Here is a 53,692-nt window from a genome sequence, read left to right on the forward strand (position 1 = left end):
TAATCCTCGCCTGCTTATCCGGCCGGAAGATTTAAGCGCTCAATCCATTCGGCAGGACCTTGTTGGCCTGCTTGAAGAGGATTACTGAATGACTGGAGGCTCTGGAGGAAAGCTCTGACTCGAATGTTCGCTTTTGTTTAAGTGCGAACTACATTCCGGGGCCGGCTGCAACCCCCCAACGTACAATGCCCAACAGCAACCCGTCTGTGCGACAGAGCGGTCATATCACAATGATGTGGCGGGTCTGGCTAACATTTTGGTATTACCGGGTTGCCAGTCATCATTATAAGGTCACAGGGCCGTGACCTTTTAAACCCCATCTCAAGCCGAAGCACTTGATAGCCTCTGGTTTTGCTTTCCAACAGGACCATGCATCCATGTTCTCCACGAAACGTGCTTATCTGATTCTCTTACTGGAAGGTCTCGCCAGCAGCGGTGTTCAAATGGTCACGATACGACAGACCGTCGCGTTCGTAGGCAGCTCGGTACTGTGCACGTCGATCATCATCAGTTGTTTCCTGGGTGCGTTGGCCCTTGGCTACTTCTTTGGCGGCAAGACCGCGCCTGAAAAGTTTTCCCGGGCACTGCTTTTCAACCTGGTTGGCGCCATCGCGTTGTTTGGTATTGGCCTCTCCTACCCCTTTGTTAGCATGTTTTTTCTGTCAATTGCCGACATCAGTTTTGGGCTGCCAATCCTGGGGAATCCCCTGGTCCATCTCTTCGCGTTCTGTTTCTTGGTCATGTCGCCATTGGTATTTTTGCTGGGGCAGACGGTCCCCCTGTTGTTGAACACTGCAGATCAGGAGACTCGCAAAAGCGAGGCTGCGGGGAGTGCGACTGCGATCAGTACCGTGGGCAACGTCGTCGGGTGTCTTCTGACTTCACTGGTGCTGATGTATTTCTTGGGCGTCGGGTATTCCATTCTGGTGAACTGCATGATCCTAAGCTTCTGTGTCTTGCTTGTGTTGCGTCCAGAAAAAACCGTCCTGAAGCCAATGCTGCTGAGCATCACGAGTCTGTCACTGGCGGTGGCGTTCGTCGCCAACGTCCGGATGCCAAACCAGCTTTTTGCCGCTACTACCCCATACAGCGATATCCGGGTCGAAGCCACAGACGGGGGTAAAAGGTTGGTGATCAACCGCAGCTCCGCTTCATTCATCGACGCCGAGACACGCCAGGGCTGGCCATACATTGAAATGATGAAATCGGCGATATTTGCAGACGACGTAGCTGGCAAAGACATCCTCGTCCTGGGCGCCGGCGGATTCACCTTGTCTGCCGAAGACACCAAAGGCGCAAACTTCACCTACTTGGACATCGATCCGATGCTGAAATCCGTGGCAGAGGGCGACTTCCTAGGCGAGCCCATCAAAGGAGACTTCGTTACCCAGGATGCAAGAGCGTTCCTGCTCACCAATGAAAAGCGATGGGATGTCATTGTGGTTGATCTCTACACCAATGCGGCCACTATTCCCATGCACACAGCCACCTTTGAATTTTTCAGCTTGGTGTCCGAGCGCCTAACCGAAAACGGGAAAGCTGTTCTGAATATTGCTGCCAATCCGCGGCTTACGGATCGCTATTCCCAGACGATGGATAATACAGTCCGGCTGGCTTTCTCACGGTGTGTCACTGACATCACCAGCTATGACGACTCCCTGCAGAACCTGGTGTATTTGTGCGGAAAGCGGTCGTCCGGCGTGGACAGAGTTGCCCGTGCTTATTTTGATGATACAACAAGGGTAACCGTCGACGGATACCTGTCGGCACTTCATGGATCGGCGAGATAAGCGATGCGCCACGATAAATCAAAGAGAAAATCCGAGTGGATTTCAGCCTCAGACGTAGGCCGGAGCGAGTTTTGCCCGAATTCAGTCGCACTGAAATACGCCGGCGCCAAACCTTCGCGAAGGGCCGTAGCCGCTCAGGATCGGGGCAATCTGAAGCACGAGCAGTTTAATCGCCAGATCAGCATAGACAAACGCTGTTACGTGGCCTCTTACCTCTACGGAATGGAGGATCAGCGCACGGAAACTCTCCGCCAGTTTCGTGACAACACACTGGATTACATGCCCGGCGGCCGGATCCTGATTGCAGTCTATTACCGGCTGTCTCCGATGGTCATCGAAATCAGCAAAAGGTCTTCCTGGATTGACCTGCTGCTGAGGCGGATCGTGGACAGGCTTGTTCTGTGGGTTGAACTGCGAGGAAAAAGCCATGTTTCATGAGCTGCTCATTTTTATTGCGGTAGTGGCTGTACTGGTCATCGTTTGGCGACGGCGCCGTAACAGCCTCGTTGACGAGCTGGGCATTGAGGGCGACTTGATATGGATCGACGACGGCCGCCACACCAAACCCTTCTTCAATGGAGCCTTCAAGGTCTTTGGGAAGCCGGATGCGCTGTATCGGACTCGCACCGGTGTTCTTTCTGTTGAGTACAAGAGCCGAAACGGTCCAGTGTTTGAGAGCGATGTCACCCAAGCCTTTTGCGCGGCCCTGGCTGCCCGGGGAGATGGGTACAGGGTGAATCAGGTACTGATCAAGACCTCCGCCATTCAGGAAGTGTTTAAGCTTCCTTCTTCCGACAAGGCGTTGTTCGATCGGATTCAGCCCGCCGTCGTCCATGCCCGACAAGCAAAGTTCGGTCATGCGGTACCGAGCCGGCCCGAGCTTAAGAAATGTCGCAGCTGTGGCTTCCGCGGGGACTGCGACGATTCGGCAGCCTGAACCCGAGAAAAAGAGGTGCAGCTCTCAAAATCGCTGAGGAAATTCGTTCAACATCAGGTTAATTGATAGCAGATACCTTTAGCCAGGGTGATCCCGCCAATAACCGTCGCGACTTTGCCCTCAACGTTAATCTTAACTCCAACTATCAATAGCGAGAAGTTGATAGCTTCAGGGAAGCAGTGGTTCTGAATTTCAAGGGAAGGACTGATGAAACGATTACTCAACTCAAGCTTGCTTGCCTGCTGTTTGATTGCGCCAATAGCCCAGGCCAGCAATTGCCAGGTTCATTTCACGATCGTAGATGGCAATGTCCAGAGGGCACTAACCATTGGATCAACACTCCCTCAGTGGCAAGCCCGCGAGCAGATGTGCGAACGGCTAAATTCATTCGGTGGTGCGATCAACGTTGCGGGCGGATTCTCCACGGGAGCGGGAACAGTCTCGTACTTCGTCCATTTAACCGTCGGCGAACGAGTGACTGGTTTCAGCATTCCCGACCATGGCATCAATTTCGTCATGTCAGGACGTTTTCCCGACGCGAAAACGGAATCCGAACTCATAGACATCGCAATCCCGGCGTTCAGAGGTACAACAAAAAAGCTGCTACAAAACTGGTACGAATCGGGAGGGTTTGAAAAGGCTGTGGAAGCGTTTTTGAATAGCCGAAACATACTCAATCGACGCTGAAACAATGGAAAATAAGAGGCCATCAACTCCGTTGAGCTACAAGCTCATGACAATACCAATCGTCGTTTTCGCCGGGCCTCAAGTTCTGACCAGCTGGTATTCAATCTCATCGCAATGGCATTGAATTCACCAACTGTCCTCACGTCCCTCAATTTGGTTTGGATATCGCACCTGTCAGATGGGTAGTCACGACCCTCATTGATCGTGGCAACGCCCAGTGCAATTTCAATCGCCCAGGCGAGCTCGGACTTGTCGGAACAGGTGCTGATCAACAGAGGTGACATCAATTGAGCTGCAGCGAACCGGTGAACGTTGTGCACTTGTTCGGTTCTTCGTCCAGGCATGCCACATAGAGCACGTCGGCACTCTTGGGAATCACGTTCAGAAACGCGGAGGTGTCGACGGGCAGATCGTTGATGCCGTTGGTGCGGCCTACGGGAATGCTCGAGCAGGAAATCACATTTTGATTGCCTGGCGCGTAATCACAATCGAACGAGGCAAACTGCCCGCAGGCGTAGTCCGAGTCCGATGGCCACATGCAGGAAATGCTGAAGAGCTCGAGGTCATCTTCTTGTTGGAAAGCACCGTCTTCACTCAGGTAGACCGACGCCGTATACGGAAAGGATTCATTGAATTCCGGGACGGACTGATCATCGTAGTACACCTCCATCTTCCAGGTGATGCTGATCGTCTCGTTCGGTGAAAAATGATCCTCAGGATCACCAGTGCCAGCAGCAATATTGAATACGGTTGGCTCTAACGGGGCCTCAGAGAATTCGAACACCAACTCTCTCTCTTCAACATCCGGTGCCTGCGCCGAGGGACCAGAGCTTGATGAAGATCCCCCTCCCTCGCAAGCAACGAGGGTCGAGCAGGCCAGAATCAGACAGAGCGATTGTTTTGTTTTCATGGTGATATCCGAGTCAAAAACCAGATCTTAGGCCTGGCTCATGCCGCGGATGAGATTTAAAAAGTCAGTGACCTATGACCGTTTAGAATGCGGGAACAAAAAAAAGCCTCCCCGCATGCGGAAAGGCCAACCCTCACTCTCTCTCACCCAGGAGCCACGCTCGCTAGTGATTTCAAGATCTCATGGAAATCTTCGCGGGCAACCCCCGGGAAAGAAGAATTTTCAGGTTTATTTCCGACCCAGAATATCTTTACCAGGTTTCCGTCGAAGCATTGGCTGTTTGCGATCCATCACGCCCAACACTGAGGATGAGTCTCCGAGACAAATGCCCACCATATACACCCCGGGCCCCAGGCGCTGATAAGGTTCAAGCAAGTGGCGGCGCCAAGACTCAATATCCAGAAGTACGGGACGGACCGAAGGTAGCTGCCGAACCACTTCACGATCAGCAATACCGATCCAATTACCTATCTCAATGCCATCAGCCGTGCAAAACCCAATCGGTTCGCAGCTCGCGAAGGCCCCGAGTTCTTTGTATACACAATTGTGGCGGCGTCTGAATTCCATGAAATATATACTGTTTGAATATACAGCATTATTGCAGATGGACTGCCTTCCAGGCTAACCAGAAAAAGATCAACATTTTGTTGCGGACGTGTTTAGAGTCAGGGATGACCCATTACCGGACAACTGAGGAGGTCAACACGATGAATGCAACAACCAAGCAAGGTGAAGTAATCGGCCGGCTCTGCGGAGTCCACATCCGAGACAAAAACGGAGAAGTTCTCTATTCCTTTACGAACATTCGCAATGGTGAAGTTTTCGGGCGAATACCTGCGGATGAGACCCCGTGCGGAAAGCGCGACCTCTGGGTAAGCGCAGGAACTCTGGAAGACGGAACCGCAACAAGCGATGAAGGAGAGGTGCTGTTCAGGCTGGTCTGATTCGCTGACCAGAAAAGGGATCGGTGGTGGGATTTCATGTCCACCGTCGACCCAAAATCGACGTTCAAAAAAGGTATTGCGTATGGCTATGGAATGACTCTATAAAATAGCTATATTATTGTTATAAATAGTGTTTTCAGGGGTTGGCCGTGGCCATTTCCGTGAGATTTTAAGAGTGAACACCAACGATATTCACTCAGAGGAATCACGAAATGGAAACTCAAATCTCTCTCAAGAATCTGACCCTGTCACCGCTCAACGTCCGGAAAGTTAAAACATCAGCGGAAGAAGATGCGCAGCTCCGCGCTCTGATAGAGTCGCAGGGTGTTCTGCAGAATCTCATTGTCATTCCGTCACCCGATGCCGAGGGACGGTATGAGGTTATTGCCGGTGGACGCCGACTCAGCGCCTTAAACCACCTTCTTGCCGAAGGAAAGATCGATGCCGAATTTCCAGTCCGGTGCGTCGTGAAGACGGAATCTGAAGCCATCGAAGCCAGTCTGGCCGAGAACTATCGCTCGGATATGCATCCCGCTGATCGCTTTGTTGCCTACAAGGCCATGCTGGATGCAGGACGATCCATCGAGGACATCGCGAAACGATTCGGTAAGCCTGTCACCGAAGTTAAGAAACTCCTGAAACTTGGGGCTGTCTCCCCGGTGATTCTGGACGCCTTCCGATCACAAGAGATGAACTTTGACATGGTCATGGCCTTTACCGTCACGGACGATCAGAAGGCTCAGGATTCCGTCTTCGCAGAGGTAAAAGAGCAGTATCACCCTTCTCCCCGGTTCGTGCGGCAAAAGCTGCTCAACACCGATGTTACGACTGAGGACACCACCTTTAAATTTGTCGGGCAAGAGGCTTACGAGGCCGCCGGTGGCACGTTGTCCGAAGACTTGTTCGCGGACAGCCAATACGTCAACGACGTCGACCTCCTGAATCGTCTGGCCGATGAAAAGCTCGAAAAGCTACAAGAGTCTTTCAAGGCAGAAGGCTGGGGCTTCGTGGAGGCTACGCTGGATGGCGGATACAGCCACCCACTTCGATTTGCACCGTGTATCGATGGTGAAATCATCACAGCACCAGACTCTGTGGTGCATGAGTTTGAAGCGAAGGAACGGGAGCTTGAGGGACTGATGGAAGCGGTCTCAGACCACGAGGATGAAGAAGCCAATGAACGGTTCCGTCAACTGAACGAGGAATTAAGTGACCTGAAGGAAACTATCGACACCTCACGAGAATTTTCCGACGAGCAGAAGCAGTCAACAGGGGTCCTTCTTTCCGTGGACTTCCGAACAGGTGAGCTGGTGACAAAAGTTGGCATCGCTCTGCCTAAGAAGCAGTCAGAAAAAGCGCAAAACGAAGATGGCACTGTAGTCGAGGCACCCCAACCGACCGAGAGCAACGCGCTTAAAAGCGATCTTGAGGCATACCGGCTCCAGGCTCTTGAGGCTGCGGTGATGCAGAAAGCAGAAATCTGTCTGGACATGACCGTTTTCACAATGGCCAAGACAGTGCTTGCGGGTTCAACGTGGTACCGGAGACCCCTTGGAATCGATCTGGATGTGAACACCTTCTCTGCCACCAAAGACATTGAGGAAACCTCCGCTGCTGCTGAAATTCGGAAGCATCGTGATGCCTTAGAACTGAACTGGCTGGCCCAAGAAGGAGACTTGGAACAGTTCAAAACATTCCAAAAACTATCCAGAGCGAGCAAATTGAACATCCTCGCCCATTGCAGTGCTCAAACGCTCCGCTGCGCGACCAATGAAGTTGAGCAATACGTTGCTGAACAGATCAAGTTCGACCTGAGTAAGCACTGGCAACCGACGAAGGCGAATTACTTCAACAGGATCAGGAAAGGCAAGCTCATCGAAATCCTGAAAGACCTGAAAGGCGATGAGTTCGCTTTGTCTCAGGCTGACGCCAAGAAAGGCGATCTGGCGACGATTCTGGATGAACTGGATGAAACGAAAGGTTGGCTCCCCGATTCACTCACCAAAGCAGCATAGGGGCGCAATCAGAGTGAAAAAAGGGAGCCGGGATCAGGCTCCCTTTTTGTTTCGGGCTTGCCAGTGAAGCATAGTCGTGTATACCTAAGGACTACAGCGGAAAAAAGTCATGACTTGCATAACCATAAACTGGCTTTGCAACCGAATGGATCGGCGACTTTTCCACAAATTCTGTGGATAACCTTATTGATAAAGTGCGCTGTCGGTCGTCCAGCGCAGACCTTACTTGGACCTGTCACAATCGATCATTTTTTGAGCGGGATTCAGCGTCATGGACAAGACAATCGTTCACAACGGAATAGCACGAAAGTGTAGCCTTGGCGCGGGCGTCGCGCTGCTGTTTCTGGTCAGCCTATCTGCCGGTGATGGTGTTTCATTCAAAGAGACTTGGGGATGGATTTGCGGTGGCATACTGTGCGGATTTGCTGCGATTCACCCAATTTCAAAGGTCTACGAGCGGTCTGTCCAGAAGTACGGCGAATACTGGTGGTTCAAAGTTATGGTGTGGCTGGTCAGCATGGCTTTTGCCCTCGTTCTGGCTATAATCTCGATTATCTGGCGAATACTGCGCGGTGACGGGTCGGAGCCATATGACGATCACAGAGCGCCTGGCTCTGTATTCAAAGAGCCGCTGCACCCCACCGATGCTGTTTACGACCAGTCTCACGATGTTTACTACGGCAACGAGCCTCCTAGATAGCCTCTTAGCATAGATCGCCGTAACGTAGCCGCCTATAAGAAACAGGGCGGCCAGTCGGCCGCCCTATAGCTCTGGCTCTATGCTTATTTCCTGCCTCGGCTTCCGCCGCCTTGGTTACCGCCTCTGCCTGGTAAAAGACCTCTGGTGTTCCGCATAGTCCCAGCCATGCCGCCAGCAAAGGCCGAGCTTCCGGCAGCCATACCGCCGCCTACACCGCCACCACCCATGCCTCGAAGCATTGAACTTCCGGCCATGGCCATGATGGACAGCCAGATCATTGGCAGAATAAAGATGGAGCTCATGCTGACAATCCGGATCAGAAGGCTATTGGTCATCTCATCAAACCAGCCTGCGTTGGTCGCATAGATCTGTAGGATCCGGTTGTCGAACCAGTAAGCTGCCGCCCAGATGGCATTGATAAATTCCAGGCTGAACCAGGTAACCGCCAATGCGAAAAAGGAGCTGAAGCCATAGCTTCCAAAAATCATTACGAAAGGAGCCGCGATGACCACGATCATCTGGAACATAACCAACAACATGGGCCCGGCCACTTTGAACATCTGCTGTATAGCGTTGGCCTGCAGAAATTCGTTGGCTGACGTCAGAACGTTGCCCAGCTGAGTCGCGTTATCCCACATCTGGGACCAGAAGCCTTTATTCGCGTCAAAGTTATTGCTCATGTCCAGCTGAGTAGCTGCTGACAGATCACTGTGGTTATTTTCAAGAATCAGCTTCAGGATCATGTCTTCTTTGACCTGGTCCGGCTCGGTCTGTTTGCTGAAAACGCCAGCACCCCAAGTCTTCCAGTCATCAACAATGTCCCCGACTTCATCGTCAGGAATGTCGTCAAGAATCCTCTCTCGCAACCCATCGCCGCCATTGTTGAACCATCCCGCAGCATTTCTCTCGCCAAGCCAGACTTCTTCGCAATATGGATAGACACCGGTTTGATGGGCTGCGTCAGAATCTCGCCATGTAGGTTGTCGGGAGAATCCCTTGTTCTCATAGTTCGCAACGTATAGCTCTTTGTCCCGGTAATAGGCATCGGCGTAGCCCAACAGAATGCGACTGCCCATCCAATCAATATCCTCCCAGGGTTCAACGTTGGTCAAAACCATGGGATTGCCTGTCACCGGATCGACCGGCGGATTGGCCTTGTACTTGTTCACGGCCGGCTTATAGCAGGCTTCGTAGAAGTTCTGGATGTCCTTACGTAGGGTTTCATCCTGGATGGTGATATTGGATATGCGCATCAACATGAACTCGTAGTTGTTCACGCAGGTCATGGATTTGATGGAAGTGTGCGTAATGGCCGTTGAAACGGTTTCGACCAGCGTCCAGGCAACCGGTTTGTGAACCTGCCACGTCTGGAGATCACTCATAGCAGAATCAAAGCCCGTTTGGGTATTGTCTCCGGTCCCTGACGCAGTGCTGGAGGGTGTATTGGTGTTCGAGGCCGTTCCACAATCCTGAACCGTCACCTCGTAGCGAACGCCAGAAAGCGTCGTGGACATGCTTTTATAGGGAATGACGCACAACATGAGCACCAGGATCATTCCGAGCAGCGTTGTTTCCATGCTCTTGATCGTCTCACTGGCATTGCCGGCGGAATAGTTTTCCTTAAATGTACTCACGACAGCAACAATGAAAGGAATCAGAGCCACCCCGGTTCCGACGAGGACATCCCAAATGGCCTCGTACATATTCCACCCAAACATCATTGTGTAAATTTCGAGGTAGGTATTGGCGACCATTCCGGCTATCTCCCTATGCCGAACTGTTGGATAAGTACGATCTCGACAAACGCCAGCAACAGAGCAATTTTCCACCACTGCGATCGCATGAACTTAAAGTCCGCGGCATGCTTTTTTTCCAGCGCAAGCCACTTTTCGTTCGACGTTTCGCCGCGATGCGGCAAACGGGTGGCGTAGCGAGAAATCGCTGGCCACGCGGCCACTATGGCGACAAAAAACGCGACTCTGTACCAGGTCAATTCGGCTATTAAGTCGAGGGATTTCACCTCCTCTGCCGAAGTATCCGTCAAAGCCGCGACAACCATGCCGATGATCATCAGGGCAGCGACGCCGCCCATAGAAACCATCAGAAACTTCCGGGTTTTTTGCATCACTGAACTCCAAAACTGTTCAGGCCGGACGGTTTGTTGCCTGACGGTAGGTTTGTGTTTTGGTAGATCCGCTCTTCGGTGCCCAGCAAATGGCCAATTGTTCTCTCTGCTACCGCCTCGCGGGTCTCAATTTCCTGGTCGAGCTGGGCCAACTCAACGTTCAGGTGATCAATCGCGTTATCGATAATGGCGATCGCGGTGTCCATGTTGGCAACGTTCGGCTCTTTGACGCCCGAACGGAGCATTTGAGTTAGGAAGCGACCCTGCTCAACAAGACGTGTATACGCAATTTCGCTCGACAATTTGCGCAGCATCTCTTCCTGAGCGGTTGGATTGCGCTTTCGGATGGCTTTGATGACAAGATCGGTCACACGGACCCCAGGAGGCGCGGAAACCCGATTCAGGTTTTGCCAACTGAGAGCCGTAGTTCCGTCCACCAAGTCTTCGAGGTCATCGTAAAGATCCTGTTCCATGTCACGATGACGGTAGGCTAGACCTTTGCCAGGGCGGGAAGTGATTTTTTTACAGTTATCGCAGGTTCGGATTTCAGAATCGCCAACCACGGATACTGCCCAATCGGCGGCCTGAATCGGACCGTTCCAGTATTCCCAAAGCGCGTTGCCCTGCCCGTCTGCAACGGACACCGACGCCGAGTCACAGCTGTCGTTGCGATCAAACAGGACGTTGTAGCCCACCATCACAACGTCTCTTAAGGCACGGATTGGCGGCTGTCCGGCTCCACCTTTTTTGCTGTTGCAGACCCATTCTGAGCCCGCATCGCCGTGGTTAGAGCCATCCACGTTCTCTTTTGCTGCCACGGCATCACCACCAGTAGCCCCAATATTCCAGGACCAGTCCGCCACCTTGGCGTTCATCTTGAACTTTTCCCATGGGTAATCGGTGGAATCGCCCATCATCAGATTCGCCATTTCCTGACAGGACGATTCGGCGAATTCAAAGTCCATCTTGCCCTGCAGAATGCCCTGCTGAAGAAGGTCATAGAGTCCAGGATCGGCTTTTTGAATGGCCAACGCCGGCAGGGAGGCAACCGCAGCTGTCGCGCTGTTAATGACGTTGTCCATCATGTTTTTAAAACCGTCCGTGAGCCCGTTCAACTGGTTTTTCACCGTCATTTTTGGATCAAACTCACCACATGCCATGTTCAAATCCCAGCCCGCACCAAAACTCAAAATCGGGATCGAGTGAATTTTGGTTGGCGGTCCAGAAATAAGCCCTCCCCCAATCTGATAGTCCATCAGTGTGTTCAGCCGGGGCGACGTTGTTTCCATCGCATTCGCGCTAGCCGCCAACGATCCCGCAAGCACCACGCCAATCCATTGATTACGATTTTTCATTGCCTTAAATCCTTATAAATCTTTTGATGACGGTCGGTTTGGAACCACTTCAGCCAGAGTGCCAAATCAAAGAGGATCCCCGTCGTTGACAGCACTTGTATGCTCGCCAGAAATTCCAGACATAAGAATCGTCGTCGGAACGCTTACTCGTTGACGGTGTGGCGCCATAGGGAAACTTTTGGCATGAGCTTTCATCCTGCGGATACAACATCTGGAAGACACCGGTATCTTTATCGTTCTGATTCAGTGGACCGGGCGGCCAATATCCGTCTTCACTGGGCTGACCGATGGTGAAATAAAGGTGAGGCTCGTTCGGGCGGGTCACGAAGTGCATGGCGCGAAAAGCGGTAAGAACACCAGATTTAAGACCGTCCGCTTGGGTCAGAAACCCGCTTCTGGGAAATACACCGCCATAACTGTTGTGGCCAGATCCGAGTCTATCCATGCCGACCGACCACGAAATCTGGTAGAAAAATTCCGGCAGGTGCCAGCGCCAGGCGATGGAGTCCAGGTTTGAGATGAAATAGGGATAAAACGGGAAGGTACGTCCTGCACAGACCATTCCAAATAGGCCCTGGGCTAGCGTGTTATAAGCCACCAGCGCAGGATTCCCGTATGAATCCACCAATTTGAAATCGAGGTTTACATGGTCATAACGGGTAGCTTCATTGGAGCGGCCGCCTTCTACCTTGTCGACGTTGTGGTTCGTGACCCATCCAATCATGGTTGTCACCCATGAGGAATCGTTCTCAGCCATTGAGATCTGGTTTATGTCCTGGGATTCGGTCCATGGCTCCCCGGCAGCGCGGTCATAAGACTGCACCACCAGGTCCGGTACAAAGTTTTTGACCTTGATGGACGTGTCTACCCAGCAGACAAAGGCGGCACAGGTCATCCAGATGCAAGCACCACGGATTTCCCAGTCCATACAGCTCAGAGCTGCGGACATGGTCTGATCGACGATTTCAAAGGTATCGATGACGCCATCGTAGGTGTCGTTCAGCTCGCCATGACAGGCGATACATTCCACCTGGCCATCACGTTCTTCCAGGCGGTTCTGGGTGTCCGTAATGGTCGCGTCCCTGACTGCGTCCAAATCGCCCGGGTCGTAGTTCGTCCACTCGCTCGGGTAGGCAAAAGCGTTCCCGGCACTGCCAATCAACACCAGAAACACCAGAGAAATGAACGTCCGCATGTCAGTGGTTCTCCCTGCTATAGACGGCCAGAGCCGTCTTTAATGAGCGCTCGCCGTAAACCACTTGGCGGTCGTTGAAAACGATGGCCGGAAGCTTTTCGATGCCAAAGCGCATTGCAGCTTCAATGGCCCGGGCTCCTGCTTGTATTTCCTGATTGATCGCTGGCCAGTGGGCGCTGTTAAGCACCTGGCTGAAAGCGTCCCGATAAGCTTTCTCGACCTTGGAGGGTTGGATCTTCTTCGGGACCAAGGCACGCATCCGTTGATTGAGCTGCTTGGTTGCGCGATTTTTGGAGTCCATGTCGTACACCTCAATCTGCACCCGGTCAGACAAGCGCTCGTCCTTCAGGACAAACTGATCATTGGTTTCAAATATCCGGATGGTCTGTATGGAGTCAGCCGCGAGCGTTGAGGCACTAGCAAGCACTGTAACGACAAAACCCAAGGATTGAAGCAGATGACGATTCATCAGTTGTCCTCCTCCGCAACGGTCGCACGAAGGGTTTCCATGACTTCTTTGGCAACAACCTGCTGGCCCTGCTCACTCTGGAGTTTCTCAAGGCGCTCGAGAGTGACCCGGGCTTGAGACATGGGATTATTCGCCGCCGGTACCGGATCGGCCGGTTTCGGAGCGATGCCACGGTAAAAGTCGATCATCTTGCCGACATACTCCGCAGCTTCCACTTCCGTGATGCCGAACTTGCGCATGTATTTGGCACGCTCGGTTTTTTCATCTTTTTCCGTGCCCGCCAAGGACAGGTAAAGCGAGGGTGGGACGTTCCGAAACAGGGCTTCCATGTTTTCGGACAGAACAACGCCCTCGGTGTACTTCTTGGGCTCTTTCCGAGCAGATAGCATGAGCTGTTTTTGCTCAATACTGAGGTTTTTGAAACGCGCAATTTCCTCGATTTCATCCTGAGGCATGACCAGGGCAATCCACCACTCGATCATGTTAAGCATCTTGCGGGCGGAGTTGGGGAAGTCCCCCATGTTCTGAGTCGCCACCCACCACCAGGCACCAAGCTTTCGCCACATCTTCACGACTTTGACCACGAACGGCGCCAGCAATGGATTTGTGGTGATAATGTGCCCTTCGTCTGTCAGCATCACGATCGGACGCTCGTCGTGCTGATGCTTCTCGGCAAGGTTGTTGATCCGCATCATTATTGAGGTGTAGGCGATGGCCAGCTGAGCGTTGTAGCCCTCCCGGGCGAACGTCGCCAGGTCTACGATTGTCACATCGGTATCCGGCCAGCCGTCTCCATCTGTATTGAAGACCTCTCCCTCGAACCCATCACAGAACATCCGTAGGGATTCCCCCATTTCGAAGGCACGGGACTGACGGTGTTCCGGGTAGGCCGGATCTTTGGTGATCATCCGGAATCCTTCCGAGACATCCGAAGTCATAGTGCGGCGGCCTTCTGACCTGGCGAGCTTCGCGCCATTGAGAATCGCATCCCGGATCATCCGCCGGTCTGCACGGGTTAGCTTTTTCGCCTCCTCCTCTTCACCACCGGTGATCATCAGTGTGGCGACAATTTCCATCTCACCCATAATGTCCCGCTGCTCGTCACCCTCGTCGTCCGAGCCCGAGTCCTCATCCATCATCATGTCGGCCAGAACGTCCATGGCCGCACGGGCGCGAACATCCTTGCGCTCTGCTTCGGTCAGTTCGTCATAGGACTTGGTGATGTCACCGATGCGGATTTTCGCGGGGATGTGTGCGATCAAGTCGTCTTCGCCAACCAATGCAGAATCAGAGACGATTCGCGAACCAAGCAGATCTTCCTCATCTTTGGACAGCATCTGATCGGCGTCGACGAAAGGCGGCAGCGATACCCCTGCCCCGGGCTTGAGCTGAATCTTATTTACAGACAGGCCCTGGGAGGCGAAATAATCAGCCAGCAGACCAAAGCTGTTACCGGCCTCAACAATGAACAGCCGCGGGCGCTGGAGTGCCATGATCTGGGCCGACATGTTGGTGATGTGTGCCGACTTGCCGGCACCCGTCGGGCCAAGAATGAGGCCATGCGCATTCTTCTTGCGGTCATTCCCGTTAAACGGGTCGTAAGACACCGGCTCGCCACCGCGATTAAAGGCGGTCTGCCCCGGATTACCGGTACCGCGATGCCGCCCGAAAAGGGAGGCAAGGTTTGCCAGGTGTTGGGCCCAAACCGGACGGGTCGCCTTGAAATTGGCGTCCATGCTGGGCTCGTAAACCATGGGCAGGTTGTAAATGTAAGCATCGAGGCCGAGGGATTCGTCTTCTTCCCGAACCGGGGCGAGCTGATTCGTCAGCAGAATCGTACTGGCCGCGTTGGTTTTTTTGCGCAGGTCTTTCAGATTTTCGCCACGCAGGTAAACACACATCATCGAGCGATAGATCTTGTGCTTGTTACCCATAAGAGATTTGGCAACTTCGCAGTCTTCGCGCGTCATCGTTGCGTCGACGGACTCACCCTTGGATTTGTCCTGAATCCGGTTGATATGGTTCTGAACTTCGTCCTGAGGCGTGACGATAATGGTCGTTGCGATCATTGTACCTGGCGGCATCTTATCCATCATGCAGGAAGCTTTGCCGGTTGATAGGCCGTCCGGGGTGGTCGCACTTACTTCGCCGGCGATCTGGCCGATCTTGGGCGTCCGACGAATCTTATGCACTCGCAAACAGCGGTGTGGGAGGCCATCAAACCACCAGGTTTGTGACGGGGCATCAGACTTTGGCAAAGCAAAGAACAGGCTTTCAGCGAAATCATCACCGGCCGGCAAACTTTCCTCGTCTGGGTAGGAGGCCAGTTCAACGAACTTCTGGCGATCTCCGTCGGTAAGCTCCGGACGCGGATTGAACCACTTCAACAGCCATTCATAGACTTCCTTTCCGCCATTACGAACCAGGCCAATTCCGGCATCCCTGAAAGCAGCATCCAGCTTTTCGATGGTGTCATTGAGCTCTTCTTCCGGCGTCATGCCCGCGTAGGATTTCCACTTCTCGGGCAGTCTCCGGTAGACAGCGAGTTTGATCCGGCGCTGGCCGCCACTCCAGGGCGCATCGAGAACTTCTTTATCCTCGAACAGTCCGCCTTCCTTACAGATTCCGCGCAGATGGGTTTCCATCGTTCTCAGCCATTCCTGAGTGAACGACGAATCCCGGCAGTAGTGCTTCGGGTAGAGACGCAATTTCTGGATGTAATCTTCCAGGTTGTCGTCATCATAGGTGTACTGCTGGATGATCCAGGGCCCTGCCGTCATTTCCTCGAAGCAGTCCTGAAGGGCGTCCTGAATCATATCCCGCCGATTCTGCAACCAGTTGTAGGAACGACCTTCTGTGGCAATCGGGATGATGTCGAAAACAGCACCTACGCTTTTCCCGTCATCCAACAGCATCGTTTGAGACTCGCTTTGGAATTCATACCAAGGCAGTTTCTCAACGAACGATGAGGGGCGGCGGTAAATGCGCTTTACCGCAGTTTTCGTGAGTGGTTTGCGCTGCCCTTCCCCGTCATTACTGGCAGTCTGGATTTCGACGTCCGGTTTCACCGGTTTCTTCGGTGCCGGTACCAGAATGTCTTTAATTGCCTTGGCTAAGTCCACGGATTACGCCTCCTGTCCTTGCGCTATCTCGGGTGCAGGGCTATCAGCCGTGGCTGGGAAGGCGGCCTTATCACCTTTCCGATCCCACACCCGTCCCTGAATCAAATATGCGGTTTTCGTTCTGCTTGTCTGCGGAAGACCTGCTTTCACTGTGTTTGGGTTTCCGGCTCTCACCCTTCAGTCTCCGAATCGGTTCCCAAGATCAGAAAGCTCTCCGGGAAGCGCATAATGGTCCTTTTCCCACATCCTGAATTCGGTCAAATAACCCGGAATTGGAACTTCGTCCTGGGTCGCCAGATGCGGACCAACGAACATGTACATTTTCGGGTTCGGCAGCATTCTGAACTTGCTCTGCAATTGGGTTTTCTCGGTGCGAACGTAGTCACTGAGCTCCACATCGCCCTCGATCATCGGGCGGCGAATTAGCGACCGGGTATCAATGAGCTTGCCATCCCCAATTCCGCTCATGTGCTGGCCATAAACGGTTGCCATGTCCCGGTCGGGCTGCGGAATGAAGTTGTCCTTGTTGGCGCAACCTGCCAACGAGAGGCTAATCAAGCTGGTAATCAGAACGGCGCGAGAGGTCTGCATAGTGATTTACCTTTCTTCCTTCAGGGTCATAGTCGATAGCGATTTGCTCAGTCACATGCACAACAATCTCAGTGCCTGGTTCTACATAAATCGCGTCAAAAGAATTGCTCTGGCGCTCGTCCAGCCAGTCCGTGACTTCATCCAGACCGCTGGAAATAGCATCGTTTCGGGCGACAACAGTCGGATCCCCTGTCAAGGCCTGGGTCGAACCGCCAAAGGCATTGGTTTGTGTGGCAAATTCGGCGTCAGCTTTCGCCTTTGAGTAGGAACTGGCCGCTGTGAGCCCGATTCGCTGCGCGAGGTAACTGGGTGCGTTTGTGATACGCTTGCCGGTTACACAGGGGATGCCATACTTGTCAGAGAACCAGGCGATAGGCTCAGCCCCGGAGGCTCCGGGTTCAGGAAAGGTAACCAGAGTTCCGTCCTGGAATGTGAACGTCATGCTCTCGATCTGGCCGCTGACGCAGGATAGAGTCCAGTCGCCCTTGGCAATGCCGGACATTTTGATGCCGTTAAGGCCGGGGATTTTGATTCCGTTCGAGGACAGGTTTTCTGGTCCCACCATGATCTTATAGGGGTATGGATCAACTACCTGCCCTCCCACCGGAATCCGGCCCAGCATCGCAGTCATGGAAATTGATCCGAGCAGAGTCGCGTTGTCCGGAATCGTGTAAGCCTTGATTGACCGCTCTTCCTTACTCTTTTCGGTTGCGCTCCGCGCAATGCCTGCGGCCGGCGTCGGCAATTCATCTGGGTTCAGCGAGAAATCGGGCAAAGAAATTTTCGACGGATCCGTAGGATCGACTGTTGCCTCTAGCGGGTTCGTCCACACCACTTGGTCATAATCCACCGGGGAGCCGGTTTGATCGTATCCCAGGCCCGTCGGGATGCCCGCTGAATTGATGTCATAGCCATTGGCAGAGGTCTGGCTGCTTTCCTCCTGGCCTTGCAACTCTTCAAGACGCTTCTCCAGGCGAGCAACAAGGCCGCGGGTTAGATCCTGTGTGTGCTCAAGCTCACGTTGCTTTGCTTCGGCGTCACGTTCAGCGTTCTGAAACCGATTTTCGATGCGCCCTTTAAGGTTGCCTTCCATCTTGAGCAACTTAGAGATTTCCTGCTTCAGGCGCTCGTTTTCTTTCTGTAGCTTGATCGAATCTTCGCGGACAGCGCGCGTCTCTTTCGTCAGTGTTCTCATGGTTTCAACCGGCGTATCGACGTCCACCCCGAATTCATCTTTCAGGTAATCGTCAGCCAGCGGATCTACTGAAAGCCCGTTGTCGACCATGCCTGGGCCCGATTCAATGGCGGATAGACCGTCCAGTTCAGGAGCTGAGGCAACCGCACCGGCCCGAGCCTCGTCGGATTTACCACCTTTCATGATCACCACGAACAGGACGGCAACAACGACAACCGCAAGACCTTTGATCACAATGTTTGCATTCATGTCGTGTCCTCAGTTCGTTGCGTTGATGATGGCCTGAGTTTCCTGGCGCAAATCCTGGTAATGCGTCCACGGATACAGGGTTTCCTTCAGCGGCCGCTCTGAAATCAGGTAGAGGATGGTGCTGTCTCCCGGAGTACCATTTGGCTCCAGCGAGTGATGCTGGAAGGTGGCATGGGAGAACGGGAGATTCAGATCCAGGTAATCGAGTCCAATGGCACGGTCGGAAATATTGCGGACGTACATCGCGGCGAGGTAATAGCCGCCACCGCTGTAACCAAGGACGGGCTTGGAAACCGTGGCGTAACGCGCGTCACCTTTGAAAATGCGAACCGCTCCTTTCACGCCAAGCGTGATCTCGGAGATCCCGGCGCGATCCCGGTGTAGTCGAGTCGGACCATAAAGGCGCTGCGCGGCATGGCGTGTCAGATCGATCGGAGTGACTCGCTCCACTGGCTCAGGCATCGCCGCTTCAGCTTCCGGCTCCGGAACCTCGTTGTCCGTTTCCAGAACAATGCGTATTTCCTCAAGCTTTTCCGCGTTTTCGGGCGCTTCGGTCGAAATCAGGTCGAGCAGAATGACCTGACCGTCGGCCATGCGACGGACCTGGACCCGCTGCTTGTCGAATTCCTCATACGGTTTGAAGTGAACAGCACCTTGGGCCGACTGGACGCGGAACAGCTGCTTCATCTGCTGCCCTTTTGTCACTCCAACCTGGACATGTGAACCGAACTGGATCGACCGTTCCTGGCCTTTATGCAGCTCGATCGTGACCGGCAGGTTTTGGTAATGAATGATCTCTGTTGCCGTGACCGACCCGGCCATGAAAAAAAAGATTAGGGATTTCAGGATGTACTTACGCATGTCACTCACCCAATTCTGGAGATGTAGTGTTGGTGTTCTGGACGTCGTCGTTCTCGACAATGGCTCCCTCAAGACGACGCGGTTTTTTGTAGAAACCGTCCAAGGCAAGGCCCCAAAGATTGCATTCGGGGTCAACATCCCAGCGAACCAAGCGGATTGGGTAACGGACAAAGATGTCTTTCACGATTTCTGAACGGAAGGTTTCCTTTACGTTGACGTCGTAGAAGGCCACCCAACTGTCTTTGGATTCGGTGTACACACGCTTGGGCGTGTATGGGCGATCGGGCATTTCCTGCAGTGCCCGAGTGCGGGTCAATTCATGATCGAGCCGGCGTTGCTCATAATCGCGCTCGAGTTCACCTTTAAACCGGGGGGTGATGTAGCAGCTCAGTCGTTCAATCTGCTGCTTGTAATCGTCCTTGCCATCGACAGGCCAGTTATTCATCTGCTGCCAGATGTAATAGCCGAATGCGTAGACGTTGAACGGATGCCGCTCGTTGATGCCACGAGTGGAACCAGAGCGCAGGTCAGGCGGAATATCAATCTTGATCCGCTCCGGGGCTTCTTTCCATCCGAGGATGCTGTAAATCAGGGCGATCGCGAGAATCCCGACAAAGATTCGCAGTGTCAGAATGTGAGCATCCCGTCCGTCGAGAGCCTTTTTTAAACGCGCCACTCTCAGTCCTCCGTTTTGGTTTTAACTTTCACTACCGTTCTCTCGCGGCGTATGTCCCAGGCCTGAGAGGTCTCGATGTAGTCGAAATTGATAAAGCTGAATTTTTGCTGTGCGATCTTTTTGAGATAGACGATGTGCAAACCATCTGGCCGGCGGCGCTTCAGCCCTGTGAGGTATCTACCAACCAGCAAAAGCGAGACGATGGCCATACCAACACCGATACCGACTCCGAAAAGTCCCCATCCGAATGGCAAGAGAAGAAGAACGGAAACGGGGATCCAGAAGACCAGGCCTGCGATTATCAGCACGACCACTTCCGTGTCCGTCAGGCCCCGGAAAACGACCGGCTCTTCAATGAGCCGGTCTGGGATGAAGTCGATTTCTCGACCCTTCATACCGATCTTTTCCATTAGAAAATCACGGTAGCCGCTTGCGTCAGGAGGTAGACCACGAAGACAAGCAACAAAACGCCCATGCCACCGTGCATACCCATGTCGCCCCAGGTCTTCTTGCCTTCGCCAATCTCGTTGTAAGTCGCAATCATGTTCTTGGCGACAGCCAGAAACGCGATGGTGCCGAGGATCAGACCGAGGACGATGGCGATATCAAAGGCGTAACCTTTAAGCAGACCGATATAGTCGCCCTGGGCCGGTGCGTTGGTCGGGTTAGCGGTGGCTGGCAGAGCTGCCTGAACCTGAGTGCCGAATGACAGGAACGCCATTGCCGCAGCTGCTTTCATTGCCGTGTACTTCTGCATTGCTTGTTTCATTCTGGATTTCTCCTAGTTTTTGGGATGGTGCTTTTTGGGTACTGCTAGGGTTACTGCGCTGGTCAGTTGATGATTAGGAAGAGCATCACGAGGAGAACGAAGACCGCCCGCGCCCAAATGAAGATCATTTGTCCGGACTTAATCTCCTCGTTCGCCCAGTTTTCGTAGGCCTGCATGCAGGTCCAGGCGATGAACGTAATCACTGCGACAACGGCAATCATTTGGGCCAAGGTCAGAAGGTTCGCTGCTGTCATCCAGCAAGAGGCGGCACCATTGCAACCAGAGCCATCCTGAAACCATTGATGCTGATCAGAACTCATTGCTTGTGCTCGGTGTAGTTGACGCTAAGAGCGTCGATGGTTGACGGAACCACTGGCTCCATGGGTACTGTCAGGTGATGCGTAATGCCGTGCTGGATCTTTCGCAGGTCACTCAACAGAATCTCGTAGTCAAACTGAGTCCGGTCAGAAGCATTGCTTCGGGCGCGAGCGTTCAGAACCAGCGCCTCCAGAGCCGCCAACTCGGACTGGATGTTTGAGAGCGCTTCACGCTCCGCCCAGACGTCCGCAGCTGCATTTGTGCTGGTCACAATCAGGCTGGAAAAAAGAATCGTTTTGAAAACTCTCATCGTGATCTCTTATCTGGTGAGTTCTGATGAGAGCGATTTAATCAGGCACACTTGTGAAAAGGCTGATCAAAAGGTCACAAGTTGGTGACCTTTTAAAAGGGGAGGAAACGTGTGTGGACGTTGATCGGAATTGCGCCCATCGATGGGCTAATTGTGCGTATTAAGTGGATCGTCAAAGGTAAGAAACGCTCGATATGAGCCGGACTTGCGAGCACCCAGCCGGAGTTTCGAGAAAAACCCCTCGTAATGAGGGGCGAGGCTTGCAGAGGTTCAAACAATACTCAGAGGTACTTTTTGAATTTCGAGCTCATCACCATTAAACACAGTCCAAACAGGACAGCGAATGGTGTGATCATATAGTTCGGATGGATGGAACTGGGAATCGCAAGGTATAGAATCCACGCGAGGGCAAGAGTCGGAATCGCAAACTTTTTCGCCCAGTGATAGACATAGCCAGACTCATTTCCACCGCGCCAACGCCTTAAGTCACGCTGCATCAGTCCGTCACAGACGCCAACGACCCCGAATAGCAAGAAAGCCGGCATAGAGAGCATTAGCACCGCAATCCGGACGAAGAACATGATCAGGATATATATGGCCGCCATCAGGTACTCATAATATTCGGCGATCACGCCCTTCATCATCAGAATAATCTGACCGTCGTTGGCGTCGGGTGTTCTCACCGACTGCAAACTGTCCAGCAGGCCAGAATCGACAAATAGAAAGCTGACCACTTTGGTAATGGTCGAGCTTGCGGAATTCACAGCGCCCTCATTTGTTTGGTCTTTTGAGTTCAGCGACTCACTCAGATAGCCTATCTCCTGGAACATCATCTCTTCCGCATTCTTGTAGGTGGGCTCATCCTGGAAGAAGCCCATGTTGATCCACTCTATGACGATCGACATGAACGCACTGAACAACAGCAGGCCAATGATTTTCAGAATCAGATCGATGGATTTGCCGACAAAGCCACGTTTCTGAGCGGGATGTTCCGATTTACCCTCTGGCATTTGTCAGTTCCACCATTGCTCAGCTGTATGATAGTTCCGATCCATTTCCCGGGTCAGAGCCTGCATGTTTTCCGGCATATCATCGTCATCGTCGTCAACGGGTAACGGAAAACGAACCTTCCAGAGTTGACCGCCATCCAGAAGACAAAATGCCTGACCTTTTGGCAGTGCCGTGATGTGACCGGGCTCGAGCATCGGGACCCGCAGCATCGAAATCCGGTCCTGGGTGCTTGAGGTAAAGTCGACGCTTGAGTCTGTGTCGGACGAGTCATTGGCACCAGAGACCGTCATAATCTGGGCAATTTCGACTTCAGGCAGTTGATTCGTCAGCAGCTCGGCCGTGTCCTTTTCCTTTACCCTAAGCATAATCAGGTTGTTGAAGTTGCCCTCAACCTGCCGTGCCTTGGCGACATTTCCGAGTCTAGCTTCGAGGTCCTGCCGAGACTGAGAATAAGCAGTGATCTGCATACCCGATCCACCGGACTTGTTGACCATCGGCAGAAACTCATCTCCGATCAGGTCAGAGAATTCGTCGGCGTGAAGACAAACCTTTGGAAGTGAATTGGCTTGACCCTCAAGCATTCCGTGTTCAAAACCATGCTTGTAGATATGGCCACAGGTGCTTACCAGGTCCGAGAACATGGAATTCCCCACTGCGGAGGAAACTTCCGTATCGCTCATGGCATCCAGCCCAACGTACACGATGCCTCGCTTCCGTATTATCTGGGTCCAGTCGAAAATGGGCCGCTCGTCGGTAACGTCGAAATAATCAGGGGCGAGCAGCTTCCCGATTTTGCCGGTCGTCAGCTTTTCGAGAAGCGGCAGAAGACTGGCCACGAGCTTGTCGAAGTAGGTTTTGTCGTACCGCAAGGCGGATAGAAGGCCGTGAAGTACCGGATCGCTGACGTGCAACTGTTCAACGTACTGCCTCAGGGCCTCTGTTCGGGGATTGGCGTGCTTTGCAAGTCGGGGGTTGGCCTTGTATTTCTTCTCGGCGTCGCCTGTCATCGCGTTGATGTCCTCGATCCAGCCTTCTTCACCATTCCTGGGCAACCACCAGTCCATGTATTCGCAGAACAGTGGTTCAATGTCCGTCACGTACCGAAGAATGTTGTTGTAATCCGGACGCTGCCCCAGGCTCACCAATGCCCGGGCGACAATGTTAATGAAACGCCATGCGAACTCTTTAAACGCGGCACTGTTACCTTCGGCTGAGAGCTGGCCAGAGATACGACCGGCGATTTCAGTGATCCTCGAAAAATTTCCGACTGCGTTGTAACGGGCGGAAGAGTCCGGAAACCCAAGGTGGAACATGTAGAAATCGTCTTCCCGCCCTGCCCTCTTGGCAGCCATATACATTCGCGTGAGTAGTCCGGCGTCAGATTTCGGATCCAGCAGAATTACTGGCCCGTCGTTCCTGCGAATGTCCTGCTCAATCAGGATTTCAGCCAGCCGACTTTTACCGACTCGCGTGGTTCCCAGGCAAAGGGTGTGTCCCACCCGCTCTGACATCGCCAGCAATACCTGCTTTTCTTCAAGCTCAACGGCATGGGTTACGGGATTGCCACCCACGGCCGGGTATGGGCGAACAGGATTCAAAGGGTGATCTTTGCTGGTCAGATCTGCGATCCATTGGAGCTTCGACCCTTCCAGTTTGCGCTCAAGCTCACGCGCGAAGTTGTTTATCCGGGACGGACGGATGTACTTGGCCGAGATGGGCGCCATGGTGTCCTTCAAACGCTGGGTATGCGTCTGGGTCCAGCGAAAACCTTGTCCGAGGTAAAGGTGGTTTTTGAAGCAAGGGATCTGGTCAGAAGACATGGCGAAACGCGGCAACCGCCTCAGATTCCGCTGATACTTGATGACGCTGGACCCCTGGTAAAAGCGATAGAGTCCAAAGACAACCAGAATGACAGCAGAAGTGTAGGCAACACTCGGAGTCATCATCAGTAATGAGGGGGCGACCAGGCAAATGCCGGCCGCACATACGCTGACTGTTCCGGAATAGAATTCAACCGGCGGGCGAAGCAAAGCCTCGAGCGTCTGGGTGGCCATCAGCGCATCACTCCATTCTTATCAACAAAGAACGGGTAGTGCCGTAGGTTGATGGCTTTTGCCATCTGCTCGCCATTGGTCGCCTGTAGCAAGATTCCCTCACCTGCCACGGACTGCAAATGATTCATCTCTTCGACAGTCGCTACGTTCACCACCAAGCCAATAGCCCGCTTCTCTTTCAGGAAACGCCGGTTCTGCTTGAGCCAGTTAATGGAAACGGAGTCGTAACCGATAATGAACATGGGCCGGCTCAACATGTCATACCGAATCCCAGCGGCCTCTTGAGGACCCACCCTGCCCACAGTCAATGAGGGTGACGAAACAGGAAGATTCGAGACCAAAAATCTTTTGCCACGGCGTTCATCCTTCAGTTTCTGCAGTTGCTCTTTAAAATCGGAATCTGTAGGAAGGAATGGTTCTGCGGACTGGCCGCCAAAATCACCAATAATCTCGAGTTCATAGAATCCCTTGAGCTGCTCTTTCATGGTTCCAGCATGGACCGGAAGAACAAGTGCTGAGGCCAAGGCAATGCCTATAGCTGCTTTTTTCAGATATTGGCCCATAAGCGTATGACTCTCTCTCTGTATGCATTGGCGATTTGTTTGTCTTTCGGGCGCTGCGCTGGCCGGTGATAGCAACCAATGGCCAGCTCCCATGATGAGCATTCCGGTCGTTCGAATTGTTCACGAAGATGTTGAGCCGCTGCCGTGAGATTCAGGTAGGGATCAAAAGCGTCCCAAAGTGAGCGGAACCTTTCTTTATGCCAGCGCCAGTTCATCTGGCCCAAGCCCACGTCAAAGTGGTAATCCCCCGCCTTGACCAGGCCGTCTGCAAATCGGAAAGCCGCTTCGCGTGTTTTGAAGAAGTGCGCCTTTCCACGATGGTTGATCGTCCAGGGCCAAGGCAGTGTTCGGTTTGCATGATCAGTCCGAGTTCTGGACTCATTCAAAACTATGGCGAAGAAAAGTTTTGCCGGTACCTTCTGCTCCTGACTGACTAACTGATACATCGGTGGAATTTGGGAGGCATGAACGTCCCCCCACAAACCGGCACCGATCAGAAACGCCAAAAGGTATTTCACCGCCCTACCCTCACTCGCCGTATTCGGTGATGTCGCCCGATGCGACATTGAAGGTTCGAACCGCAGGGAGGTTGTCGAGATCAACGCCAAACTCTTCAGCCTTCCCAGACTCGAAGTTGAGCGTAACTTTCCGCGCTCGGACAATTTCCGGATCGATCTTCATGTGGCGTGCCCACTTGGAAATGGACTCCGCTGAAGCACCATCATTGAAAAAGATGTCCAGACGAGAGTTTCGCGACACAGATTTTCTAACTTCGCTGACCAGGTCTTCGCAATCTTCGAGGCAGAAGTCGTTTACAAACAGAGCAACGTGAGTCGTGGTCGCGTTGTACTTCTCATTCCACTCCTGCTCCCAATGAGGAGCATCAATCACGACGGGGTTTTCGCCGAACAAGTCCTTGGCCGCTTTCATGCGTTCCACTTCGAAGGCCAATTCCAGTTCCATGCGCCGAGATTCGACCTTCATCCAGATCATGGCGTAGCGTTCACGCTCAGCAGGGTCCGTCTCGGAAACGCCGAGAGCCGTGAGTGGATCGAGTCCCGGAGACCAAATGCCTCGCGGACCCGACATGATCTTTCTGTACTTGATCCAGTCAGACTCTTTGAGCATCCACTGCTTAGCCAGAGACCTTTCTTCATCCGTCAGTTGCATGCCGGACTTCTGATCGAGACTCGATTGCGCGTGAGAGGAAACATTCCCCATCGAGCGGGTGTCTGTCGGAGTCTGTGCTATCGCAATGTCAGCCGTTACCACGCTGACCAGAAGAGAAGCCAAGAGGGTTTTGCGAATCATGAATTACCCCTCGCAATCGACAATGACTGTCGAGACTTCCCGTACTTCCGTTGACCGGGGCTGACTCAGGTCGGCGACCTGGACCGGCTGATCGCAGCCCTCTACTTTCATCGGTTCCGATGAAAGATTCGAAATGTAGTAACCACGATCTGTTGGAATAAAAATGCCCCGGGCAAAACTCCTGCTCTCGGAAGCAACCTCAGGAACGTTTTCGGCTTGTGGTGCTGTGTCCTCATGCATTTGCTGATCAGCAGCGTTGAAATACATACCCCCGCCAACAGCCACAACAAAAAGACCTGCCAATGTGATTGGTTCCATCTCTTAACCCTCCACGCTCAGGCGTCGAACTTTCGAGCCGGCTTTGAAAACCGCCTCACCATTCACTGCACCCCGAAGTTTCCATCCGCGGTAATAGTCACCAACTTTGAGGGGTACCCAACCACCTGATGCATCCTGAAGAACCACGTAAGGCTCGACACCCCACATGTCGATGCTGGCAACAGTGGCACCTTCCAGTGTCTGGACTTCTGAAATGGGCTGGGGTGCTGGCGCCGGTACTGTCTTAACGACAGTCCTTGCCGGACGCTCACTGAGGGTTTTGACTTCCTTGCTGACGACATCGATATCGAGTCGGTGCTCATCGAGGATTTTCCGATGATCTGACAACGTGGTCTTGATACCGCCCAGTTCGTTTTGGATGCTGTCCAGCACAGTTGACAGGGTTGCAAGGTCAGAACGGAATTGTTCGATGTCGGAGATGCGGGCCGTGTTCTCTGTAACAGCAGACTGTGTCTGGGCCAGACTCTGAGAAATCTCGCCATCCTGAGTCACCAGGTCCGAGATTGATTCCTGAAGGCCGAAAACTGTTTGCCGGATCTGACTATCGCTTTCGAGCTGATTAAAGCCAATCACTCCCGCGACGCTGAGAGCCAGCAATGAAACCACCAGAGCTGATCCACCCAGCAATTTTCCACCTCCACCTGAAGTTTTCGATGCTTTTTTTTTGGAGGTTTTGGACTTCACGGGGATTGGTTCCGGCTCAATTTCTGATTCGCCCTCGGAGCCGACAGCTCCCCTGGACTCGGACACCGGAAGATCCAGATCGAAATTCTCCAGTTCATCTTCGGATTGTTTGGCGCCAGGATCACGAAGTTCATTTGTCGCGACTCCAGCTTCCTCGAATGCGTCATGAGCCTCGCTCAACGCTACTTGCTCAGGCTCCCTGTTCATTGCGGCCGGTGAAATGCTCTGAACGATACCCTTTTGCAGCTTGCTCATGACTTGCCTCCCAGCTTTTCAGACAGCTCGAAGGCAACCTTTCGATGAACAGGATCTACGATCAGCTCGAAGGCTTCGCCAGAGAGCGTGTTCAAAGCGCGGTCCAAGGTCATCGGCCCAATAGTGCGATGAATGGCTGGGAGAGGAAGATCGAGGAGCACCTTAGCCTCTTCACTCAGCACAGAGGCATCAGCCAGAACATAGCCTGAGCGTGCCAGCAGAAATTCCACGGTTTGTCCGACGGAATTGATTGATTGAGGAACCCGAGTGCGAATCACTACCTTCAATGGATTCAGCTGATCAACTGGCGGGATGTTTTGAACAAACGAATACCGACCAGTTTGCATCCGCTCCACTTGCTCACGTTCTGCCTGGTCAGAAGGGATGACTGATTCTGCGTATGCTGAGACTGAGAGGCAGCACAGCAAAGCAAGGGGTAAAACTTTCATGGCAAAAACCTCTGAATAGAATTCAGGGGTAGCCTATGGGGTTTCCCTATTTAATTGCGGTTTAAAAGGTCACGGGTCGATGACCGTTTATTCGTGCCCTCCGCAGAAAAGAAAAAAGCACCCCAGTGGGTGCTTCGCTGTATTCGAGGACGGGTATAGCGAAACCCGATTTTGAGGCTGATCCGGAAATGGGGCGGTGGGATCGTTGTTCCCCCAATATTTTCGTGCGTGCTTATAGCGATCGCACGGCATGGCTAAAAACCACACAAAAGCCACTCGTCTGGCGTCCTATCATCACTGCAAGATTTGCTTGCCGGCTAACCGAGTCATTAACACAGATGAGGCTAGGCCGTGAACGCTAACCGGAATGCCCTGGAAGTTATCCAAGGCTTTCGGGATAGCGAGCGCGGTCCAAGGTTGGCAAAGAGGAACCCTTACCTGGTCAGCTCACAGTTTCTGAATTGAGGAGTAGAGATTAGCAAAGGGGAAAACTTTGCAGCTGAGCCCGGGGGCTTGGTTATGCTTGAATTCTTGCAGGTCGCCGAGTATTTCGCAACTAGAACTCTGCCACCCTCAAATCGACCAGTTCTGATTCCGATTGCTCGATCGCATCAATAAAACCTTTCAAGAGTCGGAGGTTTGCATTCAGGTAGATCAATTCCTCTTCGATGTCTTTGAGGTGTAGCACCTGGTTCGGATCGAAGACCTTGAGATAGTCCTTCACGGTCTTAGCATGAAGGCGAACGTATTTCCGGTCTCGCTTGGATGACCGAAATCGCCAGAAATATTTGGTAGTGGTTCCATCCGATCTACCAGCAATAGTCAGCTCGAAATCCTCCCCGAAATTTGAAATCAAATCGTCTCTGAGTTCAGCCGCTCTGGCTTCAAGCTGATCGCGAAATCGTTCGATATCCTTGCGGTACAAGTTTCGCCTCGCGCCCTCATTATCCTTAAAAGGTATTAGTAAATTTATATTTAAAGGGATGGTCACCGAAATTCCTCTCCTGATCCAAGCAGTAATAACCGGTTCTGATCCAGCACTGCTGCTGGTTTCGATCCAAGTTTCGGCCGGTTATGATCCATGCGTGAAACAAAAAAAGGGCGCCACCTTGGGCACCCAGTGATGTCGCCTAACACACTCCCCGGGAAATCAGGCTTCTGTTTCCGCTTCTGCTTCGGCTTTTGCCAGCACGCTGTCCAGCTTTGACTCCAGGTCTGCATTTACCTGCTTCGACGAACCGGCCTTTTTCTCTGATTTTGACAGATCTGCGCCCAGGGTATTCAGTCGTGTTTGGGGGAGAGAGGGTGCGTTTGGCGATCTGGTTGTGCCTTCCAAATAACCCTGCTCCAATTCACCCATAAGCTCTTTTGCTTTCTGAGCTCGCTGATTGTTGGCCGCCATGTCGTCGCGGCTGACCCCGGTGTGTCGGTACTTGTAAACCAGGTGCAGAACTCCTCTGACACGTTTCTCTACTCGAGCCAAAGTCTGAAACTTGGTTTTAGTCTCAATAAGGCCGATGTGACTAGCCAGCAAAATCTTCAGAACAATCTGATCCACCTTTAGGAGCTGGTAAACAAGCTGAAAACCGAGACGTGAAGCAAAGCGGACTGGAACTACCACAGGATTTTTCGAAGCCACATTTGGAAGCCTCATCGCTGATGGGACGTTTTCCTTGATGAATTCTTCGATATCAGCCAATTCAGCATCGAGATCCTCAGACAAATGCTCAATGCCCTCTTCAATTTGAGCAAAGTGGAAGTCCGCGTAGGGATCGTCTTCTCGTATTGCCTGTTCGAGCGAGCGTACTCGCGAACAGAATCCAGGAAGCCCAAGAATTCCATGCTTCTTTTCAGTTTTTTCCCGACCTTGCCAAAGCCTTAGCGCAGGTCGTGTTGCCAATTCGATCTCAATGTCCTGTGTAGGAGCAATTGATGCCATTTTTGATGTTTTATCGGTCATTTTCTGCTCCTTAGAATGCGACTTGTAGGTTACGAGTTTGAACTGGAATCGAGGCGTTGTTCTTTGACTGATTCATTACCTGCTCAATTTCTTTGATCTCCCGATAGATCATCGAAAGAGGCAGGTTCGTGCGGCGAGCGACCTCAAGCAAGCGGTGACGAATATCGGTAACCTCAATGAGATTCAGCCATTCTTCATAGATCCGGCATTGTTCTTCATGTGTTGGAACTACCAACCGTCCCCGAACAGTTGGAATACCCAAGATCCGTTTTCTGGTCGAGACGTGGGTTGTCCTCAACCCGAAGAATTCCTTCATGAGATTAAGACACGCTCCACGCATCAACATCTCATCAATCATCGCATGCTGTTCGGACTCGGAAGCCTCTACTTCGAGCAGCTTTGAAATCCTGGCTGCATTGATAGGGAACCAATCCTCCAGCGATTTCCCCGTTGCACAGTAATTCGCTGCGACGCGTGTGATTTGGTCAGGTTTAAGGGATTCAAGGATTCTTAGGGAGTCGATGGACAAGCCAATGTCTTCGACGGAGTCGAAAAAGCCGACTCTGGCATTGCCTAAGGTCTTTACTAGCAGTGCTGAGATGAATTGGGCGCTTTCATATCGGAAGTTTTCGCAGGCTGACACAGCTTATTCTCCTTGCTGAACCTGGTTTATAGCCTGAGGCTGCCTGTGGCGCCTCTTTGCGGAACAACTCAGTCCGTACAATCCCTGCCCGTTCTGCGTCCACACGTGTCCGTTAACACTTTGGCTGTCTGAATTTTCAGACAATCATTTACAAAATGTTACCGTCTGTCAAATTTTTAGTCAGTAATTAGCGCAAAAAAATTTATTTTGTCTGCAATTTCAGACGCAATACTTTATGCTGTAGTCATATGACTACGGTACAATTCGAGCACGAATAACTTTCAGCAATCAACCATGAGCTTTCGCAGGCGACGGCATTGCACACCAAGATACTTGAGGTTAATGCGTGGAAAGGCTCCCAATATTTACTGATGCCACTGAAGCGATAGAGTTCTTCGAAACAACTCCCACTTCCTGGTCTAGCAATCTGATGAAGGCGTGGGTTGTTCGGCATCTCGTTGAAGACGGTTATGCGAATGCTGATATTAGGGATGCTCTGAAAATTCGGAAAAAGTATGTTGTCACACACCTTATTCGTGTTGGCAAATCCTTATCACTAGAAGAGTTCCAGCTTTGGGCCCAGTACCCTGTAAGCATCACATTTGGTCACATGCGGGCAATAGCTTCACTGCCCTACCCCACGCGGCGAGACTTGTTAAAACTTTTGCTTAAAACAAAGACAACGGTCTCTCAACTAGAGCAAATTGCTCGAGGCAAAAAGCTGGACAATGAGACAGATATTCGAAAGCTTGAAAGGGACATCTCAGACCATACTGGCCAGCCAACCAGGATCCGCTTCAACCATAAAAAAAAATCAGGATCGATAACTGTCGATTTCTTTAGCCTGGATGAATTTGACTTCCTCTGTGAAAAGCTTGGCTACAAACCCTCTGATGACTTTTAAGATCACAGCATGTGGAGCCATCAACCTTAATAGCCTGCGACTAAACTCTGCTCTATCGTATCCCGATACCGCTAATACCACCCCAACCAAGTATCTATTTACCTGACCCGGATCACTGATCTGTGTGGGTGCTACACGCCACGGGTAAATCTGAATTCTGGGGGGTTACCCGCCACGGGTAAGTCTGGTTTCTGGGAGGTTACCCGCCACGGGTAAGTCTGGTTTCTGGGAAGTTACCCGCCACGGGTAAGTCTGGTTTCTGGGAGGTTACCCGCCACGGGTAAGTCTGGTATCTGGGAGGTTACCCGCGACGGGTAAATCTGAATTCTGAGAGGTTACCCGCGACGGGTAAAATCGAGTCAACTCCTCTGCCAATAGGAAAGGGGCAGCAGCATGCCGCCCTCGCCTATCAACCAGAGATTATCATGATTCATTCATCTTAAATTTCTTATTAAGAAGTTCGACGGCGGCTTCGATATCAGATTCTGAAAGACCCTCAATTTGAATTTTGCAAACACCGTCAGCTGAAACAGTTCGCTTCAGAACCCTTTTTCCATCTTTGCTTGCATAAACTTTTGGCGGAATTGACGAAGTGGGTGTTGATGGAGCCCTGACCGCGCTTTTGAGAGCAGCAACTACCTGATCATAGTTAAGTAATTCGCGACCCTCTTTCAGCGATTCTTTGCGATCCTCAAGAAGTTGCTCCGCCCTAGAAAAAAGCTTCTCAGGGTTTTTCTTCTTGAGTTTCGAAATGATCTCGCCGTAGCTTTGAGCCATATCACTTGGCGCCGGCAGAATTCGAACAAAGATCTCTTCAAGTTCGCAAAGCAATTTGTAACGTGAAGAAGTCGACTGAGAAAACCCTTTGGCCTTACTCAGTTCATTCCAGCTCCTGTATTCACCAAGTTCAATCAAACGCTCATAAGCCTGAGCCTTTTCAAAGAAAGATACATCCTTGCTGTCATTCTCAAGCAGACTCAAAGCTCTAACATCTACGTTGGGAACATCGCCCACAAATGTTTTGAAGTTAACGCCGGCAATACGACATGCAGCCCTACGTCGCGACCCATAAAGTAGCTCAAACCGTCCATCTGGTTTCGGACGCACCATCCCAGGGTACTGATTGCCACCACCAGAGCGAATTGTCGGTAAAATATCCGACAAAGAAATCTCATCAAGGAATTCCTGCTTCCGCTCATTTTCAGGCGATACATCAATGAGTGAAGGATCAATGTCCTGGAGCTCGAAGCTGACACTCTCCTTGCTGACCGGCATATCGAGAACAACTGAGCTACCTGTTGTTGAAGCACCAGCAAGAGCGGCCTTCAATTTCTCGTTGACTGACTCGTACTCACTTTCAAGATGTGCAACCTGCTCCTCAAGTTCATCGGTATAGGTTTTCTTCCGGACCGACTCATTACTAAAGGAATTCAATGCCGGACTTCTTGAACCCTCAAAGTAACTCTCATCGACTGGATCTGGCATCTCAGATTCGTCGTCAAGAATCGATAGCTTTGAAGCACCGTATTTATCTTTGTTAGCCATTTTTCATCTCCTATTCCGCGTGTCCGGCATCACGAATTTCTTTCCTTGCTTCACCTGCCTTGGCAACAATTTCATCGATTTTATCCAGGTGTGAACCTCTCATTGCATCGCCAAAAACTGTCTCAGTAAGGGCGTCGTGCATTTCTGCAAAAAGACGATCGTACATTTCAATCGTGGATTTTAGCTTCTTCCGGTTGTCAGCATCTGAGGGGTTTTTTTCGTAAATCGAGTATGTGGATGCATTAGCTTTTCCAATTTCATCTGATGCGTGTGCTTCAGCAGTCAGAACATCACCACGCTCAACAGTGAATACCTTCCTGATGATCTGGCCAAAGAATTGGGCATAAGATGATCCACTGAACTTCGTTATGAAGTAACGAAGATCTGGCAGGTGAGGTGCCACACCCATATCAATGTAAGAACGGGCAGTATCCGAAATCAGCTTCGAAAACTGTAATGTCGACGCGAAATCCAACAAGGCGGCCGGGGTTGGAACAAAGACGACGTCACAGGCACTGACGACATTCAACGTGGTCATGTTAAGTGAGGGCGTACCATCGATAATGATAAAGTCATAATCTTTCCCGACTTCACGTAAGCCTTCTCTTAGCTTGGCGATGAATTCAATTTTGGGCTTACGACTGGCTTCCATCAACTGAGGAAGTAACAGATCAATCGCCAGGTTCTCCAAACATGACGGAATAATATCAATGTTGTCCCAGTATGTTTTTTGGATAGCGTATCTTAAGTTCTTGGAGGACCCCCTTGGATGTCCCACCTCCCGAAGAGCAGCATCATCCTCAAGAATAAACGGCGCAAAGGTGTTCTCATACTTAATGTCGTAATCCGGACGTTTGCCAAAATAGAAAGACAGCGAACCTTGAGGATCAGTATCAAGAACCAGACACTTATAACCACGCATGGCCAGGTATTGTGAAAACAGGTGACAAGTTGTGGTTTTGTGGCTGCCACCTTTCAGATTTAGAACCCCGCATATTGCCGCCGGCAAATTTTCAGGCTTCGATGGTGACGTCCCAAGAACTCTCTGCATGTGGTTGATATGGTTAACTGTGTAGCCAGCCCGAACCTTTTTTGCTGTATCGGTACGATACTCGGGAGGAGGGAGTCGGCCGTCTTGCTCAGCCGCATACAACGTGCCTACACTGATGCCGACCATCTCTGCTGCTTGAGTAGTGCCGTATCGACGTTGCTGAATCCGGGAGTCTACCTCAGAGGTTTCAACCCACTCGGGATCGTACTTATCTTTTTGTGCGTCCTTAACAAGCTCAGGCATCTGGTCCATAACGCTAAAACCGCGCTTGACCACTTTATACATCTTAGAAATTGCCGCCTTTAACTTGTCAAAGCGTGAATCATCGTTGATGGACATTGTAATTCCTTCAAATTTGCCAGTTGACAACGGTACGATTGCTAGGATAATCACTGGTAATGTTACCAATTGCGCCAGAAAAAGCTATTTTCATTTCAAAGGATGGTACTTTTGGTCGATTGGTGAAAACACGACGAGTTTTGGCCAGCTGGATACGAAACATCTAACGACAGATAGCGCCGATACCAAAAAAAATATTGCGACCATCCCGGCAGGATGATTGGAAGGGCAAAATGGCAATGAATGCTAACAAGGTTCAAAATGACGTCCAGCTCGCACTGGACTTGTTTGGCCTCGACCCCCTTATCGACCGGGATTTTACTCACACGCTCTCGCTGTATGACGTTATCGGGAAATACATCTATGACAGACGCAGCAAAATCCTCACAGGCGTTACGTCGGCGGCAGATGCAAAATTCCAGCGAAAGATCATTCACGGTAACGCCGAAATTACAGCAACAATCACAGCCGCCAACATTGAACGCATCGGCAAGAATGGTGAGAGAGAAAGTGTCTTCGCATTTCCCGGAACTCGTGAACAAGCGATTGAAGATGTACTACGAAAACTAGCCACTGAAAGAAGAGCGGAAACCTACGAGACCCAGCTGCCAAACAAAAAGAAAAAATTTCATCTCATCGGGCTGCAGTTTTCCCTGTACGAAATTCACCAGGAGTTGGAGAGGCAAGGGAAGAGCTATAACTACGTCGAGATCAGGGAAGGGCTCGAAATTCTCTCCAAAGCAGGGCTGAGTTTCGTATCGGAAGATGGAAGCACACTCGCCAACGCCAACTTTTTCCCAGTTCTATTTTTCGCTGACGCCCCGAAGAAAGGCGATGCCCAAGCGTTCGTCTGCTTTCATCCGCTAGTTACGGATCTCATCACCAACACTAAATATCGCAGATCGAAATACAGCAAACTCTTTGAATTCCAGAGTCAGCGCGCGCGTTTGTTTTACGATCGGCTATGCTGCAGCTGGATTCAAGCCGGACCAGGTCGCCCATACAACATATTGCTTACAACGCTCATTGCCGCATGGAAGGATCCGGCAAACCGGCTCGCTAAAGATAAGGAGATCATCATTGAAGCACTCAACGAGCTGGTAGAGCGCGACATCATAGAAAAGTACGAAGCGGAGCCTAAGAAAAATAAAGGGAAGATCTACGATTGGTTGTTCACATTGCATGCGAGCAACTCATTTGCAAAACAGCAAGCTGCTGCCCAGAAGGTGTTCAACCAAATCACGGCTAAAGCTGAAGGTCGTGCACTGATGTCAGACGAAGGCCAATCGCAAGACAACGAGCATGACAATAGTGAAGGCAAGTCATCACAGATACCTTTTTAAGGTCTGGCCAGAATTTTATCCCTGAAACCCCACCAAAAAGTTTTCTGCCCTCCAAAAAATCCCCCAAACCACACCAATTTTTATCAGCTCCCCGGGAAACATTATCAATAAAAGCCTTTTTTGAACAAAGAATTGACATAGTTGGACAGCAAAAGGCTCATCGATCTCTAAAGCGTCAGAGAAATAGCTAAATACAACGTCTTGCTACGATCTTGGGATGCAAAGAAGGGGAGGGGAGTTGCATCTCTCAGACTGCTATCCAGCAACGTCTAAAAATCCAACAAACAGCTTTATGGCACTGTTTTATAATCTTTTTTACACGACAGCCAAGTGAAATTTGCTTGAGCTTATACGCCAAGGACTCCAAAACATCCCTTAAACCACACCAATAATTATGTTCACCAACGTTTGCCATTTTTTAGTGAATGATCAGCTGGGACGCGGAACACCAGCGGGCCAAGAGGGAAGGGCAGGGCGGTGCAGGGCAGGGAACGCCAAGAGAGGCCAGGACACTTGAACGGACACTGGATCACTAGTCGCTAGCGCGAGCGGTTACCAATCACCGACATAGTCAACAAAACTGTGTTATGGAGAATTTCACATTAGTGGGGTTTGTAGGATCTTTTACTAAGGTTAATGGGATAGAGGATGAAATGGGCTGTATTTTTACTGAGGTTTATCGGATAAAGACGTCATAAACCACTGATTCTGTGGATACTTCTTTGGATAACCTGTTAGTATCCTGTGGAGGAAATGGGGATATGTGGTTTATGGGATTATTTGGATGCGGTTTATGGGATTATTTCAGCTTGGTTAATCGGACCGTATGAGCGTGGTTAATCGGATTACTCAAAAGACCTCCATCCCTACCAGTAAAGGGTTCAAAGCTAATTAACCAATGAAACCTACCGTTATCACCCCGTTTTTAATCCGTCTTTAAAAATAATAATCAGAAATTGCCTGCTGCAATTTTTCATTAGAACGGAAATGCACTGGCGAGAACGCCAGCGCGCAACAAGCTGCATTTTTTTCTACTGAAATGAAAACAACCGCCATTCCTCAACCCAGCGCTCGACAACAAACGTCAGACCAAACAACTATATTTAGAAGGTGTGCGACCTTCAACGATCTCACCGCTTTTATAATCAACCTTCTGTCCAGGATCTAACTCACTTTGAAATTGCCAACCAGAAAGTTTGTGGAAAGCTGTGAAATGTGACCGCTCTTGATAAAGAAAAACCAATACGAGGGGGTTCAGTACGGGGTGTTACCCAGCAGTGGCAGGTAGTAAATTTCGTTCCTGAGACTGATAACGAAGGTAGTGGAATAGGGCGGTATGGACTGCACGCGTCGGATTGCAATTCCAGGATCGTTCAAGGTCAGCAAGCAATGATGCAGAGTTGCCGACATAGAATGATTTTTTGACACCCCCCTTTTGCACCGCAACCGGATGCAACGTCATTCTATTTGCATGAGCCCAGGAAACTGCGGCGTCTAGCAACTCGTATTGAAATTCAATGGTGTCATCGATGGCCGCAAGCAATTTCATCAGCGTGTGATCGTCTTCTTTAAGTCGCAGAGTAAATGGCAAAAGCTTTTGCTGTTGATCGGTCACCGGTAGATTAGCCTTTAAAAGGTAAGTGGAAGTTATTGGCATTTTGTCCAACCAAACTCCTTTTCGCAGTGTTTAAAAGGTCACTGAGCACTGACCTTTTGACTAATCTATTGGCAATTCCTCTGAGCTATCGTCTGGGCTTTGATTGAGGAGCCCGACGTGATTGGCAGATTTCTGAAGAAAAACGAGCCCACCCAGGACACAGGAGTGCCCACTCTCAGACCGATGCACCCAGTTGCTCTTAGTGGTGCAGACCTTTTAAACACGCCATCCCGGCAATCATTGATCTCAAAGATCAAACGATTAGTTTCAGCAACCGATGTTGTGTGGAACAGACATTATCTTTATGCCATTCAACAGTTCGCAGAATTAGCTCAGAACCTGCCCGCGTCCGAGATTCATCATCATTCGGAACAGGGTGGCTTGATTGACCACACCCTGGAAGCTTTGCATGCAGGGGTCAGAATTTCTCATGGATATATCCTGCCTCCAAACGCTGAACCTGAGAACATTGGTCCTGGTGCAGATCGCTGGAGATTCGGAGCATTCATCGCGATTTTGGCTCATGATTTGGGCAAGATCGTTACCGATTTAGAGGTTGTTTACAGAGCCCCTAACTCGACGTTCCAACAGTGGTTCCCTTGGTATGGAAATCTGCCGGCCGGCGTTGAATATCAATATCGATTTCGCAAGAAAATAGAAAATACCCGCCTCGCAAAGACGCTCCACGAAAAATCAGGAATGTCACTGTTGCCCAGATTGCTGACACCGGAGGCGACCAAATGGCTGTTTTCAGATATGGAGCTGGTCTCGCAACTATTCAGTACAGTGTCGCATTCAACTTTTGGAGGCCACGTAATAGCTGAAATTGTGAGGACAGCGGATGGTGCGAGTGTGTCAAAGAACCTCGGAGCAAATACAGGGAAGAAAGCGGACCACTCATTGGCAGTGCCTTTGCACGAAAAATTGGTTGTGTCGTTAAGAAAACTGGTGGCCGATGGGGACCTGATCCGAAATAAGCCTGGCGCGGCACTCTGGGTCACCGATGAGTACACCTGGGTTGTTTCTAAGGCAACAATAGAAGCAGTCCGGGCCCAGTTGCTCAACGAGGGCCACAGTGGTATACCAAAATCAGTCGTGACTATTTTTGGGATCCTCAAAGATCATGAATGCATCGTGGCGACACCAGAAGGTGATAGCGTCTGGTATGCAGAGATAGATGACCCCGCTAAAAACTGGCGTCAAAAGTTGACCTTTCTGTGCTTTAAAAACGAGATCATCTGGCCAACGTCACAACCGGATTTGTTTGATGGCACGGTGACTCCGATAGACCGAAAGGGAAATCCTTTGGCAGAAGATCAGCCGCGGGTAAAAGAGGCCATAGAATCGCAAGTCCCCGCCGATAAAAGCTTGGAGTCAGCTGTCTCTCTGCCATTCCCTGAACCAGCCAGCGTCCCTAAAAAGCCCACGAAAACCTGCAAACCAGATGGAAGTAGGGTAGGGCAGGTAACAAAATCCTGGAACGAAACGGTTGATCCGAAATCCAGCAGTACTACCAGTAATGATGAGGGCAAGTTGGGCCCAGAAAGAGGGCTTACCTCGAAAGATGCTGCCGACAAATGGAAAACTCGCCGACAGATCCAGGAAGAGGTGCTCCGTCAAAACGACTTTATCTCCTGGTTACTTCGCGGTATTGCGACCAAACGTATTCGCGTGAATGAACCCAAGGCGCCTGTCCATGTGCTTGAGAATCACATTGCTCTTGTGACACCAGCGATCTTCAATGATTTCCTTGATAAAAATCGACTTAAAAAGCAGATCTACGAGCGAAGGGCAGGGGATAAACGAGTTTTCACACTGCTTCAGAAAGAAATAGAAGCCCTCGATATTCACCAAAAAGGCATGAACGGAAAGAACATCGTCTCGGTCAGCGTTGAGGGCGTCCGGTCACGGAGTGAGCTTCGCGTTTACCTGCTAAACCGCGACTGCTTCCCATCATTGAACAACTTCAATGCCAACCCAGTAATAAAAATTCATCTCTGAACCCATCCGCTCTGGCGCGAAGCTGAGAACCTGCGCCCAAACTGCTATTTTCATGGAAAATAGATGACAATTTTCTTCGACTTACATGGAGTCCAATGAGCTGCTGTTGCTGCCTGATCACATAGAACGGCAATCGTTAAGTGGTGTCCGTCGTGGACGCTTGTTATATTCCGGCGTATCTTGCAAGTGATGGAACAAGAGACAATAAACGTTTGTCGATTTAACTCACTCCACTTGGCCGGAGACGGCGAGATCAGCGTCGCAAAAATGATAGCTATGCAACAGGAAGAAGTTCAGAGCTTCGATTCCCCCGGCTCGCGTCTATCGCATCTGTTGGATCGGATTGGGTTCAAAGAGCAGCGAGGAAAGATGCAGGGTTTTTATCAATATCTTCGAGAGAAAGATCCGGAAAATTTCGGAGATCTAAGCTACAGCACCGTCCGTGGTTGGTTTTCTTTATATTCGCCTTCCATCAAGAAAATCGCCTTCATCGTAGATGCCCTCAAACAGAACTACAGGATTCCGTGCGATGAGAAACACCTGAAGACCTGGTGGAAACTCGGTGGCATTTATCCGTTTTACCTGCCCGAAGCGGACAGTGGCGAAGAACTGAAAACTCTCGAGCTTGAGAGCAAAGAGACGCAGAACAAGCTGCTCTATCAAATTATGCGATTGATTTCCGAAGAGGATGGTAGTCTTCAGCACAGCCTGACCCAGGAGGAAATTCTATCTGTACTTGGAGCAACAACAGATTTTGCCCGGGACTTTGCAGACCCAAAACAAACCTCAGCGCCACAGCACTATCTCCGCGCAATAATTCGTGACCAAATCGCCAGGCGTGCGGACATCGAATCCTAGTTGATCCATACAAGTTGCGTAAGGCGGACCCACTTCACCCGTCTCCGTGCACGGCGTTATTTCGATTCGTTAGAATTGTCCTCATTTCTCTGGGTGTTGGTTCCCTCCCAATCCATTTCATCTCGGATGCTTTGGAATTTCCTCAAAATGTCCTTTAAAAACTCGACCTCTGCGGCAAGGCTTTGATTCGCGTTCTCTAACGACTGCTTCGACCGCTGCACATCCTCAAAAGAGGATTTTAATTCGCTGAGGGATTCTGCAACGCGTTGGGCTGTTGATTCTGAATCTGTGAGACGCCTCTCCAAGTCCTCAATAATAGAGCTCTGATTGGACAAAGACTCCTGAAGGCTCTTTGCACCCGCCCGGGTGTGAGACAACTCTTGTTCAAGGCGCTGACGCTCAACTGCTTCCAGGTTGGCAATTTCACGCTGCTCTTCCACCTGCTCCAGAAGTCTTGCCTTCTCGGTTCTATGCTCAGCAAATTGATCTTCGGCTTTGTTCCTGTAGCTGGCAAATTCCTCCTTGAGTTCGTCAAACTCGTCTCTTAAACGGGATAGTTGCTGATCGTGACGGTGTTCGAGTGCCGCTTTCTCGGAAGTGGCTTGTTCGAGCTGTTTTTTACGTTCAGTTATTTCTTCGCCCTGAGTGTGAATTTTTTCCTGCAACGCGATTTGCTTTTCCTGGTTGGCGGCCGCGGCAATTCTGAGTTGCTGATTGTCGACCTTGAGACTGTCTCTCTCGCTCTCTAGGTTCGCCAGTTTGGTCTCCAGCGTCTCAACCTCTGACTGTTTACCGGATAGCTTTTCTTCAAGGCCTCTGGCCAGCTCATCGAGTTCTTGACGTTGGGTTTCGAACTTGGCTTTCGCTTCATTAATTGCTGACTGCTGTTCTTCCTCCAGCTGAAAAATCAATGGCCGCACGAGCTTTGCCAGGTACTCCGATCGCTCAGCGTTCAGGTCAATAGCTGCCTGGAACTCTGAGTCTTCGTAGGTGGAGTCGATGTCCAGCCCGTGAAGGTAGTGAGCAATCTTTGCGGTGGAGCCCTTACCAAGAATTTGGCGGACCTGGTATGGGTTTACTGGTTTCCGGCTTTCCTGCAGCTCTTCAACGGCTCTGATGATGTCTGCTTCGCTGATACTGGCTGGCCTACCCATACGTGCACCTTCCTATCTATTAAAACAATGACTTAGACAACTAAGCGCGGACGGCGAGCTGTCTTGGTCAGTTTCTGAGTTTCATTTTATTAATTATAAACTAACGAAACAAAAGAAACACTAAAGAAAATGAGGGAGAATAAAAGCGCGATAATAGGCATTATCCCATCTTATGGGTGTATAATGGTGGGAGAGGGCGTTTTTTGAGGCTTTCTGGAGGGTAAGACTGAAGAAATGCAAATAAGATCGTCAGGCTTGACCAGGAGTAATCTCAACGGTCTGCTCGTGCGGGGCCAATTTCTTCACACCAGGCCTGGAGCAAGTATCAGGCCCAGCCAGTATAGTGATGGGGTCTGAAGACACCAATCCGCAATGTTTTCGAAAAAAATAGCCTGCGGCATTTGGTAAAAAAGCAACCAGACCTTGGCGGCCATGATTTCCAGTGTACTGTGGTCGTAAATGACTGATTGGAGATGTACTGATGGCTCTTGGAAAATTTGAGAATGGAATCGAGGTCCATAAGAACGCAGTGGCGGATGCGATTGAACACCATGGTGTCCATGTTCGACATGTACCAGGCTACGCCTACACGGTGGGGTGCTCAGATATAGGATTGCCAGAGCTGCTTGTCGAAAAGATGCCGCGCGAGCAAAGTGATGAACTGCTGAGGCTTTTGTTTCTCGCGGCTGAGCGGCGGGATACCCCGGCTAGGTCATGGGATGAGGTCGCTGTGGTCACTCCAAAGCCAGGTTTTGAGTCACTTTCGGTTGATCAGGTTAAGACGCGGTTGTTTGATGCCAGAACCCACTATGGGCATTGGAAGATTTCTGCAGTGAAAATATTGGTGCCGGGAGTGCCTCGTGACTGAAGAGCGATTAGTGGATTTTCAATCTGCTAAAGAGGCCAGAGAGCGTCTCCGGGAAATCATCGCTTTTAACAGCCAAAACGGTTTTATCTTTGTTGAAGAAAGCTGGAGAGACATCGGGCTTGCAACGGTGTACGTGGTGGACAGCGACATCAACACTATTCATGTGTTCCCCTGGGCGCCGGAGAAAGTCTCTATAGAAATTCCGGCGGAATCGCTGCCTTGGGAGCTTCTAAATCTCTCCTTTGAGGTAATTGCAGATCCAAAAGTGTATGTGGACAAAACGCACATCCTGCAGAGCGAGGCGATTGCTGCAACTGCGTTGAATGCTGAGCTTTCCCTTGGAAGCGTGAAAGCCGAACTGCGGCGACACATACTTGCCATCATGGACCTGTCTTCTAAGTCGGGTTTGCGGGATCTATATCAGTTAGAAGCTGAGAGTCTGGTGCCGAGGCACCGAATAGAAGCGATCGTGAGAAAAAAGTGTGGAAAAGAAAGTGACCAGTAAAAAGCTGACGACACAACCTCGCCCAACATATGCCGAGGCTTTCGATTCGAAGGTTCTTGCTCAGTATCCGGTTGAAGCGCAAGTAGCGCTTCTGGAGCTTATCCAGTCGGCTGAATCGAAGAATACGAAAAAAGCCACTGCGCAGGCTGTCCGGCACTACGTTGAGGTTTGGAACGGTCCTCTGCCCTGCACGCCAACTGACCTGTCTTTTTATCTCAATGAATACGCCAGAAGGCCCTCCTATGAAGAAAGCCCGGAAAGCGCGGTGCTGGACAAGCGGAGAAATAAAAACCTCAAGGGTTTTTCGATCGCCACGCTGGAACAGCGACGCAGTCTATTCGGGAGCTGGCACAAGCGCACTTTTGGGGATAATCCAAACAATTCAGATGCCGTGCGGGCAACCATGCGGTCCATTAGAGTGTCTTGTGGTGAACCTCAGGAACAGGCGAATGCCCTACCCATGAGGATTTTAAAGAACGCAGAGGAAAAGCTGCGTCGAAACCGACAGATCGCACTGGAACATGATGACCGGCAATCAATGCTCAAATTCTCTCGAAACCGAGCTCTTTTGCTGACGGCTTTCTGGTTCGGATTGCGCGCGTCCGAATTGGTCAATTTGCGCATCAAGGATGTGGAAATGTTCTGGGATGAAGACCCTCCTTGGATGCGAGTTACCATTCGAAGGTCCAAGACCGACAGAGAAGGAAGAGGGCAAAAAAAGCTTTTTGAAGCGTACCCGACTAAACATCTCTGCCCGATTTATGCGATCCGGCAATGGAAGGAGGACCGATTTCAAGGGGTCAGTGACGAGCGAAGTACGGATGGGCTTTTGCCGTTGTTCTCAAAAGTAGATCGTTGGGGCAACGTATGGACAAAAAATATCAACGCAAATTCGATGAATACTCTGATAGAGAAGTTGTTCACAGTTGATACCCAGGCCGCTCACGATCGATACACCAGCCACTCTATGCGTCGGGGATTGGCAAACTGGATGGACCAAGAGTATGGAAATCAAAAGGATATAATGGAGTGGATCGGATGGCGTGATCCACGAACAGCCTTGAGATACCTGGACGCTAGACATAGCTCGCCGACTGCCCTGACCAAGGCAAAGCTAGCAAAAGGACGGAAAGACGAATCTGACGGGTCTTAATCATTATTTATGCAGAGGGGGCCCAGTTCTACATCCATAGATCCACGGTGTTAATGGTCGCTTCAAGCTTGGCCAGAATGACCGGCCACTCATTTGCCAGGCGGCCAGTCTTGCAAGACCTTGCCGACCTGTTTTCTGGATAACAGCCTTCTGACGATGGAGCGCTGGGCGGCCGGCTGTTCTGGTTTCGGCTTTTGGTCGATGATTCTGTTGAAAACTTCTTCCCTGTTGATCGCAACCTCGGGCGGGGCATCAATTGAAAGCTTTACCCTTGAACTGTCCAGTCGCGTAACGGTGATTTTGATGTTGTCGTTGATAATGATGCTCTCGAACAGCATCCTTTCTAATGTCAGTGCCATGGCGAATGACGGCCTTGTGAGATGAATCAGCGGTTACTGTAAATGAGTTCGCTCTTGGCGAAGACTCGTAAAGGTTGAGCTTCCTTAACTCTGTCTTTCCTGAATCCGGCATAGACTTCGATGGCCTCTATACCGGGTATTGAGTTATAGGCTGTTCTCTTTGTGAGCTGCGCGTAAGCATCCAGTGGATTAGTTGAAGGAACATCAAAGCGGTAAACCTTGGATTGGTCAGTAATGATGTCGATGCTGAACGCATGGGCTCGTCCAGGCCGCACCTCGCGGCTTTTTACGTCACGGGCAAAAAGCATGCTAGCAAGGCTTTCAAGATAAAGGCTATCTATGTGGCCGGTCAGGCTAAGTCCTTCCAGGAATCCGGAAAGCCGGTAGCGCCACTCAATCTGGCCCAGTTCCGAGCATGCGGGTTTGAGGTTGTTCAGATACTCCAGTATCAATGAGCTGGCGCCGAGCAAGCGACTCTCGATGTCGCAAAACAAGTCATTGGTCTGTTGTTGATTTAAAACGGTCATCAGGAAGGTTCACTCATGCGCTGGATGCGTTTGGATTGATCAGCTCGTAGGGCAACTCGCTGTTTGTGAGAACCCAGTCCAGCTTCTCTTGATAGGCCGGGTCGCAGACGTCTGGGTACAGATAGACCGCCGTCGGGGTCTCTGTGTCGGTGAGAAGGATCGACGCAAGGACTTCGGTGCTTTTAAGGTTGTAGCGAAGGCATTTAGTGAAGTAGCGGCCCGTTGCACGGTACTTCTCAACCAGGTCCAACTCTTCACGGTTTTCGAAAGGCAGCCACTGAGCATCGACCGTCATCAAGGACAGTGTGTCAGCTTGAAGGTTGCCTGTAGCGGATCGGGTGAATGTGGTGATGCAAAGCAAGTGGATTTGGGCATCCTCAGCAAAGAACGCCAATTCGGTCCCGTAGTTTTTTCCCATGCGCCGGTAAATGTCGTCGGCAAGGTAAATGGGGACGTCCGGCATGTGTTTGATGATCATCCGATGTCCAAACCGGGCTGGTTCGAACGCTTTCACCTCACCTATCATCAAACCCATGGGCTGGTTTTTGGCAGTGGCCTTGAGATCAGAAAAAAATCGCGCTCGCCGGCGAAGGATGTCGTCTTTATGCTCCACTGAAAACGGCTCAGGAATGAGCAGGGAATCGACGATAGCCTTCCGGCCCGAAATTTTCCCTTCGGCGGCCTCAAGCATATATTTGCGAACCACGAACCAATTTCTCTTACCCGCCATTCGGGGAGACCAGCGGTTCAACCCTGCGTCCTCATAGAGAAGGTGCAAAAGCGATCGTACTGATAATTTAGCCGGGTCGGATTTCGTAGTTGGCGCCTGGGTAGATTGGCCCTTTATTGGCGAGGCGATTGGGGCTGTTCCGCGCTTGCTCAAACTGAAGTCCAGCCGAAGCTTGGTAATGCCGCCATCCTGATCTTCTTCAATTGCTTTCTGACCCAGTGCGCCGCGGCCCGATAGCTCGGGTGGAATCTCGTAACAGTCACATTTCGGATCGTGTTGTGGCCCGGTAAACGGCATCCGCTTCACCAAGAAAGAGTCATCGTCCACCTTGGACACATAGAGGGGAAGTCCCGGATCTTTGCAACCACAAAGAGGCCTGGCCCGTGTGCTATAGGCAGAGGCAAGAAGCGCTTGTCGCTCGGGATGGTCCGTCGGTACCAGCTGGTCGTTCAGGATGAATGCCACCTGTGCCATATCAGCCTCGCTTTCCGTATGCGGACAGAATGATCAGCGCTTCTTGATTGGTTAGCCCATTACTGGCTCTATCAAGAAACAGGCTGTTTACGACAGGATCCTTGCGAGCCGCGCTGTAGATAACATTCAAAACTTCTGGAGTTGTTGCAGACTGCGGCGGATTCAGTTGAGCCAGAGAACGCGCCACGCTGATCTTTTCAGCCAATGCATCGGCTTTGATCTGTTGGAAATGCGCGGGCGGGTTGGGGTTGATCGTGTTGGAGCTCAACGTCTGTTCTTCTGATAACAGGTTCTCGAGGCTGAACTTAGGTAAGGGGCCCAGTGTGGAGTAAAACATCGGGAAGGTGAAATACGAGGCCACCACACCAAGAATGAAACCAAAAAGCAGTCTAATCATTGCGTGAGGCCTCTTCCTTTGCCTGTCAGATCTTCAATGCGGTTTTGGTGCGCCCGGCGAGGCTTTCCGCCACGTCGGCCGGCGTGATTGGAGACTGATCGTTCACCCAAACGGTAATCGTTATCTCGCTGGCAGCGGCAGTTTGTTTTGTAATGTTGTGATCAATGACATAAAGCGCATCGCCATGCTGCCGGTGAGCCCGCATATGATAGTAAACGGACGGTTCTGAGTCATAGGCCCAGGCAAATGTCTGCATTTTCGTATTTGCCATTGCCCCCCATTCCTGGCGGATCTCCTGCTCGGACAGATACCCGTACTCTTTCTTGATTCGGATAAACGCCACATCAACGTTTACTGGTGCGGAAAAAGAGGTAGAGAACTCAGTAAAGGTTTTTGCGACGGAAGACGAGCTATCCGTGCCTGAAGAATCTGATTGGGTGGAAGACTGGTCCGAGGGCTTGTATGTGCTGCCCGGGATCGAGCCGTCGTGGTTTAAGGGTTCACCTGTCAGTGGGTTATTGATGCAGGTGACGCATTTCCCGCCAACTAATACGTGTTCAGTTGTTGAGCAGCCAGTTAAGGTCGCTGCCAATCCCAGTGACAAAGCAAGGCACTTTAATTTCACGAGTTTTCTCCACAAGATCGTAACTGTGTTTGCACACCAGGATCAGGGCAGACGGCGTGAAACCAGAGGACAGGAAACCTGTTTGCGACCGCCCATGAAGCTGACATCGATTGTGCCGCTGCTGGTGCGAGAAACCATCAATCAAAAGGTCACAACTTAACGACCTTTTAAATCTGGTGCCGCAAGGAAGTTGCCACGATCATGACAACCAGTGGAGATCTCATCCTTGATTCTTGCCCGAACCACTGGGGTACGGCGCTTCCATGCAATGCAGGAATTCAGGGAGATAGTGCATCGCAAAGGGGGTCGTGGCAACATCTCGACGGCTTTAAGCGTGAAACTCTGAGGGTAATTGTGGCATAGACCATGTTTTTGCGTTTAATTTTCATCCAAAATAATGTCTAATTTGTAACATACTGTAAGCGCCAAGGCAGGTGCTTAAAAAAGTTCTGGCTACGTAACAAGGAAGTATCTCGATGCAGCCGTTTGCAATCCGAACCATCATTTCGGCAGTTATCCCTGCGGTTCTGGTAGTCATCTTGCTAGCCTTACTCATTGCCCAGCAATTCCAAGGGCACCGAATTTCACACTCTCATGATCCACTCGTTCCCCTGTCCGGGACGCCTTTGAGCGCGCTTCCAGACCTCTACCCTGTCAAAAGCACTAACGGTGTTTTGAACCTGGACATCGACAAATTGAACCAGGCGGTAATGCACCTTTTAAGTCAGAACAATCCGAAGGCTGCAGCGGATCTCATCTACATCGTCCAGGCGAACAACACCCTGTTGATGCTAGATCACGACAACAAAGTTCGCTTTTTCGAGCTGGTTGAGAAGTACCACTACGAAGACATATTGGAAATCCGGAAGCACAAGGATGCGGTGTTCAGCGTGTATACGGACATTGTGAATGGGATCGGTCGGACATTTGCCGGCACGGGCGTTGAAATCGTGCTCCATGACACGCGAAATCCGCTGGCCTCAATTATAGCCATCCAGAACCCCATTTCCGGGCGCCGACTGGGCGATTCGACGACTAATTTTGGTTTGGAGCTCATTCGTGAGTACGCAGTCGGTAAGAGCCGTGGCGTGAGTTTCATCAGCTATGGGCTTACGCTCGCGGATGGTCGAGACGTTAAGTCAAGCACGATCCCTATCTACGACCCACGTTTCGGGCTCATTGGCTTCATTTGCATGAACATAGACGTTTCGAAGCTGGATGAACCACAGTCACAGGCCGCTCTGTCATTTCTTGAGAATTTTGCGGCGGTTAATGAAAACACAAAGATCAATGAGCTGATCGATCACTCGAAACGGAATGGCTGACCACGAGGACGGCGATAGTGAATACCGTTAATATCTGCCTCGAACGGACTAAACCCCAGCTCGCACTGAATGGAAGCCAGGGTTTCCTCGGATGATATGATGGTGGCCAACATTGTAGCCGTCTAATCAGCAGCCGAAGGAACGGGTGTCTGTGTCGGACAGCAGGGCGCTGATGCGTTCAAGCAATGTGTGTGAAAAATTTAACCTGGAAATAAAAACGCTTCCCATGTAAGCCCAGAGATTTTGAGCCAAGGATAGGCCTATGTTGTTCGCAGTATTTACATCACTCCTCATCATCGGTATCACCATCACCTCAGTCCGTGCGGTTCAGGGATCTTTTTGGTCCATGGTCTTTAATTGGGTCGTCGCAGGTCTTCTATTGGGACTATACCTGGCAGTGGCCGGCCATTTCCCAATATATCGTTACGTCGACGAGCTGATGATTACTGCTCTCACAATTGCCTTATTCGGGAACCTGGCTCTCGTAATCTGGATTTCCAGCCTGAAACGGAAATATCGCAGTCAGACGAAGGCTATTGCGATGAAGCAGAATTTGCTGGCTATCGCGGCCCATGAGCTCCGAACTCCAATCACAAACCTGCGCTCTCAGGCGGATCTGGCGGTCAATTACGTTGGTCAGAAAGCCTTCAGTGATGCTGAGAGCATTCTGCAAATGTCGCTGGACGATCTCGACATTCTGGACCATCACGTTAAGGCGATTCTTGCCCTGGCCGCCCTGGAAAACGGAACACTGGCCACACATAAAGAATGGTTTGCTGTCAGCAAGATGGTGTTAGAGCTGAACAGTCAGTTTGCGGGCAAGGCCAACGTGGCGCTGATCTGGGAGTGTTGCGACGATGAAAAGCTACGAGCGACGGAGCTCTACACTGACTATGATCTGATCAAGGTGGTGGTCCGAAACGCCATCGAGAATGCATTGAAGCACACAAAGGATGGTTTCGTTCGTCTGTCCATGACGCTTGAGGAGGATTATGTCGAGGTCACGGTACAGGACACTGGTAGCGGGATGTCCACAGACGAGATGAACGACCTTCATTGGCACGGAGACGCCCTTACCCATGGTATTCGGCGGGGCAAAGATGGGTGGGGCATCGGGATGCCTGTCATGAAAGCTTTTACTGAATTTCTGGGTGGCACCATCGCTATTGATTCCAAAGAAGGGTTTGGCACGAAACTGAGCATCAAATTGCCAATTAGCCATCGCCAAGGGACAGTTGACACAAAAAGTCCTGAGGGCGAATACGAGGCGAACGACTTTCACTCTAACCTCGATTACACGATGGTTGATCAGGGTGACAATAAACTGAGGGTATTGCTCATCGACGACAATGAGACATACCTGCAGCAGATGCACCGAATGTTTGCGCCGAAAATCCTTGATACCAGTCAGGTTCAGTTGGTCACTTGCAATGATCCGGTCCTGGGTATCTCGCACTTAGAAGAAGAGCGTTATGACCTGCTGCTGGTTGATTTCCACATGCCGCAAATTGACGGGCTCAAGCTGCTTGAGTGGCTGAAAAATGATGAGGCTCATCCGAACCAGGATATAAGTAAAATTATGGTGACGGCGGATCCGAACATCCCACAGACAACGCGCGGAGCTATTGTTAAGGCCGGCGCTCGAATTGTGTCGAAAGGCATGTCTGTTGAGGACGTGCGGATGTTGGTTTCGGAAGCTATTCGTCAGAAGTTCAATCCTCAGGATTACAGCCGATCAGCTAGCTGACGCTTTCCTACTGATGCTGCTCACGTATTGGAGTTGAAATCGAAGTTATCTACCAATGAGGTGCATGCCGGATGAGTCCCACTGCGCCGATGGGCAATCGGACAGCCTAAGTTCTGACGACGGGGATATCGGACCAACGGGTGGTGTAAGCTGGGGATAAATTTTCCCGGCGCATCTGCCAGTTCGTATTTTTGTGGATCTGACGCCCAAAGCGGACCGTGTTTTTACCCGCAATGCTGTTGATCTTATCCAGGGTCCGCATCAGCTCCTGATCTCGCTTGTCGTCCTCAATTCGACTGAAAAAGTCTGACTGGCATGCACCAGGCGCTCGAAAGTCGGAAAGCACGATGCCTGCCTTGTTGTACTTATATCCATCGCGCCAGAGCGCCCTAGCCAGAGTCACCGCCTGTTTGCATATCTCGCGGGTGTCCGCGGTTGGATACGGCAAAGCAATGCCCTTCTGGTTCGCATAGTGCTCGCTCGACCGGTACCGGCTGGTCGACATGAAAGTTGCCAGATACCCGCATTCACGATTTTCCTTGCGCAGCTTCTCGGTGGCCCGGGTTGCATGGTGTGACACGGCCGCGAGCATGGAGTCCAGGTCGGTCACCGGTGATCCGAACGATTTCGAGCAGAGGATTTGTTTTTTGGCCGGGGCCACTTCCAGAAGGTCGTCGTGGCACGGAACCCCGTTCAGCTCTCTAACGGTGCGCTCGACAACGACCGAAAAATGCTTTCGAATCCATTTGGGATCTGCGTCCGCTAATTGGAGCCCGGTTTCAATCCCAAGATCCGCCAACCTTTTACTCAGTTTGGAGCCGATCCCCCAGATCTCGCTGGCCGAGACCAGCTTCAGCAGTCGGCGCTGTCGGTCGCGATCGGTCAAGTCCACCACGCCTCGGGTTGCCGGATACTTTTTGGCGCCGTGATTCGCCAGCTTTGCCAGTGTGGGACTGGGTGCTACGCCGACGCAAATTGGCAGACCGGTCCACTGCTTCACCACGTTTTTGATTTGATGCCCAAAATCCTCATAGGACATGACCGATTCAATGCCGGTCAGATCGAGAAACGCCTCATCGATGCTGTATGGCATGACCCCGGGCGAAAAGGTCGCCAGAGTCTGGATGAAGCGAAAACTCATGTCGCCGTAGAGCGCATAGTTTGAAGAGCACACCACCAGGCCGTTCTTCTCGACATGCTCCTTCAGCTCGAAGATCGGTTGTCCCAGATCTTGATACCCAGGGCCTTTGCTTCGGCATTGCGCGCCACCGCGCATCCGTCATTATTCGAAGCCACGACAACCGGACGGCCGACTAGTGAGGGATCGAACACCGTTTCACAGGCCGCGTACATCGCGTTCACATCGCACAGGGCGAATATCTGTTTCATTTCAGAGTGCATGCACGACGGTTGTTACGACACCGAAAATTTCGAGTTCATCTTCATCGCGAAGCGTGATGTCCGGGTAATCGTCGCTCTCCGCTCGGAGGACAGGTTTGCTGGGGACGCTCAAATCTAGTCGTTTGCACACAAACTCCCCGTCGACCGAGGCAATGACGATCTTCCGGTGGCCGGGAGGGAGGCTGCGATCAACGACCAGCACATCCCCGTCATGAATGCCGGCTTTTTCCATCGATGAGCCAGAAGCACGGACAAAAAAGGTGGCGGCCGGTGTGCGAATGCAGAGGTCATCCAAGGACAGCGTTTTTTCAATGTAGTCCTGGGCTGGCGATGGAAAACCCGCTTTAACGGTATCGGCGTAGAGTGCAATTGAACGTTGGAACTGTTCGGCGGGACGGAAAATTTCTGTGATCAACATCTTGGCGTTCCGATTTGATGTACTGTATGGATGAGGCTATGTTGGCTAACGCTGTTGGTACGCTCCAATAATACTGTATATACTACTGTATAAGCAGTCCTTCGGTGGAGCGCAACATGAAAAAAGCTGACCTTAATGCCCTCGAAAAGGCCTTGACCCACCTCCCGGTTGATCTCAAACAACACCTTGCTAATCAGCTTCTTGGGCAAATCAATGCTCAGGCTCACACCTTGCTGGAAACGGCCAGATCTCACCTATGTCCGCATTGCGGTCATGAGCACGTCGTCAAGTGGGGACATTCTGGTGGTTTGCAGAGATATCGTTGCCAGAGCCTGACCTGTCACAAGACCTTTAATGCCGTTACAGGTACATCACTGACCAGGTTGCATCACCGCAACAAGTGGTTTGATTATCTGAGATGCATGCGAGACAGCCTGACTCTGCGGGTATCGGCATTTCGAGTAGGCATTGATTTAAAGACAGCTTTTCGATGGCGTCACCGTTTTCTGACTGCCAGTGCAAACGCCAACGCAAATGCCCTTTCCGGCATTGTCGAAGTGGATGAAACCTTCTTTACCGCGTCTTGCAAAGGCAAGCGCAACATCACGCATCGCAGTTCCAGGAAGCGGGGCGGGGAAAGTAAAAATAAGCATAAAGCGAATAAAATTCCGGTACTTATTGCACGGGATCGCAACGGTAACATCAGTGATTTGGTAGATCCTGCATTAAACAAACCGACGGTGCATGCTTTTCTGACGCCGATTATCAATCGTGACTCGATTCTATGTTCAGATGGCCACAGTTGGTACAAAACCTTCTCCAAGAACCAAGGTATTGCTCACCACCGACTGATCACACTCGATAATCAACGAGTGATCGGCAAGGAATACCACATACAGAACGTAAACGGTTATATGAGTCGATTGAAGGGCTGGATAGCGCGGTTTCATGGGGTTGGGACAGCATATCTGCCGAGCTATCTGGCATGGCGGCGGCTATTTGAGCGTGCTCAACCTACCGAAGAGGCTTGGCTGCGAATTGCGATAGGTGCAAACCAACAGCCAATGCCAACATAGCCATGGATGAACAGTATATTTATTCAGAGTGCCAGAGGCGACCCCTGTATTTAGATTATGCATTGTTATACCAGATCCGCATCGGGCATCGCCCTATTCCAGCCCGCGACTCCGGAGAATGACGCAACCTGGTAGAGGGTTTTTCCATCCCGAGCAACGCGCGGCGAAGCCGTGCCCAGGTTATGTAAGGTTATGTAAGGTTATGGTAGGAAAAGGAAGGAAAAGATAGGCGGACCAAAGATGCGATTAACGAGATGTTGGCGGCGGACTCCCTAATTTGATAAAAACGAGAAGCTGATCTGGTATAAAAAACCATCTATAGAGCTGTTCTCGTTTTGCAGTTTAATGAAGCGTATTTGTGAAAGGATTTTCACATTCAATGTCTCGTAACTATTGTTGAGAGGTCCCAAAAACTTCCCTCCCAACCGCTTATGGCTCCATTATCTCCACACACGGGGCAGCGCCACACAATGGCATCGTCTTCCGGATCAATGTAGCTCTGTATCTCACCGACACACGGTTTTCTCATTGGCTTCCTGCGGCATAGAACTTTAGGAAAAATTCCCTCTTCGTCAATGTCGCCACTGGTTTCTTTGACAATGGCGACAAAAAACTCAGCAAGACGTCGACCAGGACCTGATTCGATCCCGATGGACCCATCCTGCTGCAAATAATGCCGAAGGTTAACAATCCAAGTATCAGCCATGCGTTTACAACACCGGTCCAATCAAAGGTAGTAGTGATCGTT

At 51.1% G+C, this 53,692-nt stretch carries 56 protein-coding genes; 17 read left to right on the forward strand and 39 right to left on the reverse strand.

What is annotated here, in order from left to right:
* The first annotated feature begins 377 nt into the window (after window positions 1-377).
* The 4 genes from ABJM11_RS17540 (at window position 378) to ABJM11_RS17555 (ending at window position 3,414) form a co-directional block, all read left to right on the forward strand.
* The gene (locus tag ABJM11_RS17540; protein ID WP_100689801.1) at window positions 378-1,790 is read left to right on the forward strand and encodes a fused MFS/spermidine synthase; all 1,413 of its coding nucleotides are present in this window, start codon (window positions 378-380) and stop codon (window positions 1,788-1,790) included.
* Between the two features lie 3 nt (window positions 1,791-1,793).
* Entirely contained in the window at window positions 1,794-2,228 is a 435-nt protein-coding gene (locus ABJM11_RS17545) for a CFI-box-CTERM domain-containing protein (protein WP_100689800.1), read from the forward strand.
* On the forward strand, window positions 2,218-2,727 hold the full coding sequence (locus tag ABJM11_RS17550) for a hypothetical protein (RefSeq protein ID WP_100689799.1): 510 nt from the start codon (window positions 2,218-2,220) through the stop codon (window positions 2,725-2,727). The genes ABJM11_RS17545 and ABJM11_RS17550 overlap by 11 nt, the downstream gene beginning before the upstream one ends.
* Before the next feature lie 207 nt (window positions 2,728-2,934).
* On the forward strand, window positions 2,935-3,414 hold the full coding sequence (locus tag ABJM11_RS17555) for a hypothetical protein (protein ID WP_100689798.1): 480 nt from the start codon (window positions 2,935-2,937) through the stop codon (window positions 3,412-3,414).
* Between the two features lie 283 nt (window positions 3,415-3,697).
* Here the strand turns inward: ABJM11_RS17555 and ABJM11_RS17560 are convergent, their stop codons facing one another.
* On the reverse strand, window positions 3,698-4,324 hold the full coding sequence (locus tag ABJM11_RS17560) for a hypothetical protein (RefSeq protein ID WP_157807852.1): 627 nt from the start codon (window positions 4,322-4,324) through the stop codon (window positions 3,698-3,700).
* A 707-nt stretch (window positions 4,325-5,031) separates the two neighbouring features.
* Here ABJM11_RS17560 and ABJM11_RS17565 point away from each other — a divergent pair.
* The 3 genes from ABJM11_RS17565 (at window position 5,032) to ABJM11_RS17575 (ending at window position 7,983) form a co-directional block, all read left to right on the forward strand.
* On the forward strand, window positions 5,032-5,268 hold the full coding sequence (locus ABJM11_RS17565; RefSeq protein ID WP_100689795.1) for a hypothetical protein: 237 nt from the start codon (window positions 5,032-5,034) through the stop codon (window positions 5,266-5,268).
* Window positions 5,269-5,480: 212 nt separating this feature from the next.
* Complete coding sequence (locus tag ABJM11_RS17570; protein ID WP_100689793.1) at window positions 5,481-7,283, forward strand: ParB/RepB/Spo0J family partition protein; 1,803 nt, start codon at window positions 5,481-5,483, stop codon at window positions 7,281-7,283.
* Window positions 7,284-7,554: 271 nt separating this feature from the next.
* Entirely contained in the window at window positions 7,555-7,983 is a 429-nt protein-coding gene (locus tag ABJM11_RS17575) for a hypothetical protein (RefSeq protein WP_100689792.1), read from the forward strand.
* Window positions 7,984-8,066: 83 nt separating this feature from the next.
* Here ABJM11_RS17575 and ABJM11_RS17580 read toward each other — a convergent pair whose 3' ends face one another.
* The 25 genes from ABJM11_RS17580 to ABJM11_RS17700 form a co-directional block, all read right to left on the reverse strand.
* Window positions 8,067-9,815, reverse strand: a complete 1,749-nt coding sequence (locus ABJM11_RS17580; protein ID WP_348296187.1) for a conjugal transfer protein TraG N-terminal domain-containing protein — start codon at window positions 9,813-9,815, stop codon at window positions 8,067-8,069.
* Complete coding sequence (locus ABJM11_RS17585; protein ID WP_100689790.1) at window positions 9,743-10,108, reverse strand: hypothetical protein; 366 nt, start codon at window positions 10,106-10,108, stop codon at window positions 9,743-9,745. The genes ABJM11_RS17580 and ABJM11_RS17585 overlap by 73 nt, the downstream gene beginning before the upstream one ends.
* On the reverse strand, window positions 10,108-11,463 hold the full coding sequence (locus tag ABJM11_RS17590) for an integrating conjugative element protein (RefSeq protein ID WP_100689789.1): 1,356 nt from the start codon (window positions 11,461-11,463) through the stop codon (window positions 10,108-10,110). Before ABJM11_RS17590 ends, ABJM11_RS17585 begins: the two co-directional genes overlap by 1 nt.
* Before the next feature lie 49 nt (window positions 11,464-11,512).
* Window positions 11,513-12,658, reverse strand: a complete 1,146-nt coding sequence (locus ABJM11_RS17595) for a TIGR03756 family integrating conjugative element protein (protein ID WP_348296188.1) — start codon at window positions 12,656-12,658, stop codon at window positions 11,513-11,515.
* 1 nt (window position 12,659) lies between these two features.
* A complete protein-coding gene (locus ABJM11_RS17600) occupies window positions 12,660-13,127 on the reverse strand; it encodes a DUF1525 domain-containing protein (protein WP_348296189.1) in 468 nt (155 codons plus the stop codon).
* The gene (locus ABJM11_RS17605; protein WP_348296190.1) at window positions 13,127-16,249 is read right to left on the reverse strand and encodes a conjugative transfer ATPase; all 3,123 of its coding nucleotides are present in this window, start codon (window positions 16,247-16,249) and stop codon (window positions 13,127-13,129) included. The genes ABJM11_RS17600 and ABJM11_RS17605 overlap by 1 nt, the downstream gene beginning before the upstream one ends.
* A gap of 177 nt (window positions 16,250-16,426) precedes the next feature.
* Window positions 16,427-16,840: a TIGR03751 family conjugal transfer lipoprotein gene (locus ABJM11_RS17610; protein ID WP_126813335.1), complete on the reverse strand. Its 414-nt coding sequence runs from the start codon at window positions 16,838-16,840 to the stop codon at window positions 16,427-16,429.
* Entirely contained in the window at window positions 16,800-18,284 is a 1,485-nt protein-coding gene (locus tag ABJM11_RS17615) for a TIGR03752 family integrating conjugative element protein (RefSeq protein WP_348296191.1), read from the reverse strand. Before ABJM11_RS17615 ends, ABJM11_RS17610 begins: the two co-directional genes overlap by 41 nt.
* A 9-nt stretch (window positions 18,285-18,293) precedes the next feature.
* Window positions 18,294-19,145: a TIGR03749 family integrating conjugative element protein gene (locus ABJM11_RS17620; RefSeq protein WP_348296192.1), complete on the reverse strand. Its 852-nt coding sequence runs from the start codon at window positions 19,143-19,145 to the stop codon at window positions 18,294-18,296.
* A 1-nt stretch (window position 19,146) separates the two neighbouring features.
* Complete coding sequence (locus tag ABJM11_RS17625) at window positions 19,147-19,821, reverse strand: PFL_4703 family integrating conjugative element protein (RefSeq protein WP_041335894.1); 675 nt, start codon at window positions 19,819-19,821, stop codon at window positions 19,147-19,149.
* A gap of 2 nt (window positions 19,822-19,823) precedes the next feature.
* Window positions 19,824-20,231 (reverse strand): TIGR03750 family conjugal transfer protein, encoded by a 408-nt coding sequence (locus ABJM11_RS17630; RefSeq protein WP_126813331.1) that lies wholly within the window; start codon window positions 20,229-20,231, stop codon window positions 19,824-19,826.
* Window positions 20,231-20,590, reverse strand: coding sequence for a TIGR03745 family integrating conjugative element membrane protein (locus ABJM11_RS17635; RefSeq protein ID WP_041335896.1), 360 nt, complete (start codon window positions 20,588-20,590; stop codon window positions 20,231-20,233). Before ABJM11_RS17635 ends, ABJM11_RS17630 begins: the two co-directional genes overlap by 1 nt.
* Before the next feature lie 62 nt (window positions 20,591-20,652).
* Complete coding sequence (locus ABJM11_RS17640) at window positions 20,653-20,910, reverse strand: DUF3262 family protein (protein ID WP_348296193.1); 258 nt, start codon at window positions 20,908-20,910, stop codon at window positions 20,653-20,655.
* Complete coding sequence (locus ABJM11_RS17645) at window positions 20,907-21,218, reverse strand: RAQPRD family integrative conjugative element protein (RefSeq protein ID WP_348296194.1); 312 nt, start codon at window positions 21,216-21,218, stop codon at window positions 20,907-20,909. Before ABJM11_RS17645 ends, ABJM11_RS17640 begins: the two co-directional genes overlap by 4 nt.
* A gap of 281 nt (window positions 21,219-21,499) precedes the next feature.
* Window positions 21,500-22,228: a TIGR03747 family integrating conjugative element membrane protein gene (locus ABJM11_RS17650; RefSeq protein ID WP_348296195.1), complete on the reverse strand. Its 729-nt coding sequence runs from the start codon at window positions 22,226-22,228 to the stop codon at window positions 21,500-21,502.
* 3 nt (window positions 22,229-22,231) lie between these two features.
* Window positions 22,232-24,283, reverse strand: coding sequence for a type IV conjugative transfer system coupling protein TraD (gene traD, locus ABJM11_RS17655; protein WP_348296196.1), 2,052 nt, complete (start codon window positions 24,281-24,283; stop codon window positions 22,232-22,234).
* Complete coding sequence (locus ABJM11_RS17660; protein ID WP_348296197.1) at window positions 24,283-24,846, reverse strand: PFL_4695 family integrating conjugative element protein; 564 nt, start codon at window positions 24,844-24,846, stop codon at window positions 24,283-24,285. Before ABJM11_RS17660 ends, traD begins: the two co-directional genes overlap by 1 nt.
* Window positions 24,831-25,364 carry a transglycosylase SLT domain-containing protein gene (locus tag ABJM11_RS17665; RefSeq protein ID WP_069183745.1) on the reverse strand — a complete coding sequence of 178 codons (534 nt, stop codon included), beginning with the start codon at window positions 25,362-25,364 and terminating at the stop codon, window positions 24,831-24,833. The genes ABJM11_RS17660 and ABJM11_RS17665 overlap by 16 nt, the downstream gene beginning before the upstream one ends.
* A gap of 10 nt (window positions 25,365-25,374) precedes the next feature.
* Window positions 25,375-26,157, reverse strand: coding sequence for a TIGR03759 family integrating conjugative element protein (locus tag ABJM11_RS17670; RefSeq protein WP_100689776.1), 783 nt, complete (start codon window positions 26,155-26,157; stop codon window positions 25,375-25,377).
* Window positions 26,158-26,160: 3 nt separating this feature from the next.
* Window positions 26,161-26,475 (reverse strand): hypothetical protein, encoded by a 315-nt coding sequence (locus ABJM11_RS17675; protein WP_348296198.1) that lies wholly within the window; start codon window positions 26,473-26,475, stop codon window positions 26,161-26,163.
* A gap of 3 nt (window positions 26,476-26,478) precedes the next feature.
* Entirely contained in the window at window positions 26,479-27,435 is a 957-nt protein-coding gene (locus ABJM11_RS17680; protein ID WP_348296199.1) for a hypothetical protein, read from the reverse strand.
* The gene (locus ABJM11_RS17685) at window positions 27,432-27,884 is read right to left on the reverse strand and encodes a pili assembly chaperone (protein ID WP_206855401.1); all 453 of its coding nucleotides are present in this window, start codon (window positions 27,882-27,884) and stop codon (window positions 27,432-27,434) included. The genes ABJM11_RS17680 and ABJM11_RS17685 overlap by 4 nt, the downstream gene beginning before the upstream one ends.
* Window positions 27,885-28,440: 556 nt before the next feature.
* Window positions 28,441-28,875, reverse strand: a complete 435-nt coding sequence (locus ABJM11_RS17690) for a hypothetical protein (RefSeq protein WP_100689772.1) — start codon at window positions 28,873-28,875, stop codon at window positions 28,441-28,443.
* Window positions 28,876-29,034: 159 nt separating this feature from the next.
* The gene (locus ABJM11_RS17695; RefSeq protein WP_100689771.1) at window positions 29,035-29,844 is read right to left on the reverse strand and encodes a PFL_4669 family integrating conjugative element protein; all 810 of its coding nucleotides are present in this window, start codon (window positions 29,842-29,844) and stop codon (window positions 29,035-29,037) included.
* 10 nt (window positions 29,845-29,854) lie between these two features.
* Complete coding sequence (locus ABJM11_RS17700) at window positions 29,855-30,487, reverse strand: STY4526/YPO1902 family pathogenicity island replication protein (RefSeq protein ID WP_100689770.1); 633 nt, start codon at window positions 30,485-30,487, stop codon at window positions 29,855-29,857.
* Window positions 30,488-30,833: 346 nt separating this feature from the next.
* Between ABJM11_RS17700 and ABJM11_RS17705 the strand changes: the two genes are divergently transcribed.
* Window positions 30,834-31,391 (forward strand): transcriptional regulator, encoded by a 558-nt coding sequence (locus tag ABJM11_RS17705; RefSeq protein WP_100689769.1) that lies wholly within the window; start codon window positions 30,834-30,836, stop codon window positions 31,389-31,391.
* Between the two features lie 423 nt (window positions 31,392-31,814).
* Here the strand turns inward: ABJM11_RS17705 and ABJM11_RS17710 are convergent, their stop codons facing one another.
* Together ABJM11_RS17710 and ABJM11_RS17715 are read right to left on the reverse strand one after the other, a co-directional pair.
* Window positions 31,815-32,936, reverse strand: coding sequence for a ParB/RepB/Spo0J family partition protein (locus tag ABJM11_RS17710; RefSeq protein ID WP_100689768.1), 1,122 nt, complete (start codon window positions 32,934-32,936; stop codon window positions 31,815-31,817).
* Window positions 32,937-32,946: 10 nt separating this feature from the next.
* The gene (locus ABJM11_RS17715; protein WP_348296200.1) at window positions 32,947-34,326 is read right to left on the reverse strand and encodes an AAA family ATPase; all 1,380 of its coding nucleotides are present in this window, start codon (window positions 34,324-34,326) and stop codon (window positions 32,947-32,949) included.
* Between the two features lie 233 nt (window positions 34,327-34,559).
* Between ABJM11_RS17715 and repC the strand changes: the two genes are divergently transcribed.
* Window positions 34,560-35,669 carry a replication protein C, IncQ-type gene (gene repC / locus ABJM11_RS17720; protein WP_083231806.1) on the forward strand — a complete coding sequence of 370 codons (1,110 nt, stop codon included), beginning with the start codon at window positions 34,560-34,562 and terminating at the stop codon, window positions 35,667-35,669.
* A gap of 1,267 nt (window positions 35,670-36,936) precedes the next feature.
* Here repC and ABJM11_RS17725 read toward each other — a convergent pair.
* Window positions 36,937-37,335: a hypothetical protein gene (locus ABJM11_RS17725; RefSeq protein WP_069183737.1), complete on the reverse strand. Its 399-nt coding sequence runs from the start codon at window positions 37,333-37,335 to the stop codon at window positions 36,937-36,939.
* A gap of 108 nt (window positions 37,336-37,443) precedes the next feature.
* Here ABJM11_RS17725 and mobH point away from each other — a divergent pair, with 108 nt between their 5' ends.
* Together mobH and ABJM11_RS17735 are read left to right on the forward strand one after the other, a co-directional pair.
* On the forward strand, window positions 37,444-39,327 hold the full coding sequence (mobH, locus tag ABJM11_RS17730; RefSeq protein WP_227521128.1) for a MobH family relaxase: 1,884 nt from the start codon (window positions 37,444-37,446) through the stop codon (window positions 39,325-39,327).
* Between the two features lie 189 nt (window positions 39,328-39,516).
* On the forward strand, window positions 39,517-40,185 hold the full coding sequence (locus ABJM11_RS17735) for a hypothetical protein (protein WP_348296201.1): 669 nt from the start codon (window positions 39,517-39,519) through the stop codon (window positions 40,183-40,185).
* A gap of 56 nt (window positions 40,186-40,241) precedes the next feature.
* Here ABJM11_RS17735 and ABJM11_RS17740 read toward each other — a convergent pair whose 3' ends face one another.
* The gene (locus tag ABJM11_RS17740) at window positions 40,242-41,339 is read right to left on the reverse strand and encodes a DNA-binding protein (RefSeq protein WP_100689765.1); all 1,098 of its coding nucleotides are present in this window, start codon (window positions 41,337-41,339) and stop codon (window positions 40,242-40,244) included.
* Window positions 41,340-41,820: 481 nt separating this feature from the next.
* On the opposite strand from ABJM11_RS17740, the gene ABJM11_RS17745 reads away from it, so the two are divergent.
* The 3 genes from ABJM11_RS17745 to ABJM11_RS17755 are packed head-to-tail and all read left to right on the forward strand — an operon-like array spanning window position 41,821 to window position 43,865.
* Window positions 41,821-42,207: a DUF4262 domain-containing protein gene (locus ABJM11_RS17745; RefSeq protein ID WP_100689764.1), complete on the forward strand. Its 387-nt coding sequence runs from the start codon at window positions 41,821-41,823 to the stop codon at window positions 42,205-42,207.
* A complete protein-coding gene (locus ABJM11_RS17750) occupies window positions 42,200-42,712 on the forward strand; it encodes a hypothetical protein (protein WP_100689763.1) in 513 nt (170 codons plus the stop codon). Before ABJM11_RS17745 ends, ABJM11_RS17750 begins: the two co-directional genes overlap by 8 nt.
* Window positions 42,690-43,865, forward strand: a complete 1,176-nt coding sequence (locus ABJM11_RS17755) for a tyrosine-type recombinase/integrase (RefSeq protein ID WP_157807849.1) — start codon at window positions 42,690-42,692, stop codon at window positions 43,863-43,865. The genes ABJM11_RS17750 and ABJM11_RS17755 overlap by 23 nt, the downstream gene beginning before the upstream one ends.
* Before the next feature lie 89 nt (window positions 43,866-43,954).
* Here the strand turns inward: ABJM11_RS17755 and ABJM11_RS17760 are convergent, their stop codons facing one another.
* The 5 genes from ABJM11_RS17760 to ABJM11_RS17780 are packed head-to-tail and all read right to left on the reverse strand — an operon-like array spanning window position 43,955 to window position 46,977.
* Entirely contained in the window at window positions 43,955-44,224 is a 270-nt protein-coding gene (locus ABJM11_RS17760; protein ID WP_100689761.1) for a carbon storage regulator, read from the reverse strand.
* A gap of 26 nt (window positions 44,225-44,250) precedes the next feature.
* Window positions 44,251-44,751: a hypothetical protein gene (locus ABJM11_RS17765; protein ID WP_100689760.1), complete on the reverse strand. Its 501-nt coding sequence runs from the start codon at window positions 44,749-44,751 to the stop codon at window positions 44,251-44,253.
* 13 nt (window positions 44,752-44,764) lie between these two features.
* Window positions 44,765-45,955, reverse strand: coding sequence for a DUF1173 family protein (locus tag ABJM11_RS17770; protein WP_100689759.1), 1,191 nt, complete (start codon window positions 45,953-45,955; stop codon window positions 44,765-44,767).
* 1 nt (window position 45,956) lies between these two features.
* Complete coding sequence (locus ABJM11_RS17775) at window positions 45,957-46,352, reverse strand: hypothetical protein (protein WP_100689758.1); 396 nt, start codon at window positions 46,350-46,352, stop codon at window positions 45,957-45,959.
* Between the two features lie 25 nt (window positions 46,353-46,377).
* On the reverse strand, window positions 46,378-46,977 hold the full coding sequence (locus ABJM11_RS17780) for a hypothetical protein (protein ID WP_100689757.1): 600 nt from the start codon (window positions 46,975-46,977) through the stop codon (window positions 46,378-46,380).
* A gap of 476 nt (window positions 46,978-47,453) precedes the next feature.
* On the opposite strand from ABJM11_RS17780, the gene ABJM11_RS17785 reads away from it, so the two are divergent.
* Both ABJM11_RS17785 and ABJM11_RS17790 read left to right on the forward strand, forming a co-directional pair.
* Complete coding sequence (locus ABJM11_RS17785) at window positions 47,454-48,302, forward strand: PAS domain-containing protein (RefSeq protein WP_100689756.1); 849 nt, start codon at window positions 47,454-47,456, stop codon at window positions 48,300-48,302.
* Window positions 48,303-48,564: 262 nt separating this feature from the next.
* Window positions 48,565-50,049, forward strand: coding sequence for a hybrid sensor histidine kinase/response regulator (locus tag ABJM11_RS17790; protein ID WP_100689755.1), 1,485 nt, complete (start codon window positions 48,565-48,567; stop codon window positions 50,047-50,049).
* Between the two features lie 106 nt (window positions 50,050-50,155).
* Here the strand turns inward: ABJM11_RS17790 and ABJM11_RS17795 are convergent, their stop codons facing one another.
* From ABJM11_RS17795 to umuD, 3 genes are read right to left on the reverse strand one after another with little or no spacing between them, the layout of a single operon-like run.
* Window positions 50,156-51,325 (reverse strand): DUF4113 domain-containing protein, encoded by a 1,170-nt coding sequence (locus ABJM11_RS17795; RefSeq protein WP_227521127.1) that lies wholly within the window; start codon window positions 51,323-51,325, stop codon window positions 50,156-50,158.
* Window positions 51,253-51,450, reverse strand: coding sequence for a nucleotidyltransferase (locus tag ABJM11_RS17800; RefSeq protein ID WP_348296202.1), 198 nt, complete (start codon window positions 51,448-51,450; stop codon window positions 51,253-51,255). The genes ABJM11_RS17795 and ABJM11_RS17800 overlap by 73 nt, the downstream gene beginning before the upstream one ends.
* Window positions 51,440-51,868: a translesion error-prone DNA polymerase V autoproteolytic subunit gene (gene umuD / locus ABJM11_RS17805; RefSeq protein WP_100690104.1), complete on the reverse strand. Its 429-nt coding sequence runs from the start codon at window positions 51,866-51,868 to the stop codon at window positions 51,440-51,442. The genes ABJM11_RS17800 and umuD overlap by 11 nt, the downstream gene beginning before the upstream one ends.
* Window positions 51,869-51,984: 116 nt before the next feature.
* Between umuD and ABJM11_RS17810 the strand changes: the two genes are divergently transcribed.
* On the forward strand, window positions 51,985-52,944 hold the full coding sequence (locus tag ABJM11_RS17810; protein ID WP_100690103.1) for an IS1595 family transposase: 960 nt from the start codon (window positions 51,985-51,987) through the stop codon (window positions 52,942-52,944).
* A 525-nt stretch (window positions 52,945-53,469) separates the two neighbouring features.
* Here ABJM11_RS17810 and ABJM11_RS17815 read toward each other — a convergent pair.
* On the reverse strand, window positions 53,470-53,692 hold a 223-nt coding region (locus ABJM11_RS17815), incomplete at its 5' end, for a hypothetical protein (protein WP_348296203.1).

This window comes from Marinobacter sp. (genome assembly GCF_039977835.1).
Classification (GTDB): domain Bacteria; phylum Pseudomonadota; class Gammaproteobacteria; order Pseudomonadales; family Oleiphilaceae; genus Marinobacter.

What these genes read in the sequence shown, in the direction of transcription:
- ABJM11_RS17790 (WP_100689755.1), top strand. Translation starts at nt 48,565, where the DNA reads ATGTTGTTCGCAGTATTTACATCACTCCTCATCATCGGTATCACCATC.
- ABJM11_RS17770 (WP_100689759.1), bottom strand. Translation starts at nt 45,955, where the DNA reads ATGGCACAGGTGGCATTCATCCTGAACGACCAGCTGGTACCGACGGAC.
- ABJM11_RS17610 (WP_126813335.1), bottom strand. Translation starts at nt 16,840, where the DNA reads ATGCAGACCTCTCGCGCCGTTCTGATTACCAGCTTGATTAGCCTCTCG.
- ABJM11_RS17740 (WP_100689765.1), bottom strand. Translation starts at nt 41,339, where the DNA reads ATGGGTAGGCCAGCCAGTATCAGCGAAGCAGACATCATCAGAGCCGTT.
- ABJM11_RS17570 (WP_100689793.1), top strand. Translation starts at nt 5,481, where the DNA reads ATGGAAACTCAAATCTCTCTCAAGAATCTGACCCTGTCACCGCTCAAC.
- ABJM11_RS17650 (WP_348296195.1), bottom strand. Translation starts at nt 22,228, where the DNA reads ATGCCAGAGGGTAAATCGGAACATCCCGCTCAGAAACGTGGCTTTGTC.
- umuD (WP_100690104.1), bottom strand. Translation starts at nt 51,868, where the DNA reads ATGTTGATCACAGAAATTTTCCGTCCCGCCGAACAGTTCCAACGTTCA.
- ABJM11_RS17635 (WP_041335896.1), bottom strand. Translation starts at nt 20,590, where the DNA reads ATGAAACAAGCAATGCAGAAGTACACGGCAATGAAAGCAGCTGCGGCA.
- ABJM11_RS17555 (WP_100689798.1), top strand. Translation starts at nt 2,935, where the DNA reads ATGAAACGATTACTCAACTCAAGCTTGCTTGCCTGCTGTTTGATTGCG.
- ABJM11_RS17765 (WP_100689760.1), bottom strand. Translation starts at nt 44,751, where the DNA reads ATGACCGTTTTAAATCAACAACAGACCAATGACTTGTTTTGCGACATC.
- ABJM11_RS17680 (WP_348296199.1), bottom strand. Translation starts at nt 27,435, where the DNA reads ATGAGCAAGCTGCAAAAGGGTATCGTTCAGAGCATTTCACCGGCCGCA.
- ABJM11_RS17645 (WP_348296194.1), bottom strand. Translation starts at nt 21,218, where the DNA reads ATGAGAGTTTTCAAAACGATTCTTTTTTCCAGCCTGATTGTGACCAGC.
- ABJM11_RS17675 (WP_348296198.1), bottom strand. Translation starts at nt 26,475, where the DNA reads ATGGAACCAATCACATTGGCAGGTCTTTTTGTTGTGGCTGTTGGCGGG.
- traD (WP_348296196.1), bottom strand. Translation starts at nt 24,283, where the DNA reads ATGGCCACCCAGACGCTCGAGGCTTTGCTTCGCCCGCCGGTTGAATTC.
- ABJM11_RS17640 (WP_348296193.1), bottom strand. Translation starts at nt 20,910, where the DNA reads ATGAGTTCTGATCAGCATCAATGGTTTCAGGATGGCTCTGGTTGCAAT.
- ABJM11_RS17590 (WP_100689789.1), bottom strand. Translation starts at nt 11,463, where the DNA reads ATGAAAAATCGTAATCAATGGATTGGCGTGGTGCTTGCGGGATCGTTG.
- ABJM11_RS17685 (WP_206855401.1), bottom strand. Translation starts at nt 27,884, where the DNA reads ATGAAAGTTTTACCCCTTGCTTTGCTGTGCTGCCTCTCAGTCTCAGCA.
- ABJM11_RS17560 (WP_157807852.1), bottom strand. Translation starts at nt 4,324, where the DNA reads ATGAAAACAAAACAATCGCTCTGTCTGATTCTGGCCTGCTCGACCCTC.
- ABJM11_RS17745 (WP_100689764.1), top strand. Translation starts at nt 41,821, where the DNA reads ATGGCTCTTGGAAAATTTGAGAATGGAATCGAGGTCCATAAGAACGCA.
- ABJM11_RS17595 (WP_348296188.1), bottom strand. Translation starts at nt 12,658, where the DNA reads ATGCGGACGTTCATTTCTCTGGTGTTTCTGGTGTTGATTGGCAGTGCC.
- ABJM11_RS17760 (WP_100689761.1), bottom strand. Translation starts at nt 44,224, where the DNA reads ATGGCACTGACATTAGAAAGGATGCTGTTCGAGAGCATCATTATCAAC.
- ABJM11_RS17630 (WP_126813331.1), bottom strand. Translation starts at nt 20,231, where the DNA reads ATGGAAAAGATCGGTATGAAGGGTCGAGAAATCGACTTCATCCCAGAC.
- ABJM11_RS17540 (WP_100689801.1), top strand. Translation starts at nt 378, where the DNA reads ATGTTCTCCACGAAACGTGCTTATCTGATTCTCTTACTGGAAGGTCTC.
- ABJM11_RS17620 (WP_348296192.1), bottom strand. Translation starts at nt 19,145, where the DNA reads ATGCGTAAGTACATCCTGAAATCCCTAATCTTTTTTTTCATGGCCGGG.
- ABJM11_RS17735 (WP_348296201.1), top strand. Translation starts at nt 39,517, where the DNA reads ATGGAACAAGAGACAATAAACGTTTGTCGATTTAACTCACTCCACTTG.
- ABJM11_RS17615 (WP_348296191.1), bottom strand. Translation starts at nt 18,284, where the DNA reads ATGAATGCAAACATTGTGATCAAAGGTCTTGCGGTTGTCGTTGTTGCC.
- ABJM11_RS17550 (WP_100689799.1), top strand. Translation starts at nt 2,218, where the DNA reads ATGTTTCATGAGCTGCTCATTTTTATTGCGGTAGTGGCTGTACTGGTC.
- ABJM11_RS17810 (WP_100690103.1), top strand. Translation starts at nt 51,985, where the DNA reads ATGAAAAAAGCTGACCTTAATGCCCTCGAAAAGGCCTTGACCCACCTC.
- ABJM11_RS17575 (WP_100689792.1), top strand. Translation starts at nt 7,555, where the DNA reads ATGGACAAGACAATCGTTCACAACGGAATAGCACGAAAGTGTAGCCTT.
- ABJM11_RS17545 (WP_100689800.1), top strand. Translation starts at nt 1,794, where the DNA reads ATGCGCCACGATAAATCAAAGAGAAAATCCGAGTGGATTTCAGCCTCA.
- ABJM11_RS17565 (WP_100689795.1), top strand. Translation starts at nt 5,032, where the DNA reads ATGAATGCAACAACCAAGCAAGGTGAAGTAATCGGCCGGCTCTGCGGA.
- ABJM11_RS17670 (WP_100689776.1), bottom strand. Translation starts at nt 26,157, where the DNA reads ATGATTCGCAAAACCCTCTTGGCTTCTCTTCTGGTCAGCGTGGTAACG.
- ABJM11_RS17695 (WP_100689771.1), bottom strand. Translation starts at nt 29,844, where the DNA reads ATGACCGATAAAACATCAAAAATGGCATCAATTGCTCCTACACAGGAC.
- repC (WP_083231806.1), top strand. Translation starts at nt 34,560, where the DNA reads ATGGCAATGAATGCTAACAAGGTTCAAAATGACGTCCAGCTCGCACTG.
- ABJM11_RS17660 (WP_348296197.1), bottom strand. Translation starts at nt 24,846, where the DNA reads ATGGGCCAATATCTGAAAAAAGCAGCTATAGGCATTGCCTTGGCCTCA.
- ABJM11_RS17785 (WP_100689756.1), top strand. Translation starts at nt 47,454, where the DNA reads ATGCAGCCGTTTGCAATCCGAACCATCATTTCGGCAGTTATCCCTGCG.
- ABJM11_RS17795 (WP_227521127.1), bottom strand. Translation starts at nt 51,325, where the DNA reads ATGCGCGGTGGCGCGCAATGCCGAAGCAAAGGCCCTGGGTATCAAGAT.
- ABJM11_RS17710 (WP_100689768.1), bottom strand. Translation starts at nt 32,936, where the DNA reads ATGGCTAACAAAGATAAATACGGTGCTTCAAAGCTATCGATTCTTGAC.
- ABJM11_RS17775 (WP_100689758.1), bottom strand. Translation starts at nt 46,352, where the DNA reads ATGATTAGACTGCTTTTTGGTTTCATTCTTGGTGTGGTGGCCTCGTAT.
- ABJM11_RS17600 (WP_348296189.1), bottom strand. Translation starts at nt 13,127, where the DNA reads ATGAATCGTCATCTGCTTCAATCCTTGGGTTTTGTCGTTACAGTGCTT.
- ABJM11_RS17800 (WP_348296202.1), bottom strand. Translation starts at nt 51,450, where the DNA reads ATGCACTCTGAAATGAAACAGATATTCGCCCTGTGCGATGTGAACGCG.
- ABJM11_RS17715 (WP_348296200.1), bottom strand. Translation starts at nt 34,326, where the DNA reads ATGTCCATCAACGATGATTCACGCTTTGACAAGTTAAAGGCGGCAATT.
- ABJM11_RS17585 (WP_100689790.1), bottom strand. Translation starts at nt 10,108, where the DNA reads ATGCAAAAAACCCGGAAGTTTCTGATGGTTTCTATGGGCGGCGTCGCT.